Origin of the sequence: Paraburkholderia sp. 31.1, assembly GCF_014397645.1 — a bacterium.
Classification (GTDB): Bacteria; Pseudomonadota; Gammaproteobacteria; order Burkholderiales; family Burkholderiaceae; genus Paraburkholderia; species Paraburkholderia tuberum.
The window spans coordinates 115344-170864 of the sequence record NZ_VZQN01000012.1 but is presented as its reverse complement, the minus strand read 5'-3'; the positions used below and the strand labels follow the sequence as shown (position 1 = coordinate 170864).

General features: G+C 64.6%; 55 protein-coding genes (1 of these 55 cut by a window edge). 33 read left to right on the top strand and 22 right to left on the bottom strand.

Features of this window, described 5'->3' with window-relative positions; genetic code table 11:
- The 4 genes in view from cobJ to cobG are tightly spaced (each overlapping or abutting the next) and all read right to left on the bottom strand, a layout consistent with a single transcriptional unit that may run on beyond the window.
- Positions 1-545: the 5' portion of a precorrin-3B C(17)-methyltransferase gene (cobJ, locus tag F6X37_RS11885; RefSeq protein WP_187611436.1), read on the bottom strand. The gene continues 1210 nt to the left of window position 1, outside the view; the window shows 545 of its 1755 coding nt (coding positions 1-545); the start codon lies at positions 543-545; its stop codon lies beyond the left edge, outside the window.
- Entirely contained in the window at positions 542-1285 is a 744-nt protein-coding gene (locus tag F6X37_RS11880; protein WP_187611426.1) for a precorrin-2 C(20)-methyltransferase, read from the bottom strand. Before F6X37_RS11880 ends, cobJ begins: the two co-directional genes overlap by 4 nt.
- The gene (locus F6X37_RS11875) at positions 1286-1912 is read right to left on the bottom strand and encodes a precorrin-8X methylmutase (RefSeq protein ID WP_187611425.1); all 627 of its coding nucleotides are present in this window, start codon (positions 1910-1912) and stop codon (positions 1286-1288) included.
- Positions 1905-3344 (bottom strand): precorrin-3B synthase, encoded by a 1440-nt coding sequence (gene cobG / locus F6X37_RS11870; RefSeq protein WP_187611424.1) that lies wholly within the window; start codon positions 3342-3344, stop codon positions 1905-1907. The genes F6X37_RS11875 and cobG overlap by 8 nt, the downstream gene beginning before the upstream one ends.
- 307 nt (positions 3345-3651) lie before the next feature.
- On the opposite strand from cobG, the gene cbiE reads away from it, so the two are divergent.
- From cbiE to F6X37_RS11845, 5 genes are all read left to right on the top strand, one after another.
- Positions 3652-4875, top strand: a complete 1224-nt coding sequence (gene cbiE / locus F6X37_RS11865) for a precorrin-6y C5,15-methyltransferase (decarboxylating) subunit CbiE (RefSeq protein WP_187611423.1) — start codon at positions 3652-3654, stop codon at positions 4873-4875.
- Positions 4875-5975 (top strand): cobalt-precorrin-5B (C(1))-methyltransferase, encoded by a 1101-nt coding sequence (locus F6X37_RS11860; RefSeq protein WP_187611422.1) that lies wholly within the window; start codon positions 4875-4877, stop codon positions 5973-5975. The genes cbiE and F6X37_RS11860 overlap by 1 nt, the downstream gene beginning before the upstream one ends.
- Entirely contained in the window at positions 5972-6712 is a 741-nt protein-coding gene (locus F6X37_RS11855; protein WP_187611421.1) for a cobalt-precorrin-6A reductase, read from the top strand. Before F6X37_RS11860 ends, F6X37_RS11855 begins: the two co-directional genes overlap by 4 nt.
- 20 nt (positions 6713-6732) lie before the next feature.
- Positions 6733-7461, top strand: a complete 729-nt coding sequence (gene cobM, locus F6X37_RS11850; RefSeq protein WP_187611420.1) for a precorrin-4 C(11)-methyltransferase — start codon at positions 6733-6735, stop codon at positions 7459-7461.
- Positions 7462-7613: 152 nt separating this feature from the next.
- Positions 7614-7811, top strand: a complete 198-nt coding sequence (locus F6X37_RS11845) for a hypothetical protein (protein WP_262419865.1) — start codon at positions 7614-7616, stop codon at positions 7809-7811.
- Between the two features lie 37 nt (positions 7812-7848).
- Here the strand turns inward: F6X37_RS11845 and F6X37_RS11840 are convergent, their stop codons facing one another.
- Entirely contained in the window at positions 7849-9549 is a 1701-nt protein-coding gene (locus F6X37_RS11840; RefSeq protein ID WP_262419864.1) for an MDR family MFS transporter, read from the bottom strand.
- On the opposite strand from F6X37_RS11840, the gene F6X37_RS11835 reads away from it, so the two are divergent.
- From F6X37_RS11835 to F6X37_RS11820, 4 genes are all read left to right on the top strand, one after another.
- On the top strand, positions 9548-9823 hold the full coding sequence (locus F6X37_RS11835) for a DUF1488 domain-containing protein (RefSeq protein WP_008923225.1): 276 nt from the start codon (positions 9548-9550) through the stop codon (positions 9821-9823). The genes F6X37_RS11840 and F6X37_RS11835 overlap by 2 nt on opposite strands.
- Positions 9824-10149: 326 nt before the next feature.
- Positions 10150-10785, top strand: coding sequence for a carbonic anhydrase (locus F6X37_RS11830; RefSeq protein WP_090809864.1), 636 nt, complete (start codon positions 10150-10152; stop codon positions 10783-10785).
- A gap of 317 nt (positions 10786-11102) precedes the next feature.
- Complete coding sequence (locus F6X37_RS11825) at positions 11103-12002, top strand: DMT family transporter (RefSeq protein WP_187611418.1); 900 nt, start codon at positions 11103-11105, stop codon at positions 12000-12002.
- Positions 12003-12249: 247 nt separating this feature from the next.
- Complete coding sequence (locus tag F6X37_RS11820) at positions 12250-13044, top strand: DUF4148 domain-containing protein (RefSeq protein ID WP_187611417.1); 795 nt, start codon at positions 12250-12252, stop codon at positions 13042-13044.
- Positions 13045-13075: 31 nt separating this feature from the next.
- Here F6X37_RS11820 and surE read toward each other — a convergent pair whose 3' ends face one another.
- Positions 13076-13855: a 5'/3'-nucleotidase SurE gene (gene surE, locus F6X37_RS11815; RefSeq protein ID WP_090809866.1), complete on the bottom strand. Its 780-nt coding sequence runs from the start codon at positions 13853-13855 to the stop codon at positions 13076-13078.
- A gap of 116 nt (positions 13856-13971) precedes the next feature.
- Between surE and F6X37_RS11810 the strand changes: the two genes are divergently transcribed.
- The 4 genes from F6X37_RS11810 (at position 13972) to F6X37_RS11795 (ending at position 17804) form a co-directional block, all read left to right on the top strand.
- Entirely contained in the window at positions 13972-15147 is a 1176-nt protein-coding gene (locus F6X37_RS11810) for an epoxide hydrolase family protein (protein ID WP_187611416.1), read from the top strand.
- Between the two features lie 163 nt (positions 15148-15310).
- Positions 15311-16270 carry an aldo/keto reductase gene (locus F6X37_RS11805; protein ID WP_187611415.1) on the top strand — a complete coding sequence of 320 codons (960 nt, stop codon included), beginning with the start codon at positions 15311-15313 and terminating at the stop codon, positions 16268-16270.
- A gap of 172 nt (positions 16271-16442) precedes the next feature.
- A complete protein-coding gene (locus tag F6X37_RS11800; RefSeq protein WP_090809872.1) occupies positions 16443-17387 on the top strand; it encodes a metallophosphoesterase family protein in 945 nt (314 codons plus the stop codon).
- Positions 17388-17423: 36 nt separating this feature from the next.
- Positions 17424-17804, top strand: coding sequence for a cupredoxin family copper-binding protein (locus F6X37_RS11795; protein ID WP_187611435.1), 381 nt, complete (start codon positions 17424-17426; stop codon positions 17802-17804).
- Between the two features lie 78 nt (positions 17805-17882).
- Here the strand turns inward: F6X37_RS11795 and F6X37_RS11790 are convergent, their stop codons facing one another.
- Both F6X37_RS11790 and F6X37_RS11785 read right to left on the bottom strand, forming a co-directional pair.
- On the bottom strand, positions 17883-18173 hold the full coding sequence (locus F6X37_RS11790) for a hypothetical protein (protein WP_187611414.1): 291 nt from the start codon (positions 18171-18173) through the stop codon (positions 17883-17885).
- A 75-nt stretch (positions 18174-18248) separates the two neighbouring features.
- Positions 18249-19316: an aromatic acid exporter family protein gene (locus tag F6X37_RS11785; protein WP_187611413.1), complete on the bottom strand. Its 1068-nt coding sequence runs from the start codon at positions 19314-19316 to the stop codon at positions 18249-18251.
- 589 nt (positions 19317-19905) lie between these two features.
- On the opposite strand from F6X37_RS11785, the gene F6X37_RS11780 reads away from it, so the two are divergent.
- Positions 19906-20685 (top strand): hypothetical protein, encoded by a 780-nt coding sequence (locus F6X37_RS11780; RefSeq protein ID WP_187611412.1) that lies wholly within the window; start codon positions 19906-19908, stop codon positions 20683-20685.
- Entirely contained in the window at positions 20642-21838 is a 1197-nt protein-coding gene (locus tag F6X37_RS11775; RefSeq protein WP_222944824.1) for a GGDEF domain-containing protein, read from the top strand. The genes F6X37_RS11780 and F6X37_RS11775 overlap by 44 nt, the downstream gene beginning before the upstream one ends.
- Positions 21839-21850: 12 nt before the next feature.
- Here F6X37_RS11775 and F6X37_RS11770 read toward each other — a convergent pair whose 3' ends face one another.
- The 3 genes from F6X37_RS11770 to F6X37_RS11760 form a co-directional block, all read right to left on the bottom strand.
- Positions 21851-22501, bottom strand: a complete 651-nt coding sequence (locus tag F6X37_RS11770; protein WP_187611411.1) for a glutathione S-transferase family protein — start codon at positions 22499-22501, stop codon at positions 21851-21853.
- Positions 22502-22663: 162 nt separating this feature from the next.
- A complete protein-coding gene (locus F6X37_RS11765; RefSeq protein ID WP_187611410.1) occupies positions 22664-24139 on the bottom strand; it encodes a sodium:solute symporter in 1476 nt (491 codons plus the stop codon).
- Positions 24136-24351, bottom strand: a complete 216-nt coding sequence (locus F6X37_RS11760; protein WP_090809890.1) for a DUF3311 domain-containing protein — start codon at positions 24349-24351, stop codon at positions 24136-24138. Before F6X37_RS11760 ends, F6X37_RS11765 begins: the two co-directional genes overlap by 4 nt.
- Before the next feature lie 349 nt (positions 24352-24700).
- Between F6X37_RS11760 and F6X37_RS11755 the strand changes: the two genes are divergently transcribed.
- Entirely contained in the window at positions 24701-25378 is a 678-nt protein-coding gene (locus F6X37_RS11755) for a MarC family protein (RefSeq protein WP_018425193.1), read from the top strand.
- Positions 25379-25840: 462 nt separating this feature from the next.
- Entirely contained in the window at positions 25841-26086 is a 246-nt protein-coding gene (locus tag F6X37_RS11750) for a DUF6723 family protein (protein ID WP_090809892.1), read from the top strand.
- A gap of 47 nt (positions 26087-26133) precedes the next feature.
- Here the strand turns inward: F6X37_RS11750 and F6X37_RS11745 are convergent, their stop codons facing one another.
- Positions 26134-26370, bottom strand: coding sequence for a hypothetical protein (locus tag F6X37_RS11745; protein WP_187611409.1), 237 nt, complete (start codon positions 26368-26370; stop codon positions 26134-26136).
- 198 nt (positions 26371-26568) lie between these two features.
- Between F6X37_RS11745 and F6X37_RS11740 the strand changes: the two genes are divergently transcribed.
- The 5 genes from F6X37_RS11740 (at position 26569) to F6X37_RS11720 (ending at position 30699) form a co-directional block, all read left to right on the top strand.
- Positions 26569-26895, top strand: coding sequence for a hypothetical protein (locus F6X37_RS11740; protein WP_090810523.1), 327 nt, complete (start codon positions 26569-26571; stop codon positions 26893-26895).
- Positions 26896-26955: 60 nt separating this feature from the next.
- The gene (locus F6X37_RS11735; RefSeq protein ID WP_184060093.1) at positions 26956-27132 is read left to right on the top strand and encodes a hypothetical protein; all 177 of its coding nucleotides are present in this window, start codon (positions 26956-26958) and stop codon (positions 27130-27132) included.
- 53 nt (positions 27133-27185) lie between these two features.
- The gene (locus F6X37_RS11730) at positions 27186-27731 is read left to right on the top strand and encodes a cupin (protein WP_184060095.1); all 546 of its coding nucleotides are present in this window, start codon (positions 27186-27188) and stop codon (positions 27729-27731) included.
- 265 nt (positions 27732-27996) lie between these two features.
- Complete coding sequence (gene tkt, locus F6X37_RS11725; RefSeq protein WP_187611408.1) at positions 27997-30078, top strand: transketolase; 2082 nt, start codon at positions 27997-27999, stop codon at positions 30076-30078.
- Between the two features lie 162 nt (positions 30079-30240).
- A complete protein-coding gene (locus tag F6X37_RS11720) occupies positions 30241-30699 on the top strand; it encodes a bacterioferritin (protein WP_018425186.1) in 459 nt (152 codons plus the stop codon).
- Here F6X37_RS11720 and F6X37_RS11715 read toward each other — a convergent pair.
- Complete coding sequence (locus F6X37_RS11715) at positions 30696-31802, bottom strand: DMT family transporter (protein WP_222944823.1); 1107 nt, start codon at positions 31800-31802, stop codon at positions 30696-30698. The two genes, F6X37_RS11720 and F6X37_RS11715, sit on opposite strands and share 4 nt — an antisense overlap.
- Positions 31803-32180: 378 nt before the next feature.
- Here F6X37_RS11715 and F6X37_RS11710 point away from each other — a divergent pair, with 378 nt between their 5' ends.
- Complete coding sequence (locus tag F6X37_RS11710) at positions 32181-32885, top strand: LuxR C-terminal-related transcriptional regulator (RefSeq protein ID WP_187611407.1); 705 nt, start codon at positions 32181-32183, stop codon at positions 32883-32885.
- A 43-nt stretch (positions 32886-32928) separates the two neighbouring features.
- Here F6X37_RS11710 and F6X37_RS11705 read toward each other — a convergent pair whose 3' ends face one another.
- Together F6X37_RS11705 and F6X37_RS11700 are read right to left on the bottom strand one after the other, a co-directional pair.
- The gene (locus tag F6X37_RS11705) at positions 32929-34875 is read right to left on the bottom strand and encodes a hybrid sensor histidine kinase/response regulator (protein ID WP_187611406.1); all 1947 of its coding nucleotides are present in this window, start codon (positions 34873-34875) and stop codon (positions 32929-32931) included.
- 68 nt (positions 34876-34943) lie between these two features.
- Complete coding sequence (locus F6X37_RS11700; RefSeq protein WP_187611405.1) at positions 34944-36893, bottom strand: hybrid sensor histidine kinase/response regulator; 1950 nt, start codon at positions 36891-36893, stop codon at positions 34944-34946.
- Between the two features lie 630 nt (positions 36894-37523).
- On the opposite strand from F6X37_RS11700, the gene F6X37_RS11695 reads away from it, so the two are divergent.
- Positions 37524-37880, top strand: a complete 357-nt coding sequence (locus F6X37_RS11695; RefSeq protein ID WP_410451234.1) for a DUF4148 domain-containing protein — start codon at positions 37524-37526, stop codon at positions 37878-37880.
- A 264-nt stretch (positions 37881-38144) separates the two neighbouring features.
- Here F6X37_RS11695 and F6X37_RS11690 read toward each other — a convergent pair whose 3' ends face one another.
- On the bottom strand, positions 38145-38978 hold the full coding sequence (locus F6X37_RS11690; RefSeq protein WP_187611403.1) for an oxidoreductase: 834 nt from the start codon (positions 38976-38978) through the stop codon (positions 38145-38147).
- 154 nt (positions 38979-39132) lie between these two features.
- On the opposite strand from F6X37_RS11690, the gene F6X37_RS11685 reads away from it, so the two are divergent.
- Positions 39133-40044, top strand: a complete 912-nt coding sequence (locus F6X37_RS11685) for an AraC family transcriptional regulator (protein WP_260321133.1) — start codon at positions 39133-39135, stop codon at positions 40042-40044.
- Between the two features lie 160 nt (positions 40045-40204).
- On the opposite strand, the gene F6X37_RS11680 is transcribed toward F6X37_RS11685, so the two are convergent.
- The 5 genes from F6X37_RS11680 to F6X37_RS11660 form a co-directional block, all read right to left on the bottom strand.
- Positions 40205-40507: a hypothetical protein gene (locus tag F6X37_RS11680; protein WP_187611402.1), complete on the bottom strand. Its 303-nt coding sequence runs from the start codon at positions 40505-40507 to the stop codon at positions 40205-40207.
- A 228-nt stretch (positions 40508-40735) separates the two neighbouring features.
- Positions 40736-41164: a VOC family protein gene (locus tag F6X37_RS11675; protein ID WP_184035240.1), complete on the bottom strand. Its 429-nt coding sequence runs from the start codon at positions 41162-41164 to the stop codon at positions 40736-40738.
- 249 nt (positions 41165-41413) lie between these two features.
- Complete coding sequence (zapE, locus tag F6X37_RS11670; RefSeq protein WP_187611401.1) at positions 41414-42514, bottom strand: cell division protein ZapE; 1101 nt, start codon at positions 42512-42514, stop codon at positions 41414-41416.
- Positions 42515-42752: 238 nt separating this feature from the next.
- Complete coding sequence (locus F6X37_RS11665) at positions 42753-44588, bottom strand: thiamine pyrophosphate-requiring protein (protein WP_187611400.1); 1836 nt, start codon at positions 44586-44588, stop codon at positions 42753-42755.
- Between the two features lie 96 nt (positions 44589-44684).
- A complete protein-coding gene (locus tag F6X37_RS11660) occupies positions 44685-45587 on the bottom strand; it encodes a YihY/virulence factor BrkB family protein (protein WP_187611399.1) in 903 nt (300 codons plus the stop codon).
- Between the two features lie 159 nt (positions 45588-45746).
- Here F6X37_RS11660 and F6X37_RS11655 point away from each other — a divergent pair, with 159 nt between their 5' ends.
- The 8 genes from F6X37_RS11655 (at position 45747) to F6X37_RS11620 (ending at position 54950) form a co-directional block, all read left to right on the top strand.
- Complete coding sequence (locus tag F6X37_RS11655) at positions 45747-46829, top strand: ligase-associated DNA damage response exonuclease (RefSeq protein ID WP_187611398.1); 1083 nt, start codon at positions 45747-45749, stop codon at positions 46827-46829.
- A 10-nt stretch (positions 46830-46839) separates the two neighbouring features.
- Positions 46840-48513 (top strand): ATP-dependent DNA ligase, encoded by a 1674-nt coding sequence (locus F6X37_RS11650; RefSeq protein ID WP_187611397.1) that lies wholly within the window; start codon positions 46840-46842, stop codon positions 48511-48513.
- 443 nt (positions 48514-48956) lie between these two features.
- Entirely contained in the window at positions 48957-49433 is a 477-nt protein-coding gene (locus F6X37_RS11645) for a response regulator (RefSeq protein ID WP_018425151.1), read from the top strand.
- A gap of 270 nt (positions 49434-49703) precedes the next feature.
- Complete coding sequence (locus tag F6X37_RS11640; RefSeq protein ID WP_187611396.1) at positions 49704-50570, top strand: glucose 1-dehydrogenase; 867 nt, start codon at positions 49704-49706, stop codon at positions 50568-50570.
- A gap of 87 nt (positions 50571-50657) precedes the next feature.
- Positions 50658-50972 (top strand): hypothetical protein, encoded by a 315-nt coding sequence (locus F6X37_RS11635; RefSeq protein ID WP_090809925.1) that lies wholly within the window; start codon positions 50658-50660, stop codon positions 50970-50972.
- 155 nt (positions 50973-51127) lie between these two features.
- Positions 51128-51688 (top strand): (2Fe-2S)-binding protein, encoded by a 561-nt coding sequence (locus F6X37_RS11630; RefSeq protein WP_187611395.1) that lies wholly within the window; start codon positions 51128-51130, stop codon positions 51686-51688.
- A complete protein-coding gene (locus F6X37_RS11625) occupies positions 51685-52692 on the top strand; it encodes an FAD binding domain-containing protein (protein ID WP_187611394.1) in 1008 nt (335 codons plus the stop codon). Before F6X37_RS11630 ends, F6X37_RS11625 begins: the two co-directional genes overlap by 4 nt.
- On the top strand, positions 52689-54950 hold the full coding sequence (locus F6X37_RS11620; protein WP_187611393.1) for a xanthine dehydrogenase family protein molybdopterin-binding subunit: 2262 nt from the start codon (positions 52689-52691) through the stop codon (positions 54948-54950). The genes F6X37_RS11625 and F6X37_RS11620 overlap by 4 nt, the downstream gene beginning before the upstream one ends.
- Before the next feature lie 71 nt (positions 54951-55021).
- On the opposite strand, the gene F6X37_RS11615 is transcribed toward F6X37_RS11620, so the two are convergent.
- Entirely contained in the window at positions 55022-55432 is a 411-nt protein-coding gene (locus F6X37_RS11615; protein ID WP_187611392.1) for a PRC-barrel domain-containing protein, read from the bottom strand.
- Positions 55433-55521 lie beyond the last annotated feature (89 nt).

Sequence of the window (55521 nt, the reverse complement as noted above, 5' to 3'; positions counted from 1 at the left end):
CACGGCGCGTCGCCTTCGATGCGCGTGCTTTCGCCCGCGAGCAGATCCGACACGAAGCGCTTGCCCTGACCCAGGTCGGCGAGCGCATAGCCATCGGGCGGATTGAGCACGCAGGTGCCGAAGCGCAGCTCGCCGCTCGTCGTGATCGCGGGCTGCGCGGCCAACGCCGCGGCGATGTCGCGCGCCATCACGTTGACGCCCGCGAGGCCGCCGAGCAGCGGCACGACCGCGCTGCCGTCCTCGGCGACCGCGAGGACCGGCGGCTCGGCGCCTTTGTTCGACAGCAGCGGCGCGAGGCAGCGAATCACGATGCCGGCCGCGCACAGCGCGACGATCGGCGTGCCGCGCGCATACAGCTCGCGCAGATGCGCGCCGAGTTCGCTGTACGAGACGTCGGCGTCGACGCGCCCCTGCAGCGCATGGACCTGGCAGTCCGTGGCAACGCCGGCCGCGGCATGCGCGCCACGCTCGACATACGACGCCTGAATCCGCCGCGCGGTCGCAAGCGCGCCCGTGCCGAGAATCACGATGGCGGGCGCGTTCATCCTTGCCATTTTTGCCCCGGCACGACCAGCAGTGAGAAATACGGCGACGCCATCGGATCGACTTCCGCGAGCGGCACGATGCGCTGATTTCGCATCGTCGCGCGTTCGACGTACAGCGCGCGCTGCGCGAGTCCGAGTTCGTCGAGCACGCGCCGTACCTTGTCGAAATTGCGGCCGAGTTTCATGATGACCGCCGCGTCGGCGTCGGCCAGACGGCGGCGCAGTTCATCTTCGGGCAGCACGCCCGACAGCACCGACAAGCTTTGGTTGCGATAGACGAGCGGCGTGCCGAGCACCGCCGCGCCGCCGAGCATCGAGCACACGCCGGGCACTACCTCACTGTCGTAGCGCGCCGCGAGCCGGTCGTGCAGATACATGTACGAGCCATAGAAGAACGGATCGCCTTCGCAGATCACCGCGACGTCGCGGCCCGCGTCGAGATGGCCCGCGACGATGTCGGCGGCGGTGTCATAGAAGTCCGCGATGATCGCTTCGTACGACAGCGGCGGTTCGAGTGCTTCGGTGGTGACCGGATAGACGAGCGGCAGATGCTGCTGCGCGTCGTGCAGATGCGCCTCGATGATGCCGAACGCGTTGCCCTTCTTGCCCTTCGCGACGAAATACGCGACCACCGGCGCCGCTTTGAGCAGCCGCAGCGCCTTCAACGTCAGCAATTCCGGGTCACCGGGACCGACGCCGATGCCGTACAGCCGTCCGCGACTCGTTAGCTGGCTCGCCATTTATTCGACCTCCGTCGCAAGCGCGTTGACCGCGGCGGCGGCCATCGCGCTGCCGCCGCGCCGTCCGTGCACGACCACATAGGGGACGCCGCGGCTGTTTTGCGCGAGTGCAGCTTTGGATTCCGCCGCGCCGACGAAGCCGACCGGAAAGCCGAGAATCAGCGCCGGCTTCTGCGCGCCGGCATCGAGCATGTCGAGCAGATGAAACAGCGCGGTCGGCGCATTGCCGATCACGACGACGCTGCCCGCCAGATGCGGGCGCCACAATTCGAGCGCGGCGGCCGAGCGCGTGTTGCCGATTTCGCGCGCGAGCGCGGGCACGTCCGGGTGCGTGAGCGTGCAGATCACTTCGTTGTTCGCGGCCAGCCGCGCGCGCGTGATGCCTTGCGCGACCATGCCCGCATCGCACAGGATCGGCGCGCCTTGCGCGAGCGCGCGGCGGCCCGCGCTGCCGGCGCCGTCGCAGAACGCGAGGTCGTCGATCACGTCGACCATGCCGCACGCGTGGATCACGCGCACCGCGAGCTTTTCGAGGTCGGCGGGGATGCGCGCGAGGTCGGCCTCCGCGCGGATCGTCGCGAACGATTGGCGATAGATCTCCTGACCGTCGCGAATGTAATCAAGCATGTGGAGTACTCCGGGCGAGGCGCGCGAGCAGCGCGGCGGCCTCGTCGATCGTCAGTTGGGGCGCGACGCATTGGCCGAAGCCGGGGCGGCCGTCGCGTCGATAAAGGTCGTAGAGGCCGGGCGCGGCGGCGAGCAGCGTGTAGGGCGCGCGATGGGCGGCCGCGCAGGAGCGCGGACAGCCGGTCAGATGCACGTCGACGCCGGCGGGTAAGCGCTCGGCGAGTTGTAGCGCGTCGGTCTTGGTGTCGGCGAGGCCCTTCGCGCAGCCGGCCGAACCGGTGCAGGCGATCACGTGCGTGATGGCCTGCGCGGGATCGCACGCGAGACCGAGTGCGATCAGCTTCGCGAGCACGGCGGGCACCGCCGTCGTCGCGATGTCGGGCAGCAGCACGCTTTGCCATGGCGTCGCGTGCAACCTGCCGTTGCCGTGTTTTTGCGCGAGCGCAGCCAGGGCGCGCAGCGTGGCCGCATCGATCCGGCCGAGCGGTGGATGGCCGCCGACATGCGAGCTGCCATCGCCGCGCTGCGCGTGCGCGCCGAGCCGCAGCGATGGGTCGGCGGCGATGTGTCGTTGCCAGTGGCTCAGCGATGCGTCGCGCGCGAGCGGGAAATCGACGTAGCGCTGCGCGTGCCGCAGGAGCGCGTCGGCGCAATGCGTGGCGAGCAGGTCGCGCATGCGGGTCGCGTCGGCTGCGGCGAGGTCGAGGAACGTGTGCAGCAACGCGCGCAGGAGCGCGGGCACGCGCGACGCCGGCACCGCCGCGAGCGCGCCCGTGCCGTTGGAATCGCGATGGTCGCGCGGGTTCGAGTTCTCGCCTGCCGGAGCCGGGCACCCCGCGAGGCCGAACACGAAGCGCACGCCTTCTTCGTCAGCCGACGCCGCGAGCCACACGTCATGCGGATGATCGACCCGCGCAAGCTGTTCGCCGCCGTCGAGCAGCAGCGCGAATTTCGGCGACAACGCTACCAAGCGCGCATCGCCTTGCAGCAGCGTCAGCAGTTCTCCGCACAGCGGCGTCGTGTCGATCAGCGCGTGCGGATCGCGGCCGGCGGCGGGGCTGATCATCACGTTGCGGACGTCGTCGGCGGAACTGAGCGCGCCGGCCGGTCCAAGCCCCGCGCCGATCAGCGCCGCGCTCAACGCCGCTTCGTGTCCGTTACGCACGCCGCGCAGTTGCAGATTCGCGCGATTGGTCAGCTCGGCGACGCCGTTCGCGTGCCGCGTGCTGGCATCGGCGATCGCGCGTGCCTGCGCCGCGCTCAGCACGCCGCCGGGCAGTTTGATGCGGCAGATGCCGCCGTCGCGCGCGGGGACGATGCGCAGCAACCCCGGACATGCCGGGGACCGCGGTGTCGTGACCGCGTGGGACGAAACGGTGGGAGGCGAAGCTCGATTCAAAGGGGCACCGGGTTTAGCGTCGCGCGACGGCATGGCTGCGGCCTCGCTGCATGCTGCCCGACGAGGGCCGGCGTGAACTGTGCGGCCGAAAGGCGCTTCGGGCTGACCGTGGGCAATGAAAGCGGCCATTATATCTTTACGCTGTGGCCGCAGCGCCTGTATGCCGGCCATCGCGCGATGCCGGTGATCCCGGCAGCATGGCGCTCCGCCGCGAAGCCGCGGGCCGCATGGCGGCGGTATCATGCGGACTTTCGCAACCGGCGCTCCGAGCCTGCGCAAAGCCGCATGCGTGAGCCGGTGCAATCGCTAAAGAATCGACGCAACCGATGAGGATGGATGCATGCCGGCATGGCTGACCGTAGTGGGCATTGGCGACGACGGCTTCGCCGGTTTGGGGCGGCCCGCGCGGCGTGCGTTGCTGGGCGCGTCGGTCGTGTACGGCGGCGAGCGCCATCTGGCGATGCTGCCCGCGCGGCTCGCCGCGCGCCGTGCCGCGTGGCCGCGTCCGTTCGATCTCGCGCCGTTGCTCGCCGAGCGTCCGCACGCGGTGTGCGTGCTCGCGAGCGGCGACCCGATGCTGTTCGGCGTCGGCGCGACGCTCGCGCGGCAGTTGCCGGCCGGCGAGTTGCGCGTGCTGCCGGCGCCGTCGTCGTTGTCGCTCGCGGCCGCGCGGCTCGGCTGGCCGTTGCAGGATGTCGCGACCGTCTCGCTGGTCGGCCGACCGCTTGCCGCGCTGAATGCGCATCTGCGTGACGGCGCGCGCCTGTTCGTGCTGAGCGCGGACGGGCACACGCCCGCGGCACTGGCGGCCTCGCTCGATGCGCGCGGTTTCGGCGCGACTGCCATGACCGTGCTCGAACATCTGGGCGGTGCACGCGAACGGCGTGTCGATGGCCGCGCGGGTCAATGGCCGGCCGGCGAGATGGCCGCGCTCAATCTGATCGGGCTCGAGTGCCGCGCGTCGGCGCATGCGCCGCGTCTGCCGCTGACCTGCGGTTTGCCCGACGACGCCTTTATCCACGACGGCCAGTTGACCAAGCGCGACGTGCGCGTCATCACGCTCGCGCGCCTCGCGCCCGCGCCCGGCGAGTTGCTGTGGGACGTCGGCGCGGGCAGCGGTTCGATCGGAATCGAATGGATGCGCGCGCATCCCACGTGTCGCGCGATCGCGATCGAAGCGAACGAAGCGCGGCAGCGCTTCATCGAACAGAATCGCGATGCTTTGGGCGTGCCCGGGCTGCAACTCGTGGCCGGCCGCGCGCCTGACGCGTTGCGGGGACTGCCGGCGCCGCACGCGGTGTTCATCGGCGGTGGGGTGACCGAGCCTGACGTGCTCGACACCTGTTGGACACAACTGCGCGACGGCGGCCGGCTCGTCGCGAACGCGGTGACGCTGCAAGGCGAGGCGGTGCTCGCCGCATGGCGCGAGCGGCATGGCGGTACGCTGACGCGCATCGGGCTCGCTCACGCGCAACCGCTCGGCGGCTTCGATACGTGGCGCCAGGCGTTGCCGATCACACTGCTCGACGCGACCAAACCCGCCAAACCATCGGCCGATTCGTGATGCGCGACGAGACTCCCGAGCAGCCGGCGCCGCTGCGCAGCGGCTATACGACCGGCAGTTGCGCGACCGCGACCTCGCTTGCGGCCGCTCGTCTACTGCTGGCGGGCGAGTTCAGCGAGGTCGCGGAGATCGTGTTGCCGAAGGGCCAGCATGTGCCGATGCGGCTCACGTTCTGCCGCCTTGCCGCGACGGACGGCGAGCGGATCGCCGAAGCCGGCACGATCAAGGACGCCGGCGACGATCCCGACGTGACCCACGGCGCGCTCGTGTTCGCGCGCGTGCGACTTGTGCCCGAGCGCGGTGTGATCTTTCGCGCGGGGCCGGGCGTCGGCACGGTCACACGCGCGGGGCTTACATTGCCGGTCGGCGAACCGGCGATCAATCCGGTCCCGCGCCAGATGATCACGCAGCACCTCGACGAACTCGCCGCGCGCCATGCGTATCGCGGCGGCTTCGAAGTGACGGTCGGCGTCGAAGGCGGCGAAGCGCTCGCGCTGAAAACGATGAACCCGCGACTCGGGATTGTCGGTGGACTGTCGATCCTCGGCACCACCGGCATCGTGCGGCCGTTTTCGTGCTCGGCATACATCGCGTCGATCCACCAGGGCATCGACGTCGCGCGCGCGAACGGCTATACGCATGTGGCCGCCTGCACCGGCAACGCGAGCGAGGACGCGATGCGCGCGCACTACGGCCTGCCCGATATCGCGCTGATCGAAATGGGCGATTTTGTCGGCGCGGTGCTCAAGCATGTGAAGCGCGCGCCGGTCGAGCGACTGAGTATTTGCGGCGGCTTCGGCAAGCTCAGCAAGCTCGCGGCCGGCCATCTCGATCTGCATAGCCGCAACTCCAGCATCGATCTCGAACAACTCGCCGGCTGGGCTGCCGCGCATGGCGCCGACGCCGTGCTGCAAGCGGCGATGCGCGCGGCCAACACGAGCCAGCAGGCGCTCGCGCTTGCTCACGCGCGGCAGGTGCCGCTCGGCGATATCGTCTGTCAGCACGCGTTGGCCGTTGCTCGCGATATCGTGCCGCCGCAGGTCAGCGTCGAAATCTTCGCGATCGACCGGCAGGGCAACATCGTCGGAGTCGCGCGATGACGCGCATCCTGCTGCTCGGCGGCACCGGCGACGCGCTGAAGATCGCGCGCCAACTCGGTCCCGCGCATGTGTACAGTCTTGCGGGACTCGGCAAGGTCCCCGACGACTTGAAGTGCGCGGTGCGCGTCGGCGGTTTCGGCGGCAGCGCGGGTCTGGCGCGTTACCTCGCGAGCGAAGCGATCGGCCTCGTGATCGACGCGACGCATCCGTACGCGGCGCGGATCAGCGCGAATGCCGTAGACGCGTGCCGCGTGGCGAAGGTGCCGTGCTGGGCGCTGCGGCGTCCAGCGTGGCAGCCGCAAGCCGGCGACGACTGGCGCATGGTCGATGACTGGAACGAACTGATCGACACGCTCGCGCCGTTCAGGCGGCCGCTTTTCACGCTCGGTCGCGAACCGCTCGCGCATCTCGACGAGATTGCGCCGCATCAATTCTGGACCGTGCGCGTGCTCGATTCGCATCCGGACACGGCGCGCTCGCGCGTCCTCGCGGCGCGCGGACCGTTCACGCTCGACGGCGAACGCGCGCTGTTCGCGCTGCAGGCGTTCGACGTCGTCGTCAGCAAGAACAGCGGCGGCGCCGCGACCGAGGCGAAGCTCGAGGTCGCGCGCGACCGCGGCTTGCCGGTGATCATGCTGGGACGGCCGGTGTTGCCCGAGGTCGATCGCGAGTTCGCCGGCGTAGCCGATCTTCTCGATGCGTTGCCCGCGCAGGCGAATGCGGATTCGGGTAAGTGAGCAAATAATTGGAGTACTGAATGACAGTGTTTTTTATCGGCGCGGGTCCGGGCGACCCGGAACTGATCACGGTCAAAGGGCAGCGTCTCGTGCGCAGTTGTCCGGTGATCCTGTATGCGGGGTCGCTGGTGCCGGCCGCGGTGCTCGAAGGTCATAGCGCGCAACAGGTGATCAACACCGCGGAGCTCGATCTCGACCGGATCGTCGCGCTGCTCGCGGCGGCGCACGCGAAGGGCCAGCATGTCGCGCGCGTGCATTCGGGCGATCCGTCGCTGTACGGTGCTATCGGCGAGCAGATCCGCCGTTTGCGCGAGCTGGCCATTCCTTACGAAATCGTGCCCGGCGTGACCGCGACGGCCGCATGCGCGGCGGCGCTCGGCTGTGAGTTGACGCTGCCCGGCGTGTCGCAGACGCTGATCCTCACGCGCTACGCGAGCAAAACGTCGATGCCCGAAGGCGAGCAGTTGGGCGATCTCGCGCGGCATCGCGCGACGCTGGCGATTCACCTCGGCGTGCGGCATCTCGCGCGCATCGTCGATGAGTTGCGGCCGCATTACGGCGGCGCGTGTCCGATCGCGGTGATCTATCGCGCGAGTTGGCCCGACGAGGAAAAGATCACTGGCACGCTCGACGATATCGTCGCGAAGGTGCAGGGCAGCGCGATCGAGCGCACCGCGCTGATTCTGGTCGGCCAGGTGCTGGCCGCCGAAGGGTTCGCCGATTCGACGCTGTATGCGAAGGGCAGTTGACGGCGCCGTGAAAGCCGTTCCGGCGTCAGGAAGCCGCTTGGGTTGTCGATCATAATGTGACGCAGCGCGCGAGCCTGGCCGCCCGTCTGCTGGCAAAACGCGAATCGCGAAAACGCGAAAATCCGCAAGTTCTGCACCGCATCGCGGGCTTCATGCCGCAAGCGACGGTCACGATGGTGCCGGGCGCCTCGCACTATACGTTCATGGATGTGTGCGAGCCCGAGGCGATGGAGCGTCTGGCGCCGATCTGCAAGGACGGACAGGGTGTGGATCGCGCCGCGATTCATGCGCGAACCGCGGCACAGGTGCGTGATTTCTTCGCGGCGACGCTGCCGGCGGGCGGCCCGTAGCGCTCGCGAACGCACGTGGTTCGCGACGCCGCGCGACTCAGTCCTCGAGCGGCGACAAGGCCTTGAGTGGTGCCGGCTGGTCGTCGCCGAATCGGATCGTTGGGACCAGCGCGAGCAGCGCGACCACGAATAGCGCGATCACGAACATCGACACGAAGGTCAGATGCAGCGACTGGTGCAGCACGAGCCGGACCAGATCGCTGTCGCCGAGATCGGCGGCGCGGTTCTGCAGCAGCGCCTTCAACTGATCCGACGTGACCGTCGCGACGCCCTGCGAATGACTGAGCCCGAAGTTCAGCACCGCGCCGAACAGCGTCGCGCCGAGCGTGCTGCCGAGATTGCGCGAAAACAGGTTCGACGCGGTCGCGCTGCCGCGTTCGTCCATCCTGACGATCTCCTGGATCAGCACGAGCGAACTGACGCTCGACGTCCCCATGCCAAAGCCCATGATCAGCGACGCGAACCCGGCGACGAGCGGCGACGCGCCCGGCGACAGCAAGAGCAGCAGCACCGCGCCGAGCGGCACGAACGCGCTGCCGCAGATCAGGATGCGCCGCAAACCGAGCCGGTGAAACGACTTCGCCGCGAACGTCGCGCCGGTGGGCCAGCCGACCATCATCATCGTCAGCGCGAGGCCGGCCACCACGGGCGAACGATGCAGCACGCCCTGCACGTACATCGGCAGGAACGTGGTCGCGCCCATCAGGATCATGCCGGCCAGCACCGTCGCGCCGTTGCATGCGGCGATCGGGCGGCGGCTCCATAGCGCGAACGAGATCATCGGTTCGGCCGCGCGACGCTCCTGCCGCACGAACAGCAGCACGCACAGCACGAAGACGCCGCCTGCGAACGAGGCTCGCGCCAACGCGTCGTCGCCGGCGTAGGTCAGCGTCATCATCAGCGCTGCGATCGCGGCCATGAACAGCGCGGCGCCGGCGAAGTCGATGGACGGCCGCGCGTGCCGTTCCGATTCGCGCAGGAACGCGATGAAGCCCGCCGCCGACGCGAGCCCGATCGGCACGTTCATCCAGAAGATCCACGCCCACGACAGGTTGCGAATGATGAAGCCGCCGACCATCGGACCCACGACCGCCGAAATCGCCCACACGCTCGCGAGATAACCCTGCACCTTGCCGCGTTCGCGCGCCGGGTACAGATCGGCGACGACGGTCAGCGTGACCGGCTGGATCGCGCCCGCGCCGATCCCCTGGATCAGGCGGAACACGATCATCGCCGGCATCGACCACGCGAAGCCGGCGAGCACCGAGCCGACGAGAAAGATCGCGATGCCCGCGAGGATCACGGGCTTGCGCCCATAGAGGTCGGCGAGCTTGCCGAACACCACGGTCATCGCGGTCTGCGTGAGCAGGAACGATGAGAACACCCAACTGTATAAATGCAGGTCGCCGAGTTGCGAGACGATCTGCGGCATCGCGGTCGACACGATGGTCGCTTCGATCGCGACCATCGCCATCGAGGCCATCACGGCGGCGATCACGAGCGGGCGTGAAGATTGAGTATTGCGGGACATGAAGGGCGTAGTATCGATATGTTGAATGCGTCGACGGCCCGGAGGAGGCCTTGCTGCGACGCATCGGCGCGGCCGCGCGTGGCGGCCGGTCAGGAGTATGCACCTTGCGGAGAATGCGCGCTCGCGCCCGGGCAGCCGGCGAGCCGGCCGGATTGGGCACGACCGTTGCGTATTCGGATTTCCCTTTGACACACGGAGGACAATCATGAGGATCGAATTCACCGGACGCCGGGAAGTGGTGGCTGCTGCGCGCGTCGCCTACGAGGCCAATGTGGACGGGAAGGACGTATGGTGCAGCGTGTCGCTCGACGCGCTCAATGACCATTTCGGCAATGGCAGCCTCGGCAACGGCGCCCCGTCTGCTCACGATCTGGTGGGAGCGTTCGAGGCGAACCGCGCCCGCATTGAAAATGCTACGCGGCGGGTGCTCGAACGCAACGGGGGACGGTCCGTGGAGCTCGAGACGCGCGACTTCGATTGAGCGACCCGCTTGCTTGTATCGGGTCAAGCGATTCGTGCCGCGGTGGAAAGGACTCTTCCAGCGCGGTGACTATATCCGCCACGCGGGCGCGGCTACAGTATCGACGCACACACCGCTTAACGCGTGTGAGCGAGAGAGTTGGACCCGGCTGCCGGCTGCCGGCAGCCGGGTCTTTTTTTATGGCGCGTGCAAGCATTCCATTATCTCGCTGGCAGTTCGCCGCAGGAGCGTCCGACGATTAGCACGGTGATTCGCGCGACGATTGAAAGGCTGCGGTATAGTCGCGGCAACTTTAAATCCGCCTCTTCGATTCTCTGGAGAATATCGTGCAGGAAATCATCGAAGGTCTGATCCGCTTTCAACGCGAGGTCTTTCCACAGCAAAGCGCGCTCTTCAAGCGTTTGTCGACCGCGCAGAATCCCAGCACGCTCTTCGTGACGTGTTCGGACAGCCGCGTGGTGCCGGAACTGCTGACGCAGACCGAACCGGGGTCGCTGTTCGTGATCCGCAACGCGGGCAACATCGTGCCGTCGTACGGTCCGGAGCCGGGCGGCGTGTCGGCGACCGTCGAATATGCGATTGCCGTGCTCGGCGTGACCGACATCGTGATCTGCGGCCATTCGAACTGCGGCGCGATGACGGCGATCTCGAGCTGCACGAATCTGGAGCACATGCCGGCGGTCGCGAGCTGGCTGCGTCACGCGGATGCGGCGAAGGCGATCAACGCGTCGCGCCACTACTGCTCGGATGCGGAGCGTCTCGAGGCGCTGGTCAAGGACAACGTGATCGCGCAGCTCAGCAACATCCGCACGCATCCGTCGGTGGCGGTCGGACTCGTGAACAAGACGCTGCGGCTGCATGGCTGGATCTTCAATATCGAAAGCGGTGAAATGCTTGCGCTCGATGGCAAGACCGGTAACTTCTTGCCGCTTGCGGATAATCGGGAAATTTGTGCGAGTTGAAGTGGCATTAAAACGGGTTTTTAGTTTGAAGGATTAACACCCGGCTTGCTAAAAGCCGGCGCGGCGGCGCGGTTTCAACCCCACCGCGCCGCCCGCCACAACCATCCCTATCAGCTCGACGTCACCAGCGAATCCGACGGCACGATCTTCAACACACCAGGGCTCTTCGCAGCGGGTTCGACCACAGCAGATGCATGCTCGCCGCGCCCGTGCCGTGCAAGTACTCGACCTTGATCGACGCCCTGATTTGCCAAAGTGGGCGCGAGGGAGCGCGGGCATAATCCTGTTTTCCATCACCCACGCCCACCGAACCGTCCATGCCGCCCGTCGCCGCCGTCCGCCCGAGCGTCGTACCGTTGCGCAGCGTCGCGCTGATCCTGGTGTCGATGTTCTGCTTCGCGCTCGTCGACGCCCTCGCGAAATCGCTTGCGCTCGCCTATCCGGCCAACGAGGTCACGTTCTTCCGCATGCTGTTCGGTCTGTTTCCGGCCGTCGCGATGTGCCTGCGCGGCAAGCCGCTCGCCACGCGCTTGCGGCAACTGGACGTGCGCGGGCAGACCCTGCGCGCGCTGACGCTGCTCGGCGCATCGGGTCTGTTCTTCGCGGGGCTGCCGTATATGCCGCTCAGCGAGGCGGTCGCGATCGTCTATTCGGAGACCTTGCTCGTGATCGTGCTGGCGCCGCTGCTGTTGCACGAAACGCTCAAGCCGCGCGACGCGCTGGCCGCGGCGGTCGGTTTCGCCGGCATGCTGCTAGTGGTGCGCCCTGACGGCTCGCATGCGAGCTGGCTCGGGCCTGCGCTGCTGATCGCGAGTGCGTTGTGCGGCGCGCTGTCGATCATCCAGATCAAGCGCATCAAAGCCAGCGACGATTCGGGCACGACCGTGCTGTACTTCACGCTGGTCGGCACGACCGTCATGGGCGCGTCGCTGGTCTTCGCATGGCGCACACCGTCGTTCGATGCGCTCGCGATCATGGCGCTGCTCGGCGCGCTTGCGACGGCGGGCCAGTTGCTGATGACGATGGCATTCCGCGATGCCGATGCCGGCGCGCTCGCGCCGTACAACTACACGAGCATCGTGTGGGCCGCGCTGTTCGGCTACCTGGTGTGGGGCGAGACGATCGGCGCAATATCGATGCTCGGTATCGCGTTGATCGTCGGCAGTTCGATCGCCGTCGCGATGCGCTGCAAGCCCGAGGAAGGGCCGCTCGTCTGAGCTGCGCTTGCGTCGCTGAAAACAGGGTCGAAGGCGGCGCCGGAAGAACCGCTTGGGACTCCGATTAAAGCGCGCGTTTGAACGGAAGAATACCCGTCGGTTTCGGACACATCCCCGACCAGATCCGCCGATTCGTCGGTTGTTGGGTCTAAAAAGGAAAACACTGTCATTCGTATCGCCCACACTTTGACTAATGGGTCGGTCGATCGGTTGGAATGGGGAGCGTGCCTTGTATAGCGAACCGAGAATGATCGTGTTGATGGGCCTCGTCTTCGGCGCGGTGACGATTGGGGCCTATGTGTCGCAGCTGGACAACGACTGGTCGTCCGGTCGGGACGTGAGTCTCGTCGCCGACGGCGAACGGGGTGTCAACGCGACGGGGGCGGCGGCGGGGCAGAGCGAAGGCCGGCCCGGCGCGGCGACGGTCGCGCCGGCAACGCGCCGCCATGCGCTGCGCGACGACGTGGCCGCCTTGCGGGCTCAGCGGGCCGCGTCGATTGGAGCGCAGGCGGGCGATGCTCTGGCCATCGCGGCGCTACAGTTCGCGCGGGAGTCGAACAAGGCGCAGCAACAGCAGCAGCCGCACCCGCAGCCGCAGCAGACGAGTTTGCCGCCGCAGCCTGCGGTGACTTCGAACCGGACCCAGGCGCCACCCACGGCAAAGACCGGGCACGCACACCATAGCCGCGTTGCGTCGGGTACCACGACGAAACCTCGCTCAGCGCAGAGTGTTGCGACGACATCAGGTAGTCATGCGCGGGGCGGCAGCCACCGGAAAAGTTCTACTGCCGAGCGGTCTGGGAAGAAAGCGGCCAGCGTCGTGCCAGAGGCGCGGCCGTTGCCGCAATATGCAACGCAAGGCGTCGAGTTGCCATGGTCGATGCCGCGCGCGGGGCTGACCAGCCAGTCCGCAACTCAGGCGGTCGCCAGCAACGGCCCCAAAACCCGCGCCGAGGTAGAGGCCGAACTCGTGCGCGCGCGTGAGAACGGCACGATGCCCGCGTTCGGCAGACCCGAGCCATCGGGACCTGGGGCACACTGAATCGGGCCTCGCGCCGCGTCCCCGGCAACCGTTAGATCAACGACGCGGCGAGCCGCGCGAAGGTGGCTTCGTCGGTGCGATCGAACGCAAGCGGCGTGACCGATACGCGCCCCGCCGCGACGGTTGCCGTTTCGCTGTCGGCATCGTTCTCGCGCGGGCCACGATCGAAGCGCAGCCAGTGATACGCGATGCCGCGCGGATCGACTTCCGGCAGCACCTCGATGTCCCTGACGAGCCCGACGCCCTGGCGCGTCGGCGTCAGCGGACCGGCGTCGGCGGCATCGACGTCGGGGAAGTTGATGTTCAGGCAGGTCGGCGCCGCATGCTCGATCGCGAGCAATTGACGGATCACGCCGGGTGCGAGCGTGCGCGCGGTGTCCCAGCGCACGCGCTCGCGATCGCTGAACGCCTGGCTCAGCGCGAACGACGGCAGCCCGAGCAGCAGACCTGTCATCGCCGCGCCGACCGTGCCCGAGAACATCGTTTCGATGCCGAGGTTGCCGCCGCGATTGACGCCGGACAGCACCAGCGACGGCGGCGCCTCGCGCATCAGATGACGCACGCCCATCACGACGCAATCGCCGGGCGTGCCGGTCACGCCGAAACGGCGTTCGCCCTGGCGGCTCACGCGCAGCGGCGAATGCAGGCTGATGGAATGGGACGTACCGCTCTGGTCGTGCTCGGGCGCGACCACCCAGACTTCGTGCGCGAGCTCGGCGGCCACGGCTTCGAGCACGGCGAGGCCGGGCGCGTCGATACCGTCGTCGTTCGTCAGCAGCACTCGCGGCAGCTTGGATTCGTAAGCGGACATCGCGTCAATCTCCTGTGGCTCGGTCAATGAATCGTAGGGAAGGGACGCCCATTATCGAGCTTTCGTCGCACGCGCGTACGATGACGGTGAGCCGCCAACGACCCAGGACGACCCCCATGCAGATCGACCCGTTTGAGATTGCGATCGCCGATCAGGATATCGACGATTTGCGCCGCCGCATCAACGCCACCCGCTGGGCGCCCACGACGCCCGCGCCCGCCTGGCAGCAGGGCGCCGACCCGGCCTGGCTGCGCGAACTCGCGACCTATTGGGCCGGGCAATTCGACTGGCGCGCGGCCGAACGCAGGTTGAACCAGCTGCCGCAATTTCTCGCCGACGTGAACGGCCAGACCGTGCACTTCGCGCATCGGCGCGCCGCCAGTGTCGCGCCCGGCTTTCAGGCTTATCCGCTGGTGATCACGCACGGCTGGCCCGGTTCCTTCTTCGAGTTTCACGCGCTGCTCGATCAGTTGTGCGATCCGGTCGCGTTCGGCGCCGATCCCGCCGACGCCTTCGACGTCGTCGCGCCGTCCCTGCCGGGCTTCGCGTTTTCGCCTGCGCCCGCGCAGGCCGGCATGTCCGCGTTCCAGGTCGCGGACCTGTGGGTGTTACTGATGCGCGGACTCGGCTACGAGCGCTTCGGCGCGCAGGGCGGCGATCTTGGCGCGGGCGTGTCGATCGCGTTGGCCGCGCATCACCCGCGGGTGGTCGACGGCATCCATCTGAACTTCCTGCCGAGTTCCTATGAGCCCGCGATCGGCGCGGCGCAGCGGGAGCTGACGCCGGCCGAGCAGGACTATCTGCGCGAGAAGAACGACTGGGCCGCACTCGAAGGCGGTTACGCGCATCAGCACGGCACCAAACCGCTGACGCTCGCCGCGTCGCTGAACGATTCGCCGGTGGGACTCGCCGCATGGATCGGCGAGAAGTTTCGGGCGTGGAGCGATTGCGGCGGCGAGGTGGAAAGCGTGTTCTCGAAAGACGATCTGCTGACCAATATCTCGCTGTACTGGTTCACGCAGTGCATCGGCCCGGCGATGCAGATGTATTGGGAAAACCGCCTGCAGCCGATGCGTTTCTCCGACGGCGAGCGCATCGACACACCAGTCGGCTTCGCGCTGTTTCCGAAGGAGATCAATCATCCGCCGCGAAGCTGGCTCGAACGAACCTTCAACGTCGCGCAGTGGAGCGAAATGCCAGCCGGCGGGCACTTCGCGGCGATGGAAGAGCCCGCGTTGCTCGCGGCCGAGATTCGAAAGTTCTTCAGGCCGTTGCGGCAGAAAGCGCGCTAGGCGCGCAGCGCGACGCGTCACGCTGCTTCTGTTTCACCTGGCACGACCGCGCCCCTCGCGTCGAGCGTCTCGCGGCGATCGCAGGCTGCACGCATTCATCGACGACAGCCAGGCCAGCGTGGACGGTGGTCGAACTTTCATGCACGAGGGCACCATACAGGCTATGGCACATTCGTCGAACCACGATCACCGCCGCCGCTTTCTGCGCACGGCGCTCGGGCTGCCGGCAGCGCTTGCGCTGTCGCGCGTCACGTCCGCGCAAACGGAGGCGCACGCGCAATCCGGTGCCGCCTTACCCCGCGTGAGCCGCCGCGCGATCCCGTCCACCGGCGAAGCGCTGCCGGTGATCGGCTGCGGCACGTGGCGCACCTTCGACGTCGGCGACGATGCCGCCGCCCGCGCCCGACTCGCCGAGGTACTGCGCATCCTGTTCGAAGCGGGCGGCTCGGTGATCGATTCTTCGCCGATGTACGGTTCGTCGGAAGCGGTCGCGGGCGCGCTGCTCACGCAGCTCGACGCGCATCGCAAGGCGTTCGTCGCCACCAAGGTCTGGACCGAGGGACGCGAGGCCGGCATCGCGCAGATGGAGGAATCGCTGCGGCGTTTTCAGCAGCCGCATGTCGATCTGATGCAGATCCACAATCTGCTCGACTGGCGCACGCAGCTCGCGACCTTGCGCGACTGGAAAGCGCGCGGCCGGATTCGCTATCTCGGCATCACGCATTACACATCGAGCGCGTTCGACGAAGTCGCGGCGGTGATGCGCAGCGAGAAGCCCGACTTCGTGCAGATCAACTACGCCGCCGACGATCGCGCGGCCGAGCAGCGCATCCTGCCGCTCGCGGCCGATCTCGGCATCGGCGTCGTGATCAATCAACCGTTCGGCGGCGGCGGTTTGCTCGCGCGCGTGATGAAAATGCCGTTGCCCGCATGGGCCGGCGAAATCGGCTGCACGAGCTGGGCGCAGATTCTGTTGAAATTCGTGCTCGCGCAGCCGGCGGTGACGGTCGTGATTCCGGGCACCGGGCGGCCGCAATACATGGCGGACAACGTGCGCGCCGGATCGGGACCGCTACCCGACGACGCGATGCGCGCGCGGATCATCGCGGCGGTCGGCGGCTGACTCGATGCGCAATCCAGTGCGCAATCCATCACGGCGATTACTTGCCGCTTGCTATTCGCATACAGGTGCCGCCTCCCACAAACGCCGCACGACACGGGAATAAAACCCGCCACACACCAGTCATGCCTCACGAACCGGGTTCGGTTCGGCGAATCCTTATCGTGAGGTCATCATGTCGTCACATCATTCATTCGATCCGGCGCGTCGCGGCGCGCTGAAGTGTCTTGCGTTCGGTGGCCTCGGCACCGTGTTCATGCTGTCGGGCGGCGTGCTGACGCCGGTCGAACTCGCGCTCGCGGCCGACGCGAACACCGCGACGCCAGCGGCTGGCACGCCGCTTTTCCTGCAGATCAGCGACACGCATATCGGCTTCAACAAGGAGGCGAATCCCGACGTCGCGGGCACGCTGAAACAGACGATCGATTACGTCAACGCGATGCCGGCGCGTCCACCGCTCGCGATTCACACCGGCGACATCACGCATCTGTCGAAGCCCGCGGAATTCGATCTGGCCGCGCAGCTGATGTCGGGACTGAAGATCACCGAGCTGCACACGGTCCCCGGCGAGCATGACGTCACCGACGGCCCCGGCACGGAGTACTTCAGCCGCTTCGGCAAGGCTTCGGATAACCGCGGCTATTACAGCTTCGATCACCAGGGCGTGCATTTCGTCGGGCTCGTCAACGTGATGCATTTCAAGCCGAACGGCCTCGGCGGTCTCGGCGACGAGCAGCTCGAATGGCTCGAAAACGATCTGAAAGGCCGCTCGTCGAGCACCCCGGTCGTGGTGTTCGCGCACATGCCGATGTGGACCATCTACGAGCCGTGGGGCTGGGGCACCGGCGACGCGGGTCAGGCGATGAGCTATCTGAAGCGCTTCGGTTCCGTGACGGTGTTGAACGGCCACATTCATCAGATCGTGACGAAGGTCGAGGGCAACGTGACGTTCCATACCGCGCGCTCGACCGCCTATCCGCAGCCGACCGCCGGCCAGGGCGATGGCCCTGGGCCGCTGAAGGTCGCGAGCGACCAGCTGCCGAAGATGCTCGGCGTGACGAGCGTCAGCATCGCGCGTCATCCGCTGAAGGCGACGCTCGACGACACGACGCTCGCCTGACGACACGCGCTACTTTTACGCTCGAGGAGATCAATGATGCTAACCAGGATGATGGGCCGCGCGCTCGCGATTCTGCTCGGCAGTGTCGCGATTCTGGCGGTGTCGTCGGGGCTCGGTTTTGCGCAAACGACGATGCCGATGCAGGTGCAGAAACAGACCGTCGCGTCGACGCCTAACGCGATCGTCATCAAAAACTTCATGTTCTCGCCGATGGAACTGACCATCAAGGCGGGCACGACGGTCACATGGAAGAATCTCGACGGCGAGCCGCACTCCGTGGTCAACGACGCGGGCCTGTTCCGCTCGGCCGCGCTCGATCAGGACGACACCTATCAGTTCAAGTTCGATAAACCGGGCGTGTACAAGATCTTTTGCGGCATCCATCCGAACATGAAGGCGACCATTACCGTGCAATGATCCAATTGCCGCCAAACCCTTGCTCAGCAAGGGCAGTTCGGATTTTGCTCCGAACGCGACCCTGGATCGTGAGCACTGTTATTCCGTAGGCGGCTTGGCCTGCCCCCAGTCGACGGGGTGGTGCAGCGAAATCTGCAGACGATCGCGCAATTCGGGATGGACAGACGCCTGGCCTCCGATTTGACGCAAGGTTTCGTCCGTGATCGGCGCGCGGCAATCGTCCGAACCCAGAGGCACAGTCATTGCCATTCCGCGCGCTATCTGCCGATCTATTGCCCCCTCGACTTCCTCGCGCGACACGGTACATACCTGGATTTCACAGGCATCCTCGTTATAAAAAATCACGGTGGCACGCTGGCGCTTTGTCATCTCAGAAACCTCTGCAGCTCTGGTAATTTTGAAATGCCGTCTGTTTGCACATGGCATAAGCACGGGGGTTTTGGGTCACGCGGTATGCAGCTCGCTCAACCGGCACAGCAGAATCCCATAGCCGGTCAGATGCCCGAGGTACACGCTCGTAAACACGTTCGACGCGGGCAGGTCCTCGGTCAGCTGACGCAGGTCCTCCATATGCAGCGGCGGCGCGTCGAGCGACGGACGCTCGACGCGCAGGTCCGCCGCCCCGGCCAGTTGCCGGTGCGAGTTGACGAGCCGCGCGAGCCGCGCGAGAAACATTTCGCGCCACACGGCGTCGAGCGCGGCGAACTGATCGTGAAACGTGTCCATCGTTTCAAGAAAATTGACCAGCGAATCGAAGGTCTCCTGATAGCTCGCGAACACCGGCAGCCGTGCCGCGTTGCGCTTCAGATGCGGCGACACCCACGCCTGCTCGAGGTCGGTCTTCAGCAGCAGGTGCGCCTGCTTCAGGTTCGTGCTCAGCATGCGCAGCTTCGAGGCCGCCGGCTTGATCTGCGCTTTGTCGAGTTGTCCCGCGGCCAGTTGCGCGACGACATCGGTGGCCTGTTCGTTGCCGTCGTTGACGAGCGTGTTCGCCCAGTAGCCGTGATCGGGCGGAAACGCGATCTGCTGGATGACGAAGCCGAGCAACATGCCGAGTACCACGCCAATCAGGCGCTGTTCGAGCAGCGGAAGATGTTCGCCGGTATAGAGCACGAGCGTGATCGGCACCGTGATGCTGGTCATCTGGAACAGCGACGGCCGCAGCGCGACGATGCTGAAGATCACGACCGGCAGCAGCGCCGCGCCCATCCACAGGTGCGGCGCGGTCAGCCAGATCAGCAGCGTGCCGATCGGCATCGCCACCACGTTCGAAAACACCCGCTTGTAGAAGTAGCTTCGAGCCGCCGAAATCGAGCTACCGAGCGCCAGCGTCAGCATCGTCGAACCGGCTAGCGGCACGGCCGCGTCGGGCAAGCCGAGCAGGTATGGGATGCCGAAACCGATCCACAGGCCGAGCGTCAGCTTCGTGTACTTGGCGGTTTCCGACAGAGAAAAGCGCGCGAGCGCGCGGCGCAAGGGCGTGAGTGGCTGGTGCTGATACCTGTTCGACATGATTTTTATGCTGACCGATGACGTTGGGCCGGGCACCGTTGGGCCGGGCACCGCTGGGCCCGGCACGGCGCGGCGTTCGCGACATGCGCGCACGTGACCTTATCATCCGGCGCGGACGGCTTCGGGAATTCGCACGGTAGCAGGTTCGCGAAATGCGGCTCGAGGCGCGCGGCGCGCGCAGTCCAACGCGGGTTTCAAGCGGCGGTTTCGGCGTCGCGCGCGCGTTCGTCGCCAGGCCCGGTTGTTGCGTGCGAAACGGCGACCGCGTTGGCGCGTTTCGCAGAATCCGCGTCGCATCGGGCGTAGCGGCCGACGGCAGGCGCGCGGCTGGCTGTCGGGCTCTGTGCCGGGTTGGAGTTTTTACCGGCTTTGCACGCTTTTTTGCCAACTCACACGGCATCTGGGGGGGCCGTTTGAAGCACCGCCGGAGCGAGGCGGAAACGCAACGCTGCTATGTTGTCGGCCGTTCGCGACAGGATTACATTCATTGAGCATTGCGTGCAGCGGCAGCCTGCGAGCTCGGTTTACGCGCCGGCTCGTCAGCGCGCCAGCTTGTCTGCAAGAAGTGGCATACCCGGAGCGTATTGCGATGGCTACCGATCCCGACGATATCGACTTGCGTCATTCCACAACGGACGGCCGGTCCTCCTTCGAACCCGACGGCCCTGACGAATCGGGCGTGCCGCCCCCGCGCTTCGGCCGCCTCGCCCTGTGCCTCGCGGCGGCCGGCGCGCTGACCTTCGGTGTGATGGGCACCGTCGCCTACGGCGTCTGGTTCAACCAGGATCAGCAGACGTACGCGGATGCCATTGCGGGCGCGCGCCAGGCGCTCGGCTCATCGGCATCGGCCCGGGTGCCGACGGTGGCCGTCGCGCACGCGCCGGAGGAGGCCGCCGCGCCGTTTGCCATGCCGTTTGCCATGCCGTCAGCCAGGCAGCCCGCCGCGCCAGAGGTCGCGCTCGCAGCGGCCGGCGCGAACGGCGGCTTCGAGGACACCAACCCGGCCGTGTGGTCCGGGCAGATCCGCCCGAGTACGCCTGACCCGAATCTCACCGCCACGCTGGCCGATACGCCGGTCGATACCTCGGAGGATATGTCGGCGGATATGTCGGCCAACCCACCCACAGCCCCCGTTGTTCCCACGCCACCGCCGGGCTACACGCGGCACGTCGCCAATGCCGCCCATTCCACCGCGAAGCCTGCGGCCGGTCACGACGCGAAAGAAGCACGGCTCGCACAGCAGGAGCGGCGCGCGTCGTCGCAGCACAAGGGCGGTCTGTTTGCGCGGATCGGACAGTTCTTTCGACGCGTGAGCTATCGTCAACATGACAACGGCCGACGGCAACAAGATACCTACTCCCATCCCTGAGCACGCGGTCGTCGGGCCAGCGGGGCGAGCAGGGCTGCGCGGCGCCGCACGCGCGCGCGTGCCGGTGTGGCGCTTCCGGCCGGGGCCCGCGAGCGTCGGCGTGGCCGCGCTGTTGTGTCTGCTGTTCGGCCTGCTGTATGTGGCGATGCAGATCCGCACGGTGTTTTCCGATCAGTTGAAGCAGGAGTACGCGGGCCTCGTGCTCGAAGCCGCCGGGCGCGTCGACAGCGCGCGCGAACAGTTGGCCGCGTGGCAGCGTATGGCCGACACCCCGGCGAGTCACGACGCGTCGTTCGTGCCGGCCTATGACGCGGCGCGCGCCGAACTCGCGCGGCGTTTCGCGGCGCTCGCGGCGCTCGTCAACGCGAGTCCGTCGCCGGCGCCGCCCATTCCGTCGATGTCACCGACACAGGCGACGCCCGAAGCCGTCGCGGTGGCGCTCGGCAGCGTGTCGGCCTACTGGCGCGCGCAACGCGACGCGTCGAGCGCCGACGTGCGGCTGCGCGTCGCGCACGTCGCGCGCACGCTGATCGCGCTCGCCGCGCTGCTGTTCTGCATGCTGATCACGGCGCTCGGCATGTACGCGAAGCGCACCCGCCAGCTCGCGGGGCAGTCGCACGAGTTCGAGCTGGCGTCGCTGCACGATTCGCTGACGGGCCTGTCGAACCGCCGCAAGCTGCTGGCCGCGCTCGACGCCGCCGCAAGGACCGCGCGGACCGCGGTCCACGAGCAGCGCCTCGCGGTGCTGTATATCGACCTCGATGGCTTCAAGCAGGTCAACGATTCGTTCGGGCATCGCACCGGCGACGAATTCCTCGCCGCGGTATCCGCCCGGTTTCGCGCGTCGGTGCGCAAAGGCGATCTGGTCGCGCGCATCGGCGGCGACGAGTTCGCGGTGCTGGTGCGCACCTTTGCGGGCGATGACGAGCTGGCCGAGATCGCGCGCCGGCTGATGGCCTGCGTGGTCGACACCGACCAACAGTTGGGAATCGGCGGCGTGCGCGCGAGCGTGGGCATTGCGAGTTATCCCGACGACGTCGACGATCACCGCCGTCTGGTCGCCGCCGCCGATGCCGCGATGTATCAGGTCAAGCGCGACGGCAAGAACGGCTTCGCGTTCGCGGCGCAGACGGGCAGGGAAGCGACGTTGTGAACCGTCTGAACGTCACTGGCCTTCGTTGCGCCACTCCGTCAGCTTTTCGCGCTCGTTGAGTTCGATGAACGCCGGCCGTGCGCGCAGCCTGCGGATATAGCTCGCGAGATGCGGCCAGCCCACCGTCGCGGGGTGGGGCATGTTGCGGGTCCAGCGCATCAGCACGAGCGCGAGCAGATCGGCGGTGCTGAGCTTGCCGCCCGCGAGGTATGCGTGGCCGTCGGCGAAATGCCTGTCCAGCCGCGCACACGCTTCTTCGATGCGGCGTTGCGCGAGCGCGCGCACCGCCTCGGCGCCCGCGGGGTCGCCGTCGCTGCCGGCGTAGAACCAGTCGCGCATCGCGGGTAGCAGCGTATTCGCGAGGTAGATCATCCATTCGAGCCATTGCGCGCGTGCGGCCGAGCCCGGCGCGGGCGCGAGGTCGGCCTCGGCGTGGCGCTCGGCGAGCAGCATCAGCAGCGCGGCCGATTCATGCCGCGGCACGCCATCGACGACCAGCGTGGGCACGCGCCCGGCCGGATTCAGACGCAGATACTCGGGATCGTGCTGCTGGCCCGCGTCGATATCGACGAGGCGCGCTTCGAACGGCACGCCCATTTCGAGCAGCATCCAGTGCACGGGCATGCTGGCCGCGCCGGGCGAGTAGTAGAGAACGTAGGACATTCGGGGCTCCGTGGATCGTCGAGAGCGCGGTCGAGCCGTGAACAGAAAGCATAAGGGGCTGTCGCCGAAACGAACAGCCCCTTCAGATGCGTCAGGCGCCAGCGTACGCAAATGCGGGCGCTCGAAACAGCAAGCCTCGAATCATGCCCGCGGCCAGGTCTTTCAATGCGCCGACGCGTGCTTCTCCTGCTCGGCTGCGCTCGGCTGCGTCACCGCGCTGACGATCACGAACACGATCACATTGACCGCGAGCGCAAGGAAGCCGATGTTGACGTCCTTCAGCGCATCGGGCAGGAACGGCATCAGTTGACCGACGCTCCAGTGCAGCGTCGTGGTCAGTGTGACCACCGCGACACCCGCGACGATGCCGCAGAACGCGCCTTGCCTCGTCGCGCGGTTGTGCGGGAACAGGCTGCAGAGCACGGCCGGGAACAATTGCGTGACGAAGCTGTAGCCCATCAGCAGCAGCGCGACGATGGTTTCGCCGCCGTTCAGCGTGAAGGCGACCGCGACCAGCGCCACGACCGGTACGAGGAAGCGCGCGATCACCGCGACCGACGCATCCGACGCGTTGCGGTTCACCATGCCGCGATACACGTCGTTGGCGAGCAGCGTCGACGCCGAGGTCAGGATCATCGAGCCCGGCACCAGCGCGGTCAGGATACCGGCCGCGCCGATCACGCCGACGAACCACGGATCGAACGTCTGCAGCGACAGGCGGAACAACGACAGGTCGATGTCGGCGCCCTTCAGGCCCGGCACGCGCAGCGTCGCCGCGAAGCCGACGAAGAACACGAACAGCAGGATCAGCTGATAGAGCGGCAGAATCGCGGCATTGCGGCGGAAGATTCGCTCGTCCTTCGCCGTGAAGATCGAACCGAACGTGTGCGGCCACATGAAGAAGCCGAGCGCGGTCAGCAGCACCGTCGACTGGAACCACACGACGCTCGAACCGCGCGCCGGGAAGGTCAGGAAGCCGGGACGGGCGGCGTCGATCGTGCGGAACATCGCGCCGAAGCCGCCGTAGTAATGCAGCGGCAGATAGATGCCGAGGAACAGCACGATCGCGAGAATCAGCAGATCCTTGGCCACCGAGTTCCAGGCGGAGCCGCGCACGCCCGACACGATCACGTAAGAGGTCACGACGATCGCGCCGATCCAGATCGCCGCCGTCGACGAGATCGCACCGTACGACGCGGTCGCGACGATGATGCCGAGGCCCTTCAATTGCAGCACCAGGTACGGGATCAGCGCGGCCACGCCGACCAGCGCGACCAGCGTGCCGAGCGCCGGGCTCTCGTATTTGCGCCTCAAGAAGTGCGGCTGCGAGACCAGGCGGTGCGTCTTCGCGTAGCGCCAGATCGGCGGCAGCATCCAGTACGACAGGATGTACGCGAGCGTGCCGTACGCGAGGATGTAGTAGACCGGCGCCCCCTTACCGTACGCGAAGCCGCTGCCGCCGAGGAACGTGAAGGTCGTATAGATTTCGCCGGCCATCAGCAGGAACACGAACGCGGTGCCGAAGCTGCGGCCGCCCACGGTCCACTGCTCGAGGCTCATGTCGTGGCCGCGCCTTGCGCGCACGCCGAGGAACAGCGCGAATAGCGTAACGGCGGCGATGATGACGAGTGCGCTCATGGGCGAACCTCCTCGCCATCGGCGGCGACGTGTCGGTTGGACGGATCGAGGTTGTAGATGATCGCCATGATGATCGCGCTCAACACCACCCACATGACGATCCAGGCCAGCACGAACGGCATGCCGAGCACGAGCGGCTCGACGCGATTGACAAACGAAACGCCGACCAGGATGCCGACGAACGGCAACGCGGCAAGTACACGAAGCAGCATGTGGACAACTCCTCGAACCAGTAGGTATGTGTCGTTGAAATTCCGGCTTCGCTGAGGACTGTATGCCGGATACTTCGGTCCCGTAAAGCAGGTCAAAATAAATGTCGGAGTTTCGACCGCTGCAATTGCATCTTTCCAGCCCGGATTGCTGCAGTGCAAAGCGGGACGCGCCGTGGCGCGCAAGGTGTCGCGCGGCTTTTCTGCAGGCCGACTGGCGCGCCGCGATATGATCTGCGAGCATTGCAGCATTTTCCGGACCGCGCGATTCCGGCCGGGTTCATGACCGGCGGCGCGCCCAGGCGCGAACCCGCGCGAGCACACGCAGACAAGCAGGCACACGGACACCCACATGGTTGAAAGTCTGATCTCGGACATCATGTTTGGCTTTATCGGCTTAATCAGCATCATCAATCCGTTCAGCGGCGCGTTTGTGTTTCTGGACCGGACCGCGTCGTTGACCCTCGACGAGCGCACCCTACTCGCCCGCAAGATCGCGATCAACGCCGCCGTTGTGCTGCTGGTGGCATTCTTCATCGGCACGCCGATCCTGCACTTCTTTGGTATCTCGATGGAGGCGCTGCGCATCGGCGGCGGGCTCGCGCTTGCCGTGGGCGGCTGGCAAATGCTCAATGCGCCGGACACGCCGGCGGTCGAGCAGACGGAAGTCAAGCGCGTCGACGCCGAAACCGCGAAATCGCGCGCGTTCTTTCCTCTGACCGTGCCGCTGACCACCGGGCCCGGCTCGATCGCGACCGCGATCGCGCTGTCGGCGAATCGCACGCACAAGCTGTCGGCGTTCGTGATGTCGGGCATCGCGTCGGTCGCCATCACGTTCGCGGTGGCCGTCTGCGTGTATCTGATCTACAGCCGCGCGACGATCCTCGCGCGCTATCTCGGCGTCGAGGGCACCAAGGTCGCGTTGCGGGTGTCGGCGTTCCTGCTGCTATGCATCGGCGTGCAGATCATTCTGACCGGCGTGTCCGAATTCCTGATTCCGATCGCGACGATGCGCCCGCCGGCGGGCTAGCGCCGCATGCCGGCGCCATGCACGCTGTGGCGGCGGCGCCGCAGGTGGATCGCCTTCGGGTGGTTCGTGCGGAACGTCGACCGGATCGTCCGGGATCGGATCGGGGTCGATCTTCGGCGGCGGCGTGTTCGGCGCGATGTCGGGGTCGACTTCGGGCGGCATCGGCGCATGCGGATGCAGCGGCAGCGGCAACGGCTGCATCGAAATTTGCGCGTGGGTTGGCGCGTTCAGGTCGAATGTGCCGATTGCACCGGGCGCTTGCCGGCTCTTATCAGGTAACTCCATCAGTCCTCTCCCCATAGTCTTCGTTCAGACGCGCAATGCTCGTGCCGCATGCCGACGGATGTCGTTCGCGTGGAACGCCAATTGCTGGAACCCGGCACGCGCGCCGCATCGCGATGACCGCGCGCGCCCGGCTCACATTGGACATCGCCCATGCAAAGCACAGGACGAGGAGCGCATATGGCGCGACACAAGGCCGACGTTGCCGACGACGACTTCGAGATTTTCGCCAGCTATCACGGAACAGGCGACGGCCGATACATAGGTGGACTCAAGGTTGTGAGGAAAGCGGACCGGCGGATTCTGTTCCCGTTCGAGGGCGCACCGCAGATCGGCCCCTATGCGACCGCCGACGAAGCGCGCCGCGCCGCGATTGCGTACGGCCGCAAGCTCGTCGCGGCCGATCGTGCCGCGCCCGAAGGCTGAGCGGGCGCAGCCGGTTCGGCAGTGCGTGCGTGAGAGGCGCAGAGCCATCAGGGCATACCGCCGAGCGACGGCGAAATCGTGCTGCCGCGCGCGGGATCGCCCGGATGTTCGTCGGGCAGGGTAGGGCGCGCCGACAGCGGCGGATGATCGCGATAGCAGGTGTCGACCGAACCGTCGACGAGGCAGTTCTGGAACGCATCGGCGTCGCTCTTTTGCGCGAACGTGCACAGCGTGCGCTCGACCTGCACCTCGGTATCGGATACGCGAATTGTCGTGATGCTCATGTGGTTCTCCTTCGGGGGCGCGCCTTTTTTACAAAGCGAACGTGCCGCGCTACTGCCTTCGAGATCGCAATGGCCGTGCCTGTTGCGCTGCGCGCGGACTTCTCCGGCAAGGCTCGAATGTTGCTGCATGAACCAGGTGCCCGTTCGAGATGGCGCGTAACGACGCGAATCGACGGCAGAACAAACGAGGAGGGCGCGATGCAAGATCCCCAATCGACCGACACCCCGCAGCAGAGCGCGACGCCGGGCGGCGAGCAGTCCGCGAGGCCAGATAACCGCGCCGCGCCCACGCTGTCCGACGAAGTCAAAGCCCGCAACAAGCCGAGCGGCACGCACTACGTCGAGCCGAGTCCGCTCGGCATCGAACCGGTCGTGCAGACCGGCGTGGACAAAGCGACCAATCCGCCACGGTCGAGCGAGCGGCCGCGCCAGGGCGCCGAAGTGCCGCTCGGCACCGGCGAGCACGCGGAGCCGCCGGGGGGCGGCGGGCGCGAGTCGCATCACAAGCAGCCGGGCGAGCAATGACGCGGCGCGTTGCGTGCCAGCCGTGCATCCAATCCGTCAACACCCAACCGGAGAAAGCGCATGCAACCGGACACTCCAACCCAATCGATGAACCCCGGCGACGAAGCGCCGCCCAACACGCCGGGCGCTGGCGAAGACCTGTGCGGCGCCTGCCACGGCACGGGCAAGGTCGAGGGCGCTCGCTGCGCGGTGTGCGGCGGCACGGGCAAGGTGCTGCAGGGCATCGGCGGAGGCTAGCCGGCTGCTCGTCCGCAGGTTCGCGGCAACCGCATCACAAGCCAGGAGCAACCATGTTCAACGAGTCCAGGCACGGCTTCGACGCCGCGCAGACCGAATACGAAGCGTTCATGCTGGAGCCGCACGACTGGGTGCCGAACAACAGCAAGCTGCCGGTCGTGCTGTACCGGCGCGCGCTGTCGCCCGGCAGCGGCAATCTGCCCGCCGCGTTCGAAATCCTCTTCGAGCGCAATGCATGGCCCGCGCAGTGGCGCAACAGCATCTTCGACTTCCATCACTTTCACGCGACCGCGCACGAGGTGCTCGGCGTGACAGACGCGAGCGCCGAGGTGATCGTCGGCGGGCCGGGCGGACGCGTGGTGACGCTGCACGCGGGCGACGTGCTGCTGCTGCCGGCCGGCACCGGCCATTGTCTGCAATCGTTCGAGCGGCATTTTCAGGTGGTAGCGGGCTATCCGTTGGGGCAGCAATGGGACATTCGCCGCGAAGCGCTGACGCCGCAGGAACTCACCGAGATGCTGGCGTTGCCGTTTCCGCCGCTCGATCCGATCGACGGCAAGCATGGTCCCGTCATCGAGTTTTGGCTGCAGTCGGCCTGAACTTCGTCGTTCGCGAAGCAACCGACCTGCCGCAGCGTGATGTGCAGAGTCGCGCGGTTAGGCGCATCATCTGTGGGCTTTGCCGCGATTTTCCCGCGCGCTTTCGGCGCTGACGCTGGCACGTGGGCGGTTCCACGTGCGGCTTCGCGTCCTTATTGACATGCCCGGACGCGCGCGATTCCATGTCGACACGATGCGCCGATCCGTCCGCGCGCTCCGCGGCGCGCGTCGGCCGTCTTGCGAATTGCCGAACAAGGAGCGTCCCATGCAAAACGATTCCGCCCTCGATCAGTTGTGCATCAACACGATCCGCACGCTGTCGATGGACGCCGTGCAGAAAGCCAATTCCGGCCACCCCGGCACGCCGATGGCGCTCGCGCCGGTCGCCTATCACCTGTGGCAACACCATCTGCGTTACGACCCTGACGAGCCGCTGTGGCCGAATCGCGACCGCTTCGTGCTGTCGGCCGGGCATGCGTCGATGCTGCTGTATTCGCTGCTGCATCTGGCCAACGTGAAAGCCGTCGACGAACACGGCAAGCTGACCGGCGCGCCGGCCGTGTCGCTCGACGACATCGAGCATTTCCGCCAGATCGACAGCAATACGCCGGGCCACCCCGAGTACCGGATGACGACCGGCGTCGAGACCACCACGGGACCGCTTGGGCAAGGGCTCGGCAATAGCGTCGGCATGGCGATGGCCGCGCGCTGGTACGAGAGCCACTTCAATCGTGCGGACGCGCCGCTGTTCGACTACCGCGTGTACGCGATTTGCGGCGACGGCGACATGATGGAAGGCATCTCGCACGAAGCGGCCTCGCTCGCGGGGCATCTGAAGCTGTCGAACCTGATCTGGATTTACGACAGCAACCGCGTGACCATCGAAGGCCATACGGACCTCGCGTATAGCGACGATGTGGCAAGCCGCTTTCACGGCTACAACTGGCACACGCTGCACGTCGGCGATGCGAACGACACCGCCGCGCTGGAAAAGGCGCTGGTCGAAGCGAAGAGCGTGACCGACCGGCCGTCGCTGATCGTGGTCCACAGCATCATCGGTTGGGGGGCGCCGAACAAGCAGGACACCGCGTCCGCGCATGGCGAAGCGCTCGGCGTCGAGGAAGTCGCGCTGGCCAAGAAGTTCTACGGCTGGCCCGAGGACAAGTTCTTCTACGTGCCCGAGGGCGTGCACGAGCGCTTCGCGCAGGGCATCGGCGCGCGCGGCAAGGCGGCGCGCGAACAATGGCAGGCCAAGTTCGACAGCTACAAAAAGCAGTATGCGGAGCTCGCGCGCGAATTCGCGCAGATCGAGGCGCACGAATTGCCGCAGGGCTGGGACAGCGACATCCCGAGCTTCAACGCGGACCCGAAGGGCATCGCGACACGCGAATCGTCGGGCAAGGTGCTCAATGCGATTGCCGCGCGTGTGCCGTGGATGATCGGCGGCGCGGCGGACCTGTCGCCGTCGACTAAAACCAACCTGAAGTTCGAAGGCGCCGGCAGCTTCCAGGCGAATAACTATGGCGGCCGCAATCTGCACTTCGGCATTCGCGAGCATGCGATGGGCGCGGTGGTCAACGGTCTTGCGCTATCGAATCTGCGCGCGTACGGCTCGACGTTCCTGATCTTCAGCGACTACATGAAGCCGCCGATCCGCCTGTCCGCGATCATGGAAGTGCCGGCCATCTTTGTGTTCACGCACGATTCGATCGGCCTCGGCGAAGACGGTCCGACGCATCAGCCGATCGAGCAGCTCGCGTCGCTGCGCGGCGTGCCCGGCCTCACGGTACTGCGTCCCGGCGACGCGAACGAAGCGGCCGAGGCCTGGCGCGTTGCGCTGACGCAGCCGCATCGGCCGGCGTGCATCGTCTTGTCGCGCCAGCCGCTGCCGACGCTCGACCGGAGCCGCTATGCGCCCGCGAGCGGCGTCAGGCACGGTGCGTATGTCCTCGCCGATGCGCCCGCTGGCAAGAAGCCAGAGGTGATCCTGATGGCGACCGGCAGCGAGCTATCGATCTGCGCCGACGTGTACGAGAAGCTGAAGAGCGAGGGCATCGCGGCGCGCGTCGTGTCGATGCCGTCGTGGGACATCTTCGAGCGCGAGGACGGCGCGTATCAGGAGTCGGTGCTGCCCGCGGACGTCGAGGCGCGCGTCGCGGTCGAGCAGGCTGCGTCGCTCGGCTGGGATCGGTATACAGGACGGCTCGGTGCGCAGGTCGTCATGCATACGTTCGGCGCGTCGGCGCCGATCGCGGATCTGAAGAAGAAATTCGGTTTCACGCCGGAAGTCGTGTATCAGGCAGCGAAGCAGCAGATCGAGCGGGTGAAGAAGGGGAAGGGCACTTGAGCGTGCGGCGCTCGACGACGTCGTGAACGCTTGATGCGAAAAGCGGTGGGCCGGCGCAATCTATCCGTTTCGATCAGGCGTGCGGCCACGGTTTGCGGCCGCTTGCCGGCCTACTCGGTCGCGAGGCCGGACGCCTCGCCACGCCATGAAAGGAGACTTCAAATGGCCGAGATCAATAAGGAAGACGTTGTTGCGGTGCTGAACCGGATTCTCGAATCCGAGTTGGCCGGCGTCGTCCGATATACGCACTATTCGTTCCTTGTTTTCGGATTCGGACGCATTCCGATCAGGTCGTGGTTGCGCGCGCAGGCCGATGAATCGTTGTTGCACGCACAGCAGGCCGGCGAATGGATCACGACTCTGGGTGCCTATCCGTCGCTTGCGATCGGTCCTCTGCTCGACTCGCACACCTTCGATATCTCTTCGATCCTCCGCGAGTCGTTGCAAGCCGAGAATCTTGCGTTGCAGTTGTATCGCGACCTGCTGGCGCTCGTCGAGGACCGCTCGGTTGCACTCGAGGAGTTCGCCCGTCAGATGATCCACGTCGAGGAGATGCACGCGGGCGAAGTCGACAAGATGCTGCGCCGCCCTGGGGAAATGACGACGTCGGAGGACAGCTAGTGCTGATGCCGATGATGGATATCGGGGAAATGCGCGTGCGAATGTGTAATGGGCAGATGCACGTGAAGGTGCGTGTGCGGCTCTTCGACATAAGGAAACTCATGCGCATGCTGATGGTGCTCGTCATGGCGATGCTGGTGCGTGTGTTCAAGAAACTCATGGCTGTGCTCATGCTCATGCCGCTCGCGCACATGTAGCCAGATACCCAGCGCCATCAGAGCGGCGGCAATCCAGAAAGACAGATTGGGTAGCGCGGGCCATATGATCAGCGAAAGCATGACACCGAAAAGCGGCGCAACGGAAAAGTACGCGCCTGTACGCGCCGTACCGAGATGGCGAAGTGCAACAACGAACAGCACGAGGCTGATGCCGTAACCGCCAAGCCCGGTCAGCATCGCTGCCGCCATGGTTCCTGCTGACGGAAGCGAAGCGCCCGCCGCGATCGCGATGCCGAGATTCACGGGACCGGCCACCATCCCTTTGAGACACGCGATCACCATCGCGTCGTTCGCCGATACCTTGCGCGTCAGGTTGTTGTCGATTGCCCAGCACAGACACGCGCCGACGATCAGTAACGCACCCACCGGCACGCCTGACTGTCCCGGATGCCACGACAGAAGCACGCCGCCCGCAACGATCGCCACCATCCCGAGAAAAACCTGAATGTCGACATTTTCCTGGAAGACCACCAAGGCAATCACTGCGGTCAACACACCCTCAAGGTTGAGCAATAACGAACTCGTTGCCGCTGGTGTGGTGGACAGGCCCAGCATCAGCAATGCGGGGCCGGCGACGCCACCCATCGCTATCGCCCCGATCAGCCAAGGCAACTCGCCTTTGGTGATGCGGTGGTCCGCGGCGGACTGAAGCCCGCGCGATCGAAAGGCACGCCACGCGATGCCGACGCCAAGCCCCAGGCCGCTACCGAGATAAAACAGTCCCGCGAGCATGAAGGGGCTGACAGAGCCGAGCAGCGACTTGGCCAACGGTGTCGCGGCGCCGAACAGCGCCGCGGCGATTAAGGCAGTGAATATCGCGCCGTATACTGATCTCACCACTCCAACCTCTTGTCCGCAGCGGAAGGGACAGTTTCCAAGGTACATCGGTCGTTCAACACCGCCTGGACGAAATGATAGGGGCATACGTCGACGCACTTCGCACATGTTCGGAGCATCGAACTGTCGGCACGCCGCAGACATTTCGCCGCGAGGCTGTCCGTGCGCCACCACCACTCGCGAATCGCCTTCATGCCGGCGGCTGCCGCGCAAACCGATTCGATCGCGCAAAGCCGTGTGCCGCCCGGGGCGCGGCACACGGCGCGAACATGGCACACCCTGTGCGCTAGAGACCGTGGGTCCGCAACACTCTGCAGTTCAAGGATCTGCGGCCTCGTTCGATATGCTAAGCTGTCAGGCAGTACTCCGCACAAACGTAGCGCACGATCGATGCTTTTCTCGGATGTATAAAGAGGAGAAGCGACCATGAAAATCCTATGGGTCGATGACCACGAAATTCTTTGCGTTGCTCTTTCCGAATATGTCCAAACACACGCGTCGGAGCTGAGCGCAGCCCCAATCGACATCACACCCGTCTTTACACTTGCCAGCGCGCTTGAAGAAGTCAACAAGACACCGCCCCCGGACCTGGTATTCCTGGATCTTAATCTGGATGGTGAGAATCGTGGCGCCGCGACACTTGAGCATTTTCAGGCCGGAAATCCATCCAATGTTCCCGTGGTCATCTGCACAGGACTTGCTCCTGGAAACGATCATGAAGTTGAAATTTTGCGAATGTGCATGCGTGACTACGCCGCTCGAGGAATCCTGTTGAAAGGAGGCGCGCACAAAAAAATGTTCATTGGACTGAGCAGGATCTTAGGAGGTGAACTCTGGATTCCGGAAGAAGTCTTGCTCCGCTTTGCCTGCTCGACACAAGCGCCCTCAGCTAGCCGGAATCAGCATCATCTTGGGCTTTCTCCGCGAGAGTGGGATTTGGCACGTTGCATTGCACGTGGCCTCTCAGGTAAACAGATCGCAAGAGAGCTTGGCGTCTCCGAGGGACATGTCAGACAGGTTTCTTGTGTTATTTACGACAAACTTCAAGTCAGAAACCGCGTTGAAGCTGCACTTCGAGTCAATGCCGAGCTTACCCTTGGAAGGGGGGCGGCAGATACGCGACTGTCGTGAAGATCTCTGCTACACCGCTCTTCATGTTTCCCTGCCATCACTTTTAACCGCCTTCGGTCGACGTTTTTGGCTTATGTTCTGCAAGTGTGGTCAATAAGGTTCGTTCCGAAACCGGTTTCGACAAAAGCTTGATGCCACTGACGGCTACTTTTTTGAGCACAGCTGACGAGGTGTCGCCCGACCACAGGATCGCAGGGATCGAAGCGTCGGTAGCAGCGCGGACCGCCGTAATCGCCGCAATGCCGTTCTCGTTTTCCAGCCGGTAGTCGGAGAGGATGAAGTGCGGACCGCTTGCCAATGCCTCAATGCGCAACTGCTCGATGACGTCGGATGACGATTCCCCCGCCACGACGTAGCAGCCATGCTCGATCAGGCGCATCGATATTTCGATTCTTAAGTCGCTGTTGTCCTCGATGATCGCCACGACCATATTGGTCAGGTCCGGGTCGCCGTCTTCAACCGTTTGAACCTCGCGCAACTCCGGCGGTATGAGTCCCATGAACGGGACCGTAACCGAAAAACGCGATCCCCGTCCTGGTGTCGAGTCCACGTCCAGTTTGTGACCAAGAAGGCTCGCGAGCCCCTGGACAATGGACAGACCCAGGCCGAACCCTTTTTCACGATTCCTCTCGGGATTATCGACCTGTACATAGCTTTTGAAGATATCCGCCTGTCTACCTTCAGGGATACCGATCCCGTTGTCCCAGACGCTTATCTTTATGCCGCTGCCTCGCCTCTGGCAACTCACCAGAACATGTCCCTTCTTGCCTCCCTGTTCGGAAGGCGTGTAACGGAGCGCATTGAGCACCATATTCCGGACGATCCTGTCCAACGCATGTCGATCCGTACGGACCAGATAGGGGCGACTATGGAGTCTTAACGTCAGCCCCTTCGCCTCAGCCAGCGGCTGCATATCCACGACTATGCCGCGTAAAAGGGAAGGCAGCGCCACCTCCTGAATTTCTACATTCCAGGTGCCGGACTCGAGGCGGCAGATATCCAGTGCCCCGTTAATCATCCCTTCCATCGCATCCACTTGCCTTTGCGCAATCGAGACGCCTTCGACCAGATCGGTCGATTTAACGCTCCGCTCGATGAAATTTAACTTCAGGCCGAGCGTGGTGAGCGGTTGACGCAGGTCATGGCTTATCGCAGCGATAAGCAGGTTCTTCTCCGCCGTTGCCGCTACAGCCTGAGATCGCGCCTCCTCGAGAATGATCTCTTTAACATATGCGCGCTTCTGAGTGTAAAAAATGAACCACGCGAGGAAACAATAGCCAATTAGTTGAGCCGTATAAAAGCCCAGCATTGCTGGCCGGTAAATAAATAGAGGTGGTCCCAAGCTGAATCCGAACGGGATAGCGCCGAGCACGAATGAACCTAAATTCGCACGAAGACTCGGTGCGAGCAGCAGCAAGGTAAATGTATGGCTGATTAGCGTGTACTCAAGGAAGCCAGAACTGGCCAATTTGACGTAGGGAGCATGGCCCGAGAAATCGGGTGGAGTTAGCCCAAAGCTACCTGCCGCCCACCAGAACGATGTCAGTGTGACGACTGCAGCCCACGTCCAGTGCATCTGCTCGACCGCGTCGACGCTGGCGTGCTTCGGGAGCGCCATGGTCTTTTTCAGCAAGTATGCTGCCATGGGAGTGGCTATCCCCCACAGTCCCAGGACCCAGACGACACGGAACCAACGGTAGCTATCCGACGTTTTGATCCACGATCCATATACGCACAACAGCGAGGCTCCGACCGACACTAGCACGGTCCAACATACCGCTCGACGGGACAGCGATTTCAATAACTCACGTTTGACATAGAGATTCTGCTCGGTACTGAGTGCCGCACCCGGTCCCAGAAAAGGATTCACAAGTTCAGCGAATACGCGGCGCTCGATTGTGTGAGCCGTTTCGCCCGCGCACAGTGATGTGCTGGCCCCGGGCTTTTCGCCCGCGTCGGAATCACGTCGTGTTTGAATACGGGACGCCATAGCAGGCCTCCGAGAATCAAGTGCAGCTACGCTCCGTTGCGCTAGCTTTGTGTTCCCTGCCATCTCTTTCACCCGCCTTCGGTCAATGTTTTTGGCTTATGTTCTGCAAGTATGGTCAATAAGGTCTGGTTAGAATCCGGTCCCGACAAAAGCTTGATGCCACTGACGGCTACTTTTTTGAGCACGGCCGACGAGGTGTCGCCCGACCACAGGATCGCAGGGATCGAAGCGTCGGTAGCAGCGCGGACCGCCGTAATCGCCGCAATGCCGTCCTCGTTTTCCAGCCGGTAGTCGGAGAGGATGAAGTGCGGACCGCTTGCCAAAGCCTCAATGCGCAACTGCGCGATGACGTCGGATGACGATTCCCCCGCCACGACGTAGCAGCCATGCTCGATCAGGCGCATCGATATTTCGATTCTTAAGTCGCTGTTGTCCTCAATGATCGCCACGACCATATTGGTCAGGTCCGGGTCGCCGTCTTCAACCGTTTGAACCTCGCGCAACTCCGGCGGTATGAGTCCCATGAACGGGACCGTAACCGAAAAACGCGATCCACGTGCTGGTGTCGAGTCCACGTCCAGTTTGTGACCAAGAAGGCTCGCGAGCCCCTGGACAATGGACAGACCCAGGCCGAACCCTTTTTCACGATTCCTCTCGGGATTATCGACCTGTACATAGCTTTTGAAGATATCCGCCTGTCTACCTTCAGGGATACCGATCCCGTTGTCCCAGACGCTTATCTTTATGCCGCTGCCTCGCCTCTGGCAACTCACCAGAACATGTCCCTTCTTGCCTCCCTGTTCGGAAGGCGTGTAACGGAGCGCATTGAGCACCATATTCCGGACGATCCTGTCCAACGCATGTCGATCCGTACGGACCAGATAGGGGCGACTATGGAGTCTTAACGTCAGCCCCTTCGCCTCAGCCAGCGGCTGCATATCCACGACTATGCCGCGTAAAAGGGAAGGCAGCGCCACCTCCTGAATTTCTACATTCCAGGTGCCGGACTCGAGGCGGCAGATATCCAGTGCCCCGTTAATCATCCCTTCCATTGCATCCACTTGCCTTTGCGCAATCGAGACGTCTTCAACCAGATTGGTCGATTTAATGCCCCGCTCGATGAAATTTAACTTCAGGCCGAGCGTGGTGAGCGGTTGACGCAGGTCATGGCTTATTGCGGCGATAAATTGGTTCTTCTCCGCCGTTGCCGCTACAGCCTGAGATCGCGCCTCCTCGAGAACAACCTCTTTTACACATGTGCGTTGCTGATCGTTGCAAATGAACCATGCGACGACACAATAGCCAATTATTTGAGCCGTATACCAGTCAAACATTCCTGGCCGGTTAATAAAGAATAGTGGTGCCATGTTAAATCCGAATGGGATAGTGCCAATCACGAGTGCGCCTAAAGCCGCACGAAGACTGGGTGCGAGCAGCAGCAACGTGAATGCCTGGCAGATCATCGTCAGTTCCAGAAAGCCATACCGGCCGAATCTGAAGTAATAACCATGGAGGACCACGAATTTGGGTGGGATGAGCCCAAAGCTGGCCGCCGCCCACCAGAAAGATGTCAGCATGACCAATGCAGCCCATGCCCAGTGCATCTGCTCGACCGCGTTGACGCTGGCGTGCTTCGGGAGCGTCATGGTCTTTTTCAGCAAGTATGCTGCCAAAGGAGCGGCTATCCCCCACAGTCCCAGGATCCAGACGACACGGAACAATGGATAAATATCCGATGTTTGGATCCACGATCCAAATACGAACCAGAATGGGCTTCCGACCAGTAGTAGCGCGATCCAATATACCGATCGGCGGGACAGCGATTGCAATAACTCGCGTTTGACGAGGAGATTCTGCTCAGTACTGAGTGCTGCAACCGGTCCCACAAACAGATTCATAAATTCAGCGAATCTGCGGCGCTCGATTGTGTGAGCCGTTTCGCCCGTGCACAGTGATGTTCCGGCCCCGGGCTTTTCGCCCGCGTCGGAATCACGTGGTGTTCGAATACAGGACGCCATAACAGGCCTCCGGGCATCAGGTGCAGCTACACGCCATTGTGCTAGCGGTCCGCTAGCAAGTCGATGGACAAGTGTTCTGTTTCTTGCCGAACAAAAGTTCGTGATCCACGCAGGTGGTCCCTACCGGAGATTTGTGCCCGGTGTGCCGAGCGTTGGGCGGAAGACCGTCAAAGCTGCTGAACGAGGGTAAGTATGAGGCTGATCTCTCGCGCTGCGCAGTACCAGTAACTCGCGGTTGTCCCGATCAAGCACGGTTCGCCAATTGCGATATTGGGTGCTCGCTCCGTGTGTGCCGCGTCGAACTGCATCCGTAACCAGGCGTGCGCCGTACGCTCAATAAATCACTCTAACGAATAATCGTAAAGCGACGCCGAACATTTATTCTCCCGAAAAGGAACTTTTAATGCCGAACATCAAATTATCGACGTAACTACAACTGACACGATTGCACGGCGCAGTAATGCAACATAATTCGATACAAGGAGGGCGTCAATCACCGCACAATGGCCCGCGTTCTTCTCTTGTCGAATGTCCCCATATCAACCACAACTTCCAGTTTGTCTGCAGAACTGGCTGCAGTGTGCTATTCGGTTTCCCGATTGTTAAGTTAGCCATGAATCAAGGAGCTCCATGATGAAAACCCTTGCATGCCTTGTCCTCGCCAGCTGTGCGCTTGCCAGCCCAGTCGTCAGCTTCGCTCAGAGCACCACGCCCGTCACCCGTGCGCAGGTGCGCGCGGAACTGATCCTTCTCGAGCAGGCCGGCTATCACATGGGCGACGGCGACCATACGAAGTATCCCGAGCAAATTCAGGCTGCTGAAGCGAAGATCGCTGCACAGGACAGCCAGCAGGCGGGCAACAGTGACGTTGGCGGTACGACGACCAACGGCACCGCAGCTTCCGGCAGTGTCGAGCATGTGTCGACGCCCTCGCCATCGTCGTGCGTCGGCCCCGCAAGTTATTGCAAGCTTTACTTCGGTAATTGACCGCAGATGGCTCGCCCGACACCGCCCCAACGATCCGGGTAACGTGCCTGGATCGTCGGGGGGCGTCCTCACCGGTGGCGTCCGAATCTTCGGACCCTGCGCAACGAATTCCAGTTGAAATGATGAACCCGCGGTCGATACGCATCGCCGGCCACATGGTGTTGACCTCGCTGCCAACGGACTTTCAGATCGGGCAAGCATCGCTTCGTTCGCACCCGACGCCGCGGGATACGGTTCTCGACAGCTTCTCAGCCTCGGCGCTCATCAGCCGTCCGTCGAAACGGTGGTAGCCTCCCACGCATCGATTTCCACCTTCAATGCCGACAACTTGTCTCGTACGAGCCCGAGTGCGTCGCTACCGAGCAAAAGACGCGTGGGCGGATGATCCCCTGCCATGGCGGCCAGCATTGCGCGCGCCGCTTTCCTGGGATCTCCCAACTGCTTGCCGCTTTTTTCCTCGCGGGCCTGGCGGATGGGATTGAAAATATCGTCGTAATCCGAAATCGAGCGGGGGGTCCGCGTCATCGAGCGACCTGCCCAGTCAGTGCGAAATGAGCCCGGCGCCACGGCCGTCACGGCAATACCGAAGGGCTTGACCTCTTTGCCAAGCGCCTCGGAGATGCCCTCCAACGCAAACTTGCTCCCGCAGTAATAAGCGATTCCCGGCATCGTGATGTAGCCGCCCATCGATGTGATATTCAGAATGTGGCCGCGGCGGCGCTCACGCATGAACGGCAGGACGGCCTTCATCATGGCGACCGCACCAAATACATTCACATCGAACTGTCGGCGCATATCCGAGAGCGGCGATTCCTCCATGATGCCCTCGTGGCCGTAGCCGGCATTGTTGACCAGCACATCGATTGGTCCGACGCCAGCCTCGATTTCCGCCACGACGCCGTCGATCGCGTCGAAGTCGGTCACGTCGAGCACGCGTCCCCAAGCGGCATTCGCGGATACGGACTCGAATTCACGCTTTGCCTGGGCACTTCTCACCGTACCGACGACCTTGTGACCCACCGCCAGCGCTTCCTGTGCGAGCGCGCGGCCAAAGCCGCTGCTGACGCCGGTGATGAGCAGAGTTTTGCTGGTTGCCATTGAAGCTTCTCCCGAATGTCGATTGGAGAGTGCATACTAATCTGACCAACGAGGCAAATTAAGCCGAATTCCGCTGATTTTCTTGCATAAAACTATGAACACGATACGCGCTTTGGCCCAGCATCCAGCTCTATCCTCTCGAAGCCAGAAACGCATGATTGTCCTGCTACGCGCGTTGGCGCCCGACGAGGGCTACAACCTGACGGCACTGCCGAGCGTCCGCATCTTGCGGTCGAACCGGGCGCTATCGCGCACGCCCGTTCTGTACGATCCCGGTATCGTGATCGTCTGCCAGGGCCGCAAGCGAGGTTATTTCGGCGACCAGCTCTACCTGTACGACGAGCGTCACTACCTGGCCGTGTCCGTGCCCGTGCCGTTCAGCATGGAGACCGACGCAACCGAGGAGCGCCCACTGCTCGCGCTGTATCTGCACCTCGATTTCGCATTGGCCGCCGAACTTGCGGAGCGGATCGACCGCGAAGGCGTGGGGGAGTGCGCACCAGCACCTCAAAGCATGATGTCGACGCCGATGGATGACGCAATGCAAGCGTCCGTGCTGCGCTTCCTCGAGGCGATGCATCGGCCACTCGAATCTGCCGTGTTGGGCGCCGGGCTGCTGCGTGAACTGTATTTCCGGGTGCTCACCGGAGCCCAGGGAGGCTCGTTGCGCGAGGCTTTGGCGATGCGAGGACAGTTCGGACAGATAGGCCGCTCACTCCGCCTGATTCATGCAAGCTATGCGCAGCCCCTCGACGTGAGGCAACTGGCCGACGAAGCGGGTATGAGCATTCCGAGTTTCCACAGCCACTTCAAGGCAATTACGCAGGTGTCGCCGATGCAATATGTGAAGTCGACGCGCCTTCATCAGGCTCGCCTGTTAATGGTGCGCAAGGAACTAACCGCGGAGGCGGCGGGTCACGCTGTGGGTTATGCGAGCCCGTCCCAGTTCAGCAGGGAATTCAGGCGTCTGTTTGGCTTGACGCCGGCGGCAGAGGCTAAGCGTATGCGCGAGAGCTTCGCGATCCCGGCAGTATTCGCTGATACGGCTTATGTCTCGTCGCACTGAATTTGCCGCGGTTCGGTTCGATCGGCCAGTCACACCAACTTTTTCTACCGTCGCGATCTGTGTTGCCAGTCGCGGCTATTCGGTCACGCTACGCCCGACGAAATTGAACCGCCTGGTCGCTTTGCGCTCATTTGCGCCCGGTTGCCAGCCTTGATTGCTGTCATTGGCCGGCTGGCGACTTTGTGGTTGGGGTCGCCAGCGAGTTGTTAACCCCGTAAGCGGGGGGGCGGGCCGTCGAGCTACTGTTCGCGCTATTCGGCTGGCCCGAGGTCGGCTGGCCCGTGGTCGGCGACCCGGCGCCGCTGTCCGTGTTGGTGGCACCAGGCGTGCCGTAGCCACTCGTTGCAGCGGCCGGCGACTGTGTGCTCGGAGTCGCCAGCGTGTTGTTGCTTTGTGCAAATACGCTGCCCGACAGCGTGAGTGCGGCGATGGCCGCGATCAATGTGCTGCTTGCCTTGTTCATGACACGCTTCTCCTTGGTTGGACTGCGATTTCGACGCAAACGATGCTTTCGTACTGTTTCAGTCGCGGTCTCGTAATGCCAAGTTTAGGAAAGCGGTGGCTGATAGTTACGCGCATTATTCACAATGGTGAATATCGATTTTCGGCGCTAACCGGGTAACCTGACGCGCGCTGGTCCCCAATCTGAGGCTATCCGTCACCGCGCGCAAGACGGCCACTGCGGCCGCCATTATTTCTCTTCCCGCATCGACGGCGTAAACGTGATTCCGACCAGCAATCCTTCCGGCCCGATGAAGCGACTGACCGTCTGGCCCCACGGCTCATTCCGGTTCCTGACCAGCATCCGATACCCTTGCGATTCAAGTTCCGCCGTTGCCGCCTGGACGTCGTCGACATCAAACTCGATCCAGGCTTGCGGGATGGGTACGTCGCGAGGCCACGAATCCGTGCCGAAGCACGACTGGGAGGCGTGGGAGAGCGGCCACAAGGCGAAAGAGTTTGCGCCGTTCAGACCCTCCGTATGGAGATAGCCGCCGTTCTCTTCCTTGAAGGGGATACCGAAGGCCCGACCGTAGAGATCGCGGCTTGCCTGGGCTTCAATCACAATCGGGCCAAAACCTGCGATGAACAAGGCCGTGGCTTTTGGGATCTTTTCCATGGCTTCTCCCTTACCGCGAAAGAGCGGCGCGATGAAGAACGAACATGTTCGCCCACGCCCATCGAACTGATCTGACGGCGAGTTTTCCGGTACCGCGGGGCATGGCATGGTTGAGTGTAGGCTTGTTTCGGGTGGCCGGCGATGCATCGCCCGGCGCCGTGGCGCGTGCGTCGACGCGAAACGGCGTTGGCACGCTTTACCGTCGCTTTGCAAGAATTGCAGAAATGCGCGCGGGTCCGATGCCCGCCATCAAGCCTTGGCGTTGATGCCGTCTTGCACGTTGTCCTCGTCGCTTCGTTCAAGCGTGCTGCGATATGCGCGCGACTGCATCTCGGCAAGCCGGCTCAGCGTACGCGACAGATCATGCGCGCCTTCGAGACCGATCAACGCGGTCTCGATCGGCTGATCGGAGGCGATGAAGAGCGCACGCTTGCGGTCGTAGAAGATGTCGATGAGCCAGACGAGTCGCTGCAGCGTATGCGGCTGCCTCAGCGCTTCCGTATGCAGACGATCGACGATCAAGCCTTGCCATTGCTCGGCGAGATCGAGGTAGTCGAGGTGCGAGCGGCTTGCGACGCACAACTGCTCGAAGTCCGCCCACAGCAGCGCGCGGCCGGCTGCCCGCGCTTCGAGCGGCCGGCCCGCCGCGCTCAGCCTGATCGGCTCGATCGCAGCGTCGCGTTCATGGCTCGTGAAGATATCGCGCAACGCGGCCTCGCTCGACGCATCGAGCGGCGCGAAAAAGCGCGGCACCTCGGCCGCTTCGCCGCCGAAGCGGTAATCGCGCACGCCGTCGAAATGGATCACCGTGAAGCCGCGTTTGATCTGCGCGATGGTCGGCAGAAAGCGCTCGTGAAACTCGGGGTCGGGCAACAGATCGTCCGGTGCGTAGTTCGACGTCAGCACGATACGCGTGCCCAGCTTGATCGCGGTGTCGAGAAAGCGGCCCATCAGGAACGCGTCGGCGATATCGTGCACATGGAATTCGTCGAAGCACAGCAGCTCGATACCGTCGAGCCATTGCCGCGACACGTCGCCGAGCCGGTCGTCGCCGCGCGGCGCGTGCACGAGCCGGCGGTTCATTTCGCGCAGGAACTCGTGGAAATGCAGGCGCCGTTTGCGGCATGGCGCAAGCTCGAACAGCGTATCGACGACGAGGCTCTTGCCGCGGCCCGGCAGTCCGTGACAGTAGACGCCTTGCGGCCCGAACGCGGCGGTGGACCATGCCTGCCGCGCGCGCTGCTGCGCGCCGACCAACCCGACGAGCGCGCCGATGGCCTCGCGCTGCCGTGCATCGGCAGAGATGCCGCGCGCGGTCAATGCGCGCGCGATGCGGGTTTCGTCAAGCATCGGCAAGAGCGTCCATGCCTGATGACGCGAATGACGCGAATGATGCGACTCGCGCGAATGACGCAGTGTGGGCCGCCGCGAAAACGGCGAGGACGTGTGTGAGCATGAGGTAACGGCCGACGTGATGGCCTGCGGCGAAGCAGACCCAATGAGCGCGTGCACGGAGCGCGCGCCATTTTACCAGCCACGTTCTGCGTCGAACGTTGGCGCGCACACGCGTCGTCGAGCCGCTACCGCGTCATTTGTCGTGATGCCCCGGCAGCACGGCACCGAGCACCTGCTTCGCCGTTTCGACCACCACGTTGCCCTGATCGGGGTCGCCCTTCATCAACGTCTCGGCGAACGCTTTGGCCTGCGCGAGCGTGACATGCGGCGGCAGCGGCGGCACGTTCGGATCGGCCTTCACCTCGATCACGACCGGACGATTCGACGCGAGCGCGTCGTCCCAGGCGGTGGCCATCTGATCGGGATCGTCGACATAGATGCCCTTCAGACCGATCAGCTCCGCGAAGCGGTGATACGGCACGGACGGAATGCTCTGCGAGGCCTCGAACTTCGGATCGCCTTCCATCACGCGCTGCTCCCATGTGACCTGATTCAGGTCGCCATTGTTGAGCACCATGCAGATCCAGCGCGGATCGCTCCAGCCTTGCCAGTACTTCGCGACCGTGATCAGCTCGGCCATGTTGTTCATCTGCATCGCGCCGTCACCGACGAGCGCAATCACGGGCCGCTCGGGGTACGCGAACTTCGCGGCGATCGCATAGGGCACGGCCGCGCCCATCGACGCGAGCCCGCCCGACAGCGAGCACATCATGCCGCGCTGCACTTGCAGATCGCGTGCGTACCAGTTCGCGACCGAGCCCGAATCGCTGGTGACGATCGCGTTCGAGGGAATGCGCTTCGACAGCTCCCATACCGAGAGCTGCGGATTCAGGCCATCTTTCGCGGGTTCGTGCGCGCGTTTCTCCAGCGTCTTCCACCAGTCGGACACCCAGCCTTCGATGCGCTCGCGCCACAGCCGATCCTTCTTTTCCTCGAGCAGCGGCAGCAGCGCGCGCAGCGTCTCGGCGCTATCGCCGACGAGGTTCACTTCCATCGGATAACGCAGGCTCAGCATGTCGGCCTTGATGTCGATCTGCACGCCGCGCGCGTCGCCTTCCTTCGGCAGAAATTCCGAGTAGGGGAAGCCCGAGCCGATCATTAGCAACGTATCGCAATGGGTCATCATGTCGTAGCTCGGCTTCGTGCCGAGCAGGCCGATCGAACCGGTCACCCACGGCAGATCGTCGGGCAGCGCGGCCTTGCCGAGCAGCGCCTTGGCGACGCCGGCGCCGAGCTTCTCGGCGATCGCGATCACTTCGTCGGTCGCGTGCAGCGCGCCCGCGCCGACCAGGATCGCGACCTTGCGGCCCGCGTTCAGCACGTCGGCGGCCTGGCGCAACTGCTCGTCGCTCGGCACGACGCGCGGGCGCGCGTAACCGATGCCCGAATGCAGCGTGCCGTGCTTGCGCCCCGGCGGCTCGTAGGGGATGTCCTGCAGATCGTTCGGCAGTATCAGCGCCGTGACCGCGCGCTCGGCGAGCGCGATGCGCACCGCGCGATCGACCAGATGACGGACCTGCGCGGGCAGCGTCGCAAAGCCGACGAACGAGCCGGCCACGTCCTTGAACATCGCGGGCAGATCGAGCTCCTGCTGATAGTGTCCGCCGATCGCCGCGCGTGCCTGCTGACCGGTAATCGCCAGCACCGGCATGTGATCCATGCGCGCGTCGTACAGCCCCGTCAGCAGATGCGATGCGCCCGGCCCCGAGGTGGCGATGCACACGCCCAACTCGCCGGTGAACTTCGCGTGCGCGGAGGCCATGAACGCGGCCATTTCTTCGTGTCGAACCTGGATGAATTCGATCGGGCCCGGCTGATCCGTGCTTTTGTGGCGTTTCTTCGCTTCGCTCTGCGCGCGGTTCAACGCGCCGAACACGCCGTTGATGCCGTCGCCCGGATAGCCGTAGATTCGCCGCACACCCCATGCGTGCAGCCGCCCGATGATGAAATCGCCGACGGTTTCAGCCATGATCCTCGCTCCTCGATAGCCAGTCGATGCCGCCCTGCGAAATGGGCGGCCGTCGTCGGTATCGGCGAGCAAGGGTTGTTCCTTGCGAATGGCTTGCTACCCGGTCTTGATCCTCGGCTGCGGCGCGTCGAGCGGTTCGTGCCCGAAGCGCTCGTATTGCGATATCACCTGCGCGCCGAACAGCAGCAGTGTCGCGAGCCATTCGAAGCTGAGCAGGATCACGATCGCCATCGTCAGCGAACCGTAGACGACGCTGACCTGCGACAGCGTGGCGAAATACCAGACCAGCACGTGCCGCGTGATCTCCCACAACGCGCCGGCCACCACGCCGCCGATCAGCGCGTGTTTGAGCGACGGCCGTCCCACCGGCATCACCAGATAAACCGAGGTCAGCACGAAGATTTCGCCGGCGAGCCCGAACAGATACAGCATCACTCGCGAGAAGCCCTGCAACGACACGTACAGGCCGAACAGTCTGAGTCCTCCGGCGCCGATCGTGTCGAGCGCGCTCGACACGAACGTGACGATCAGCAGCCCCACGCCGAGAAACAGGATGTAGCAGTACGGCAGCAGCGCCGAGATCAGGAAGTGGCGCCGCTTCACGACGACCCGATGCACGAAGATCAGCGACATCGCGTTTTCGAGCACGGTGAACGCGAGCGAGCTGAAGAAGATCATCGTCAGCAGCAGTACCCAGCCGATTACCGCGCGGTGCAGCAGGAAGTTCGACAGCTCACGCACGAGCGCGGCCGATTGTCCGGGCACGAGCCAGCGCAGCAGATGCGCAAGCGCGTCGAGCACCAGCTGCTGCGGCACCACGCGCGACAACACGATGACGATCAGGATCAGCAGCGGCACGATGGACAGCAACGCGTAGTACGCGACCGCGCCCGCGAGCAGCAGCCCCTGGTTCGCGCGAAACGCTTTCAGCGTTTGCAGCAGGAAGCGCCAGGGATGTCTGGCGATATACAGCGCTTGCTGGTCGAGCAGGATCGGCATGAGGCCTCGCGGTGCGCGCCGGGCACTGCCGGATGGCAGCCGCTCTCGACACGCCTGTGTGCTTTATATACCGTAAGCAGAAACGGGGCCATCAATGGCGCGGCATATAGTTTGCTTGGCCGCGTTCGCAAGATCGCGTTCCCTTGCCGAGGACAGCCGATGGATCAGCCGCCGCGTCAGACCGACACCGCGCCGCAAGCCAACGATCTGGTGATCGCGCGGCCGGAGGGACTGTATTGCCCGCCCGGCGATTTTTACATCGATCCGTGGCGGCCGGTCGAACGCGCGGTGATCACACATGCGCATTCCGACCACGCGCGTTTCGGTCATCAGCGCTACCTGGCCGCGCGCGCGGGCGCGGGCGTGCTGCTATCGCGGCTGCCCGGCATCGCGCTGCACACGCTCGACTACGGCGAGCCGCTGACGATTGGCGCGGCGCGCGTGTCGCTGCATCCGGCCGGGCACGTGCTCGGCTCGGCGCAGGTGCGGATCGAATACGCGGGCCGCGTGTGGGTGGCGTCGGGCGACTACAAGCTCGAAGCCGATCCGACCTGCGCCGCGTTCGAACCGGTGCGCTGCGATACGTTCATCACCGAATCGACGTTCGGTCTGCCGATCTATCGCTGGGATACGCCGCAAAGCGTGTTCGATTCGATCGATTCATGGTGGCGTCACAACGCCTCCGAAGGGCGCGCGTCGGTGCTGTTCTGCTATTCATTCGGCAAGGCGCAACGCGTGCTCGCGAGTGTCGATGCGGCGATCGGGCCGATCTTCTGCCACGGCGCGCTCGAGCCGCTCAATCGCGCGTATCGCGACGCGGGCGTGCGTCTGCCGGCGCTCGGTCTGGTCGGCGAGATTGCCGCGAAAGACAAGGGCGTATTCAAACAGGCGCTGATCGTCGCGCCGCCGTCCGCGCAGAACAGCGCGTGGCTCAAGCGCTTCGGCGACTACAGCGATGCGTTCGCGTCGGGCTGGATGCGCCTGCGCGGCGCGCGTCGCCGGCGCGGCGTCGATCGTGGCTTCGTGCTGTCGGATCACGCGGACTGGCCGGGTTTGCAAACGGCGATACGCGAGAGCGGCGCCTCCCGCGTGATCGTCACGCATGGCTCGATCGAACCGATGGTGCGCTGGCTCGACGAGCAGGGCCTGCACGCCAGCGCGTTCGAAACGCAATACGGCGACGATACCGTCGAAGCCGACGCGGCCGGCGCCGACCAGGCGCCGGCGGCGAGCGAATCATGACGGGCACCGTATGAAACGCTTCGCGGCTCTCTACACCGCGCTCGATGCGACCACGTCGACGCACGACAAGCTCGCGGCGCTGACCAGTTATTTCTCGGTGGCCGACCCCGAAGACGCGGCATGGGCGTCGTATTTCCTCGCGGGCGGCAAGCCGCGTCAACTCGTGCCGACGCGTTTGCTGACCGAAATCGCGCGCGAGCGCGCCGGCTTGCCCGAGTGGCTGTTCGAGGAGTCGTATCACGCGGTGGGCGATCTGGCCGAGACCATCGCGCATATCCTGCCGCCCGCGTCGCGCAACTCCGAGCTGGGTCTCACGCAATGGATCGAGCAACGCATGCTGCCGTTGCGCGGCCTGCCGCCCGACGAGTTGCGCAGGCGTCTGCTCAGCTACTGGGACGAACTCGACTGGGGCGGTCGTTTCCTGCTGACCAAGCTGATCGGCGGCGGCTTTCGTGTCGGCGTCGCGCGGCAACTGGTGGTGCGTGCGCTCGCCGAAGTGGCCGGCGTCGATCACAAGCGGATCGCGCAACGAATGGTCGGCTGGACCGATTCGCAACAGAAACCCGATGCGGCGCGCTATCTGCGTCTGATCGCGCCGCAGACCGACGACGATCCGCAAGCGCACGCGCCTGAACACGATAGCGAGCTCGGCCTGCCGTATCCGTTCTTTCTCGCGCATCCCTTGCAGACCGATCCGGCGACGCTCGGCGATCCCGCGCACTGGCTGATCGAGTGGAAGTGGGACGGCATACGCGCGCAACTCGTCAAACGCGGCGGCCGCGTGTGGTTGTGGTCGCGCGGCGAGGATCTGATTACCGATCGTTTTCCCGAAGTCGCGGCATTGGGCGAGTCATTACCCGATGGCTACGTGATCGATGGCGAGATTCTCGCGTGGGAGCCCGGCGCGGCAGCGCCATTGCCGTTCGCGCGGCTGCAACCGCGCATCGCGCGCAAGACGCTGACGCGCAAGATACTCGCGGATTCGCCCGCCGCGCTGCTCGCATACGACCTGCTCGAAGCAAACGGACAGGACCAGCGCATGAACCCGCTCGCCGAACGGCGTGCACGCCTCGATGGGCTGGCCAGCTCCGTCGATGGCACGCTCGCGCGTGGTCTGCTGCGCGTATCGCCGCTCGTCCTTGCAGCGGACTGGGCCGCGCTCGCGGCGTTGCGCGACGAGAGCCGCGCGCGCGGCGTCGAAGGTTTGATGCTCAAGGAGCGCGAGTCGATGTACGGCGTCGGTCGTACCAAGGCGTCGGGCACGTGGTGGAAATGGAAGATCGAGCCTTATGCGGTGGACGCTGTACTTGTTTACGCGCAGCGCGGTCATGGCCGTCGCGCGAGTCTTTACACGGACTACACGTTCGCGGTGTGGGACGAGGCCGACGGCGTGCGCACGTTGGTGCCGTTCGCGAAGGCCTATTCAGGGCTCACGGATGAAGAGATGCGTCGGGTCGATGCGATCGTGCGCAAGACCACCGTCGATAAATTCGGCCCCGTGCGCAGCGTGACGCCGACGCTCGTGTTCGAGATCGGCTTCGAAGGGATACAAGCGAGCTCGCGTCACAAGTCCGGCGTGGCCGTGCGTTTTCCGCGCATGCTGCGCTGGCGCACGGACAAACACATCGACGACGCCGATACGCTCGCGATGCTGAAAGGGTTTATCGATAATCGTGCGGGATAACCCGCAGAGCACAAACCCCTAACATGTCGAGCATTTTTTTATCAGCATCGTCGCTTATTCTTTTGATAAGACCGCGTCATCGATTCGCGCCATAAGTGCGATTGCGGCTTGCATTGCGTGGACCCCTCAATCCGTTGAAATACCGATATCGTGCGACGCCTCTGAACGAGACGGATCGCACAAGGACAGTGCGTCGATCGATGTTGCGCAGCGCGCACATCGCAGGCGCCGTCATTCAAACGCCGTGATGAATGGGCACGCTGAATCCCGCATTCCAGGTGATTGCAACGTCGGAATGCGCGACCAGGCGTGCTGGCCGCGGCATCGTCCGAGCGAAGCGGAAATAACAAAAAACCGGTCGTAGTCCGGCAGACGCAACGGGATCGAATCTTGCACGGGTGGCGCGGATGCCCTTCAGGGCCAATGTAAAACGGCGAGAAAAAATGACTGTGTTCAACGACAACGTGGACAGCAGCGACGACGTGCTCGTATGGCGGCCGATCCGCTATGCGATGGCCGCGCATCGTCGTGTGCTGGTAGTCGACGATTACCGGGAAGCGGCCGATGCGCTGCAAATGCTACTGATGGCCGACGGCTTCGAATGCCGCGCGCTCGACGATCCGTTTGCCGTGTGCGAGACCGCGCGCGAATGGCAGCCGTTCGCGGTGGTGCTCGACATCAAGATGCCTGGACTCGACGGGCTCGAACTCGCGCGGCGGCTGCGCGCGCATCCGCAGACTTCGCACATGCTGCTGGTCGCGTGCACCGCGTTTGCGTCGCGCGACGATCGCGCGCTCGCGAAGGCCGCCGGCTTCGACGCGCACTGCGCCAAACCATTGACACCCGAGCGTCTGCTGCGCGTGCTCGAATCGGCGGCGGCGTTGCATGCGGCGGAGCCATCGTCTGAATCACGTTGTTAGCGAAAACTTACTGACAGTTCTGTCGTTTCTGCACGGTCGTCGCCAGAAAATCGCACTCGTCGCTCTGCGAATCTGTTTGTCATCAATCTGCCATCTGTCCGCCACCATTCTGTCCAACGCAGTTCCTTAAGCCATGCGTGCCCCTGCGCTGCCAAGCGCACAGGAGTTTCCTCTCGCTATTGCATGCAGGCCCACTCGTTGCTCAAAGACCGATGACGCGGCGCGCTCGTGCGCGCCGCCCATGGTCATTCGCACCGAGGGAGATCCGACATGAGCGACACGCAACGTCCGGCACCGCCGTTTCCTGAACAGCAGCAGGACCAGAGGCCCGGCCGCACGGCCGACATGAACCCGCAACCGGATCACGGCGAGAAAACCTATGAAGGATCGGGGCGTCTAGCAGGCAAGGCGGCGATCGTGACCGGCGGCGACAGCGGCATCGGCCGCGCGGTCGCGATCGCGTTCGCGCGCGAAGGTGCGGATGTGCTGAACGCCTATCTCGACGAACACGACGATGCGCGCGAGACCGCGCGCTGGGTCGAGGACGCGGGTCGCAAGGCGGTGCTGGTCGGCGGCGATATCCGCGATCGCACGCAGTGCGATGCGATCGTCGACAAGGCGATCGAGGCATTCGGCCGGCTCGACGTGGTGGTCAACAACGCCGCGTATCAGATGAGCTATCCGTCGCTCGATGCGATCAGCGACGAAGAATGGGACAAGACCTTCGATACCAACATCGGCGCGATGTTCAGGATCACGCGCGCAGCGGTGCGCCATATGAAGCCGGGCGGCGCGATCATCAATACTTCGTCGATCAATGCCGATCATCCGAATCCTGGCCTGATCGCGTATGCGACCACCAAGGGCGCGATCCAGAACTTCACCGGTGGCCTCGCGCAATTGCTCGCGGAAAAGGGCATTCGCGCGAACTGCGTGGCGCCGGGACCGATCTGGACGCCGTTGATTCCATCGACGATGCCGGTCGACAAGGTCGAGCAGTTCGGCAAGCAGGTGCCGATGAAGCGCCCCGGCCAACCGGCCGAACTGGCCGCCGCGTACGTGATGCTCGCGTCGGATGAAGCGAGCTACATCTCGGGCGCGACGATTGCGGTAACGGGCGGCGCGCCGATTATTTAGGTTGTCGAACTGATGGCGGCATGGCCGCCTGCGCTCACGTACGAGGTTCGCGCAGTGGGTTTTCATAACGTCTTAAGGGAGAGTGCCATGAAGATCGATGTATCCGTCAAACTGGCTGCCGCGCTCGTTTCAGGCTGCTTCGCGCTAGGCTTTGCGCAGGCGGGCTTCGCGCAGACCGGTACCAATCCGTCCATGCAAAACGGCAAGTCTGCCGCGCAACCCGGCGCAAGCCTGGAAGAATCGCGCACGCCGGACACGACCAGCGCGAACAATGCGAACGGCAATGTCGGCGAATCGGGGGGCGCCACCAATGGCGTCGCCGGCGGCGGCAATGGGAAAACCACCAACAGGCGCTTCAAAGGCGCGACGCCGCCGCGCGCGGGTAGTGGGGCGGGGCAATAAGCGATCCGTCGAGCGCGTCGGCCTGCCTCGCGACGCGCCGGACGCCGCGGCGGCATCGCGCTCGCGCGCTGTCGCCGCTTTGCATTGGTTTGAGTTGCGTTGAGTTCCGTCGCGCGCCGCACTGCTTGCGCGATGCCTTGTGAGGAGGAAATCCGATGGCTACCCCCAATGCTGAAACCGCCCGGGCCGACGCGCCCGCGTCGCATGCATTGACGTTCGAGATCAACGGCGAGACGCGGCGCTTCGACGTCGAGGCGTGGACCTCGCTGCTCGATCTGCTGCGCGAGCATGCGCACCTGAGCGGCACCAAGAAGGGCTGCGATCACGGTCAATGCGGCGCTTGTACGGCGATCGTCAATGGCCAGCGGATCAATACCTGCCTCGCGCTCGCGGTCGTGTACGACGGCGCGTCGATCACGACGATCGAAGGTCTCGCGAACGGCGACACGTTGCATCCGCTGCAGCAGGCGTTCATCGATCACGACGCGTTCCAGTGCGGCTACTGTACGCCCGGGCAAATCTGCTCGGCGCACGCGATGCTCGAAGAAGGACATGCGCGATGCGCGGACGATGTGCGCGAGCAGATGAGCGGCAATCTGTGCCGCTGCGGCGCGTATCCGAACATCGTCGCGGCGATTCTCGACGCTGCGCATTTCGGTGACGATGACGCAAGGCAAGACCGTGCGGTCGCGAATAAATCTGGAGCGCGGCCATGAACCGCTTCTCGTACACGCGCGCCGATGCGGTGCAGGATGCGCTCGAACGGCATCGTTCGGACAGGGGCGCCGCGTTCATCGCGGGCGGCACGAATCTCGTCGACCTGCTGCGCGAAGACGTGGCGCGCCCGGCTTTGCTCGTCGACATCAACCGTTTGCCGCTCAGGCAGATCGAAGCGTCGGCGCAAGGCGGCCTGAAGATCGGCGCGCTCGTAACCAATAGCGCGCTCGCGTATGACGATACCGTCGCGACACGCTACCCGCTGCTCGCGAAGGCGATCCTGGCGGGCGCGTCGCCGCAGATTCGCAACGTTGCGACGGTCGGCGGCAATCTGCTGCAACGCACGCGCTGCTACTACTTCTACGACGTGGGCACGCCGTGCAACAAGCGCGAACCCGGCAGCGGCTGTCCGGCGCTGCACGGCGTGAACCGCATTCACGCGATCCTCGGTGCGAGCGAGCACTGCATCGCCGTGCATCCGTCCGATATGTGCGTCGCGTTGGCGGCGCTCGGCGCCACCGTGCATCTGATCGGCAACGACGGCGCACGCACGCTGCCGTTCGCGGATTTTCACCGGCTGCCCGGCGATACGCCGCAGATCGACACCAACCTGCGCGACGACGAACTCGTGACCGCGATCGAACTGCCGCCGCAAGGTTTTGCCGCGCATCACGCGTACGTGAAGGTGCGCGACCGCGCATCGTATGCGTTCGCGCTGGTGTCGGCCGCGGTCGGTGTCGAGCTCGATGACGAGTCGCGGATCGTCGACGCGCGTTGCGCGCTCGGCGGGGTCGCGCACAAGCCGTGGCGCGATCTGGCCGCCGAAGCCGCACTGCGCGGCGCGATGCTGAACGCGCGAACGTTGCGCGACTTTGCGGCGACGCTGCTGCGCGGTGCGCGCCCTCAGCGCGACAACGCGTTCAAGATCGAACTCGCGGCGCGCGTGATCGTGCGCGCCTTCGGCGAGGCCACACAACGTTCGTTCGAGGAGGCCGCGCGATGAACCGTGCCGAAACCTTGCCGTCGACAGGCAGCCCGAAGCCTGCCACCGGCGTGCCACATTCGCGTGTGGACGGGCCCGTCAAAGTGACCGGCGCCGCGCAATATGCCGCCGAGTTCTGCGTCGAAGGGCTCGTGTATGGCGTCGTCGTGTCGGGCACGATCGCGACAGGCAAGATCGTGTCGATCGATACCTCGGCCGCCGAGGCGCTGTCCGGCGTGCTGCTCGTGCTCACGCATCGCAAGCGCCCGGCGCTGCCGTCGGACGTCGACGCGTTCAAGGACATGGTCGCGCCCGGCGGCACGCCATTGAGGCCGCTGTGGGACGAGCGCGTGTGGTACAGCGGGCAGCCGGTCGCGCTGGTGGTCGCGCAATCGCTGGAACTGGCGCGCTACGCGGCGTCGCTGGTGCAGGTGCGTTACGAGGCCGGCTCGCACCAGACCGATATCGAAGCAGCGTTGACGAGCGCCGTGCCGCCGTCGGCCGAGAAGGGCGGCTTCGATCCGCCTCCGCCCGAGCGTGGCGACCCACGCAAGGCCCTGGCCGCAGCAAAGGCGCGCGTGGACGCGTTCTACACGACACCACCGGAGTATCACAATCCGATGGAAATGCACGGATGCACCGTGGTGCCCGATGCGCAAGGACACTTGACCGTCTATGAAAAGACTCAGGGCGTCGTCAATACGAAGGGCTATCTGACGCGTGTGTTCGGTTTGAAAGACGACGAAGTGCAGGTGGTGTCGCCGTTCGTCGGCGGCGCGTTCGGCTCCGGCTTGCGGCCGCAATATCATCTGGCGCTCGCGGTGATGGCCGCGCGCGAACTGAACAAACCCGTGCGCGTCACGCTGACCCGGCAGCAGATGTTCACCTTCGCGCATCGTCCGCAAACGGTGCAGCGCGTCGCGCTCGGCGCGTCGGCGGATGGCCGCCTGCAGGCGGTGATCCACGAGGCGGTGTCGGAAACCTCGCGCTACGAGGACTACTGCGACGTGGTGGTCAACTGGGCGGGGCAGCTGTATCGATGCGACAACGTGTCGATGGGCTACAGGGTCGCGAAGCTCGACGTGCCGACACCGGCCGACATGCGCGCGCCCGGCGCGACACAAGGGCTCTTTGCGCTCGAAGTCGCGATGGACGAACTGGCCGAGGCATTGCGGATGGACCCGCTCGAATTGAGGCTCGTCAACTATGCGGAGCGCGACGCGAACAAGAATCTGCCGTTTTCGAGCAAGGCGCTGCGCGACTGCTATCGCGAAGGCGCGGCCCGCTTCGGCTGGGCGGGGCGGCCGCTCGAGGCGCGCGCACGCCGCGACGGCAACGAGTTGATCGGCTGGGGCATGGCGACCGGTGCGTGGGACGCGATGCAGAACGAAGCGGCCGCACGCGCGGTGTTGACGCCCGATGGCCGCGTCAGCGTGTCGAGTTCGACCGCCGATATCGGCACCGGAACCTACACCGCGATGACGCAGATCGCCGCCGATGCGCTCGGCGTGCCGCTCGGCGACGTCAGCTTCGAACTCGGCGACACCCGGCTGCCGAAGGCGCCGATCGAGGGCGGATCGTGGACGGTGTCGTCGGTGGGCAGCGCAGTCGATGCCGCGTGCACGCGCCTGCACAACCGTCTGGTTGAACTGGCGCGCGAACATGGTGGCGCACGGTTCGCGTCGGCGACTCGCGAACACGTGCGGCGCGAGCGCAACCGGCTCGTGTGCGGCCCACACGCGGACGACTCGATCGCGATTGCGACGCTGTTGCAGCGCGCCGGGCTGGACGAACTCGAAGAGCAGGCCAGCGTGAAGCCGCACGAAAAGCAGCAGGCGTATTCGATGGGCACGCATTCGGCGGTGTTCGCCGAAGTGCGCGTCGACGAAGCGCTCGGCACTGTGCGGGTGACGCGCGTGGTCAGCGCGGTCGCGGCGGGACGCATCGTCAATCCGAAGACGGCGGCCAATCAGGTCGCAGGCGGCGTCGTGTGGGGCATCAGCATGGCGCTGCACGAGCACGGGCAGTTCGATCACGCGCTAGGACGCCAGATGAATCACAACCTCGCCGAATACCACATGCCGGTGAATGCCGACATTCACGAGATCGACGTGCTGTTCGTCGACGAGCGCGATGACATCGTCAATCCGCTCGGCGTCAAAGGTGTCGGCGAAATCGGCGTGGTGGGCGTGGCCGCGGCAGTGTGCAACGCGATCTGGCATGCGACCGGCAAACGCATCCGTGATTTGCCCATTACGCCCGACAAGCTGCTCGGCTGACTACGCCCCTGAGCGCATGTGCATGGATGGCCCGTTGCCGCGTCGATCGATTCGACGCGGCAACGCCGCGCTCAATTCGCGTACTTGAACTCCGGCAACGCCTCGAGCGATTTCTTCGTCGCCTCGGGCAGCACGACGCGCCGGTTGTCGATCTGCAGATCGTTGAACGGCACGGCGACCAGATGCTTGCCCATGCCGAGAAAGCCGCCGACCGACAGGATCGCATACGTGGTGCGCTCGGTGCCCGGCGACACGATCAGATCGTCGAGCGTGCCGATGTTGTCCTTGTTGCGGTTGTACACGTCCGCGCCCGACAGCTTCGACGCGCGATAGCCGCTCGCGAGCTGCACGACGTCCGTGCGTTTTTCGGTGATCGCCTGCGGCGCGCCTTGCGCGAACGCGCTGCCGCACGTGCCCAACGCGGAAATCAGCGTAATGGCGGCGAGAAGCGATGCGGAAGCGGCCAGCGGTGTGCGCATCATCTGTGTTCTCCCGGTTTGGTGTCGTGGCGTTTCGACGGCGCGCAATGCGTGCGCCTTGCCGCTATGCTGCAAATCTCATGCCGCGACTT

Excerpts from the sequence above, each read along its gene's own strand:
- F6X37_RS11880 (WP_187611426.1), bottom strand. The coding sequence starts at position 1,285 with ATGGCGAGCCAGCTAACGAGTCGCGGACGGCTGTACGGCATCGGCGTC.
- F6X37_RS11875 (WP_187611425.1), bottom strand. The coding sequence starts at position 1,912 with ATGCTTGATTACATTCGCGACGGTCAGGAGATCTATCGCCAATCGTTC.
- cobG (WP_187611424.1), bottom strand. The coding sequence starts at position 3,344 with ATGCCGTCGCGCGACGCTAAACCCGGTGCCCCTTTGAATCGAGCTTCG.
- cbiE (WP_187611423.1), top strand. The coding sequence starts at position 3,652 with ATGCCGGCATGGCTGACCGTAGTGGGCATTGGCGACGACGGCTTCGCC.
- F6X37_RS11860 (WP_187611422.1), top strand. The coding sequence starts at position 4,875 with ATGCGCGACGAGACTCCCGAGCAGCCGGCGCCGCTGCGCAGCGGCTAT.
- F6X37_RS11855 (WP_187611421.1), top strand. The coding sequence starts at position 5,972 with ATGACGCGCATCCTGCTGCTCGGCGGCACCGGCGACGCGCTGAAGATC.
- cobM (WP_187611420.1), top strand. The coding sequence starts at position 6,733 with ATGACAGTGTTTTTTATCGGCGCGGGTCCGGGCGACCCGGAACTGATC.
- F6X37_RS11845 (WP_262419865.1), top strand. The coding sequence starts at position 7,614 with ATGCCGCAAGCGACGGTCACGATGGTGCCGGGCGCCTCGCACTATACG.
- F6X37_RS11835 (WP_008923225.1), top strand. The coding sequence starts at position 9,548 with ATGAGGATCGAATTCACCGGACGCCGGGAAGTGGTGGCTGCTGCGCGC.
- F6X37_RS11840 (WP_262419864.1), bottom strand. The coding sequence starts at position 9,549 with ATGATTGTCCTCCGTGTGTCAAAGGGAAATCCGAATACGCAACGGTCG.
- F6X37_RS11825 (WP_187611418.1), top strand. The coding sequence starts at position 11,103 with ATGCCGCCCGTCGCCGCCGTCCGCCCGAGCGTCGTACCGTTGCGCAGC.
- F6X37_RS11820 (WP_187611417.1), top strand. The coding sequence starts at position 12,250 with ATGATCGTGTTGATGGGCCTCGTCTTCGGCGCGGTGACGATTGGGGCC.
- surE (WP_090809866.1), bottom strand. The coding sequence starts at position 13,855 with ATGTCCGCTTACGAATCCAAGCTGCCGCGAGTGCTGCTGACGAACGAC.
- F6X37_RS11810 (WP_187611416.1), top strand. The coding sequence starts at position 13,972 with ATGCAGATCGACCCGTTTGAGATTGCGATCGCCGATCAGGATATCGAC.
- F6X37_RS11805 (WP_187611415.1), top strand. The coding sequence starts at position 15,311 with ATGGCACATTCGTCGAACCACGATCACCGCCGCCGCTTTCTGCGCACG.
- F6X37_RS11800 (WP_090809872.1), top strand. The coding sequence starts at position 16,443 with ATGTCGTCACATCATTCATTCGATCCGGCGCGTCGCGGCGCGCTGAAG.
- F6X37_RS11795 (WP_187611435.1), top strand. The coding sequence starts at position 17,424 with ATGCTAACCAGGATGATGGGCCGCGCGCTCGCGATTCTGCTCGGCAGT.
- F6X37_RS11790 (WP_187611414.1), bottom strand. The coding sequence starts at position 18,173 with ATGACAAAGCGCCAGCGTGCCACCGTGATTTTTTATAACGAGGATGCC.
- F6X37_RS11785 (WP_187611413.1), bottom strand. The coding sequence starts at position 19,316 with ATGTCGAACAGGTATCAGCACCAGCCACTCACGCCCTTGCGCCGCGCG.
- F6X37_RS11780 (WP_187611412.1), top strand. The coding sequence starts at position 19,906 with ATGGCTACCGATCCCGACGATATCGACTTGCGTCATTCCACAACGGAC.
- F6X37_RS11775 (WP_222944824.1), top strand. The coding sequence starts at position 20,642 with ATGACAACGGCCGACGGCAACAAGATACCTACTCCCATCCCTGAGCAC.
- F6X37_RS11770 (WP_187611411.1), bottom strand. The coding sequence starts at position 22,501 with ATGTCCTACGTTCTCTACTACTCGCCCGGCGCGGCCAGCATGCCCGTG.
- F6X37_RS11765 (WP_187611410.1), bottom strand. The coding sequence starts at position 24,139 with ATGAGCGCACTCGTCATCATCGCCGCCGTTACGCTATTCGCGCTGTTC.
- F6X37_RS11760 (WP_090809890.1), bottom strand. The coding sequence starts at position 24,351 with ATGCTGCTTCGTGTACTTGCCGCGTTGCCGTTCGTCGGCATCCTGGTC.
- F6X37_RS11755 (WP_018425193.1), top strand. The coding sequence starts at position 24,701 with ATGGTTGAAAGTCTGATCTCGGACATCATGTTTGGCTTTATCGGCTTA.
- F6X37_RS11750 (WP_090809892.1), top strand. The coding sequence starts at position 25,841 with ATGGCGCGACACAAGGCCGACGTTGCCGACGACGACTTCGAGATTTTC.
- F6X37_RS11745 (WP_187611409.1), bottom strand. The coding sequence starts at position 26,370 with ATGAGCATCACGACAATTCGCGTATCCGATACCGAGGTGCAGGTCGAG.
- F6X37_RS11740 (WP_090810523.1), top strand. The coding sequence starts at position 26,569 with ATGCAAGATCCCCAATCGACCGACACCCCGCAGCAGAGCGCGACGCCG.
- F6X37_RS11735 (WP_184060093.1), top strand. The coding sequence starts at position 26,956 with ATGCAACCGGACACTCCAACCCAATCGATGAACCCCGGCGACGAAGCG.
- F6X37_RS11730 (WP_184060095.1), top strand. The coding sequence starts at position 27,186 with ATGTTCAACGAGTCCAGGCACGGCTTCGACGCCGCGCAGACCGAATAC.
- tkt (WP_187611408.1), top strand. The coding sequence starts at position 27,997 with ATGCAAAACGATTCCGCCCTCGATCAGTTGTGCATCAACACGATCCGC.
- F6X37_RS11720 (WP_018425186.1), top strand. The coding sequence starts at position 30,241 with ATGGCCGAGATCAATAAGGAAGACGTTGTTGCGGTGCTGAACCGGATT.
- F6X37_RS11715 (WP_222944823.1), bottom strand. The coding sequence starts at position 31,802 with ATGTACCTTGGAAACTGTCCCTTCCGCTGCGGACAAGAGGTTGGAGTG.
- F6X37_RS11710 (WP_187611407.1), top strand. The coding sequence starts at position 32,181 with ATGAAAATCCTATGGGTCGATGACCACGAAATTCTTTGCGTTGCTCTT.
- F6X37_RS11705 (WP_187611406.1), bottom strand. The coding sequence starts at position 34,875 with ATGGCGTCCCGTATTCAAACACGACGTGATTCCGACGCGGGCGAAAAG.
- F6X37_RS11700 (WP_187611405.1), bottom strand. The coding sequence starts at position 36,893 with ATGGCGTCCTGTATTCGAACACCACGTGATTCCGACGCGGGCGAAAAG.
- F6X37_RS11695 (WP_410451234.1), top strand. The coding sequence starts at position 37,524 with ATGATGAAAACCCTTGCATGCCTTGTCCTCGCCAGCTGTGCGCTTGCC.
- F6X37_RS11690 (WP_187611403.1), bottom strand. The coding sequence starts at position 38,978 with ATGGCAACCAGCAAAACTCTGCTCATCACCGGCGTCAGCAGCGGCTTT.
- F6X37_RS11685 (WP_260321133.1), top strand. The coding sequence starts at position 39,133 with ATGATTGTCCTGCTACGCGCGTTGGCGCCCGACGAGGGCTACAACCTG.
- F6X37_RS11680 (WP_187611402.1), bottom strand. The coding sequence starts at position 40,507 with ATGAACAAGGCAAGCAGCACATTGATCGCGGCCATCGCCGCACTCACG.
- F6X37_RS11675 (WP_184035240.1), bottom strand. The coding sequence starts at position 41,164 with ATGGAAAAGATCCCAAAAGCCACGGCCTTGTTCATCGCAGGTTTTGGC.
- zapE (WP_187611401.1), bottom strand. The coding sequence starts at position 42,514 with ATGCTTGACGAAACCCGCATCGCGCGCGCATTGACCGCGCGCGGCATC.
- F6X37_RS11665 (WP_187611400.1), bottom strand. The coding sequence starts at position 44,588 with ATGGCTGAAACCGTCGGCGATTTCATCATCGGGCGGCTGCACGCATGG.
- F6X37_RS11660 (WP_187611399.1), bottom strand. The coding sequence starts at position 45,587 with ATGCCGATCCTGCTCGACCAGCAAGCGCTGTATATCGCCAGACATCCC.
- F6X37_RS11655 (WP_187611398.1), top strand. The coding sequence starts at position 45,747 with ATGGATCAGCCGCCGCGTCAGACCGACACCGCGCCGCAAGCCAACGAT.
- F6X37_RS11650 (WP_187611397.1), top strand. The coding sequence starts at position 46,840 with ATGAAACGCTTCGCGGCTCTCTACACCGCGCTCGATGCGACCACGTCG.
- F6X37_RS11645 (WP_018425151.1), top strand. The coding sequence starts at position 48,957 with ATGACTGTGTTCAACGACAACGTGGACAGCAGCGACGACGTGCTCGTA.
- F6X37_RS11640 (WP_187611396.1), top strand. The coding sequence starts at position 49,704 with ATGAGCGACACGCAACGTCCGGCACCGCCGTTTCCTGAACAGCAGCAG.
- F6X37_RS11635 (WP_090809925.1), top strand. The coding sequence starts at position 50,658 with ATGAAGATCGATGTATCCGTCAAACTGGCTGCCGCGCTCGTTTCAGGC.
- F6X37_RS11630 (WP_187611395.1), top strand. The coding sequence starts at position 51,128 with ATGGCTACCCCCAATGCTGAAACCGCCCGGGCCGACGCGCCCGCGTCG.
- F6X37_RS11625 (WP_187611394.1), top strand. The coding sequence starts at position 51,685 with ATGAACCGCTTCTCGTACACGCGCGCCGATGCGGTGCAGGATGCGCTC.
- F6X37_RS11620 (WP_187611393.1), top strand. The coding sequence starts at position 52,689 with ATGAACCGTGCCGAAACCTTGCCGTCGACAGGCAGCCCGAAGCCTGCC.
- F6X37_RS11615 (WP_187611392.1), bottom strand. The coding sequence starts at position 55,432 with ATGATGCGCACACCGCTGGCCGCTTCCGCATCGCTTCTCGCCGCCATT.